Raw genomic sequence first — 57,311 nt, 5'->3', positions numbered from 1 at the left:
CACGTGCCGTCTTGGCCGTACCACCAGCGGAGTCGCCCTCGACGATGAACAGTTCGGTGTCGCCGGAATTGGCAGAACAGTCGGCGAGCTTGCCGGGAAGGCGCAGCTTGCGCGTCGCCGACTTGCGGGCGACTTCCTTGTCCTTGCGGCGTTTGGCACGCTCATCGGCGCGTTCCATCGCCCAGTTCAGCAGCTTGTCAGCTTCTTTCGGGCTGCCGGCGAGCCAATGGTCGAACCGGTCGCGCACGGCATTCTCGACCAGGCGGAAGGCGGCCGCCGTCGAGAGCTTGTCCTTCGTCTGGCCGACGAATTCAGGCCCCCGGATGAAGACCGAAAGCAGGATGCCAGCATAGGACATGACATCGTCGGCAGTGATGGTGCTCGCCTTCTTCTGACCTGTCAGCTCACCATAATTGCGAAGGCCCTTTGTAATGGCAGAGCGAAGACCCGCCTCGTGTGTGCCGCCATCGGGTGTCGGGATGGTGTTACAGTAGGAGCGCGAGAAGCCGTCCGCTTCTCCAAAGCCGGCAGCGGTCCAGGCAATGGCCCACTCGACCTTGCCATCATCTGTCTCGACGAGTCCGGAGAACGCCTCATTCGTGATCGTGGCCTTGCCCTTGAAGACTTCTTCGAGCTGGTCGGCCAGACCGTTCGGATAGGTCAGCGTCGCCTCTGCTGGGACCTTGGAGTCCTCGGGCAGGAGGGACGGGTCGCAGGACCACCGGACTTCGACGCCGCGGTAGAGATAGGCCTTGGAGCGGGCCATCTGGAACAGGCGGGCCGGGCGGAAGCGGAGCTTCTCGCCGAAAATTTCGACATCGGGCCGGAAACGGACACTTGTGCCGCGCCGGTTGGGGGCGGCGCCCTTCAGCTCGACCGGAGAGACCACATGGCCGCGTTCGAACACCTGGACATAAAGCTTGCGGTCACGGGCGACCTCCACCTCGACGCGTTCCGACAGGGCGTTGACGACAGAGATGCCGACGCCGTGCAGACCGCCTGCGGTCTCATAGGCCTTGTCGGAGAATTTGCCGCCCGCATGCAGCGTGGTCATGATGACTTCGAGCGCCGACTTGTCCGGGAATTTCGGGTGCGGGTCGATCGGAATGCCGCGACCATTGTCGGTGACGGTCAGGAAGCCGTCCTCTGCCAGATGCACTTCGATCCGGCTCGCATGGCCCGCGACCGCTTCATCCATCGAGTTGTCGAGGACTTCGGCAAAGAGGTGGTGATAGGCCCGCTCATCGGTGCCGCCGATATACATGCCCGGCCGCTTGCGCACCGGCTCAAGGCCCTCAAGGACCTCGATGTCCTTGGCCGAGTACCCGGAATTGTCGGGTGCCATGTCGTCGAACAGTTGTGCCTGGTTTGAACCTGCCATGACCACCTCGTCTATCCCGAATCATACCGATGATACGAGGCGGAATGTCAGGTCTCCTAGCCCCGGACCTCTCATTAGCTGTTGAAGGACTGCGTTTCCGGGCCAAAGAACCCGGAATGCCTACCGGCCGAGCAGCTCGCTGGCGCGCTGGAAGATGTCCTCGAACATCTCCGTGGTGAGCCGTCCTGTATTCGTATTGTAGCGCGAGCAGTGATAGCTCGACAGCAGCACACGGTTGCCCGGGACGGCATATTCACTGCCATGTCCGAAGGGGTGATCCTTGATCTTCATGTCAAAGGCCCGAAGCGTCGTGTCATGGGAAATCTTGCCGAGGCAGAGAAGCACCCTGGCGGATTTCAGCGCGTCGATGCGCGACATGAGATAGTTGCGGCAATTGTTGACCTCACTGCCGACCGGTTTGTTCTTTGGCGGCACGCAGCGCACGGCATTGGTGATCATGGCGCCTTTCAGCTGAAGACCGTCATCGGGACGTGCCTGATACTCGCCTTCCGAGAAACCGAACTTGTCGAGCGTGGCGTAAAGCAGATCCCCCGCCCAGTCGCCCGTAAAGGGCCGGCCCGTCTTGTTCGCCCCGGTCACGCCGGGCGCAAGGCCGATGACGAGAAGTTGCGCGTCCTCGTCGCCGAAAGACGGGACGGGTGCATTGAACCAGCCCGGATGCTCCAGACGGTTCTTGGACCTGTAGGTGACAAGCCGTGGGCAGAGATCGCAATTCAGCGGCGCTTCGGGTGGATATGTGGCTGGTGCTTCAGTCATCATCGTCCCTGCCATATTCGCCCTGCCGGTCTGCGCCGGCGCCGCGCGGCCGGGCGATCAGATCACCCAGTTCATCAAGATCGATGAAGACATCGGCCTCACGGCGCAGCTCATCTGCAACGCCCTGCGGCTGTGACTTCACCGAGGACACGACGGTGACGCGGCAGCCTTCAGCCTTCACAGCTTCGATCAGCCGGCGGTAATCCGCGTCGCCCGCAAAGAAGACGATATGATCGACTGTCGATGCGGCCTTCAGCATGTCGACCGTGATTTCGACATTCATGTTCCCGCGGCCACGCTTGCGGCCCTCGCGGTCGGTGAATTCGCGCGCCGGCTTATGCAGCACGTTGAAACCATTATAGCTCAGCCAGTCGACCAGCGGGCGCACCGGGCTGTAGTCGTCGCCATCAAAGATCGTCGTATAATAATTTGCCCGCAGCAGGCGGCCGCGATTGCGGAACTCGGTCAGCAACTTGCGGAAGTCGATTTCGATGTCGAGTGACCGGGCGGTGGAATAGAGGCTTGCCCCGTCGATGAACAGCATCAGCCGTTCGTCCTTGTAAAATGCCATTTTCAACCAGTAATCAGGGAGATGTAAAAATATCAGAGGAGGGTAGCTGGCCACTGCACTCCAATCAAGGGACGGGTTGTATCGGCCTGCTGCAGCGCATATAAAGGACGGCTATCAGGAGAATTTCCATATGGCTCGAGTTACAGTCGAAGACTGCATTGAACAGGTCCCGAACCGTTTTGACCTGATCCTTCTTGCCGCCCAGCGCGCGCGTATGATCCGCGAAGGCTCGCCGATCACGGTCGACCGTGACAATGACAAGGATCCGGTGATCTCCCTGCGTGAGATCGCAGACCGTTCCGTCAGCCTAGATGTGGTTCGCGAAGGCCTTATCGCCAACCTCCAGGAAGTGCGTCCTGGCGAGGAAGAAGAGCGTGAAGCAGATCGTGCAGCTCTCGAGACGGCACCGGCTGCCAGCGAAGAAGACGTGATGCGCGCCTATCAGGCCGAGCTTGAGTCGGGCCGCGACGACCGTTTCTAGTATTCCCATGGACAGTGCGACCGTACCTTCGAAAGACCGGTCGCCCGCAAATATGGAGCGGCGCGAGTCAGGTGCTCGCGTCAACATACCTGCGCGCGAAGACCTGGTTGAGGCCGTCCGGGCCTATTATCCGGAAGTGGATTCTGTAAGGCTTGGGCAAGCCTATGATTTCGCTAAGGAAAAGCACGGCGAACAGCTGCGCAAATCCGGCGACCCCTATTATTCCCACCCAGTCCAGGTCGCGATGCTCCTGGCAGCGCTTCAGCTCGATCAGTGCACCGTCATGGCCGGTCTCCTGCACGATACGGTCGAAGACTGCGACGTCTCGCTCGAGGAGATAGATCAACGGTTCGGCACTGATGTGGCTGAGCTGGTGGATGGTGTCACGAAGCTCGGCAAGCTCGACTATAAATCCGAGAAGTCCAAGCAGGCCGAGAACTTCCAGAAATTCATTCTGGCGACGGTGCATGACATTCGTGTTCTGCTGGTGAAGCTCACCGACAGACTTCACAATATGCGCACCCTTCATTTTGTGCCGAAGGAAGAGTCCCGCCGCCGTATCGCGGGCGAGACGCTGGAGATCTATGCCCCGCTTGCCCGCCGGGTGGGTCTTTACCAGGTCGCCTCGGAACTTGAAGACCTCGGCTTTCATCATGTGAACCCGGCGGCGCGCGAAAGCATTGTCCTCAAGCTCGAAGAGCTGATGTCGGAAAATGCCGACGATCTTGAGCGCATCCGCTTCGCCATCAAACAGGTGGTCGCAGAGCAGGGGATAGAGGCGCGGATCAAGGGGCGGCGCAAACAGCCTTATTCAATCTGGCGCAAACTGGAGCGAAAATCGATTTCCTTCCGGGATGTTGCCGACATTTTCGGCTTCCGCGTCATCGTCAACGATGTGCGCGAATGCTACCAGCTGCTCGGCGCCTTCCACACCGTTTGGGCCTGCCTGCCAGACCGGTTCAGGGACTTCATTTCGGTGCCCAAGCCGAACGGCTATGCCTCGATCCATACGACCGTCCGGGCGTCAGGAAACCGGCTGGTCGAACTACAGATCCGCACCGAGGAAATGGACCGTACCGCCGAGCATGGTGTGGCCGCCCACTGGACCTACAAGAACAGCGAATACGGCTTCGACCTTGAATCCTCCAAGGCAGCAGGCCTCGACCCCAGCATCAACCTGCGGGCATTTGGCGAATTGCTGGCCGATGGCGCTGAGCCTGATGAGTTTCTTGAGCATGCCAAGCTCGAAATGTACCGCGAGCACGCCTTCGTCTTCACGCCGAAGGGGCGCCTCATCATCCTGCCGAGCGGGGCGATGCCTCTCGACTTTGCCTATGCGGTTCACACGGCGGTTGGCGATACGTGTGATGGTGTAAAGATCAACGGGGTAGACCGTACGCTCCGTACGCCGCTGAAAAACGGTGACGTTGTCGAGATTTTGCGCCGCGAGGAGTCGCGTCCTGTGGTAGGCTGGGAAGCGCTGACGGTCACAGGCCGGGCACGGTCTGCCATCCGCCGGCTCATCCGCGGACGTGAGCAGATTGAATTCGTGAAGCTCGGGCGCGCGCTCATCGACCGGGATCTTCGCCGGGCGGGGATCGACCCTATCGAGATCGACATGGTTCGTGTGGCCCGCCGTGCCGAATTTGAATCTGCGGAAGACCTTGCCGAAGCGATTGGCCGGGGCCGTTACGAGACATCCGAATTCATCCGCACCGCTTTCCCGGGCCATGAACCTGCCGCGCTCAATCCGCAGGACCGCACCCTGATCGATGATGAATATGCCAGCCAGATGATTGCGGGCGAGGATTTGACCCCGGGTGTCACGCTGCACCTTGGTGAATGCTGCCACCCGATCCCTGGTGACCGCATCATTGGTCTGCGCGAACCTGAAAAAGGCCTCGTCATCCATACGATCTTCTGCCGCAAGGTCGCCGATTTCGAGGACCGTCCGGATCTCTGGGTGGACCTGCGCTGGAATGAGGTTGCCAAACAGGGCGTGGTTGCTGTCGGCCGCATTGGCGTGCAGGCGGTGAACAAGCCGGGCGTCATGGCGCTACAGTGTTCTGCGGTGGCCCAGGCGGGCGGGAACATCACCCGGGTGGAAACGGGTGAACGGGCAGCTGATTTTCTTCAGCTCATCTTCGATATCGAGGTTGAGGACTTGCGCCATCTCGAGCACATAAGGGCCGCATTGCGTTCGCTCGCCGTCGTGGAGAGCGTCGAGCGGATCGAGGAGACGACCAATTGACCAATGACGATGTACTCGACTGTTTCCGCGAAGCCGGTGCATTGCTCGAAGGTCATTTCATTCTTTCATCCGGCCGCCGCAGCCCGGTCTTTCTCCAGAAGGCGCTGGTCTTCTCGCAGCCGGAGCTTGCCGAACGTCTCTGTAAGGCGCTTGCAGAGAAAGTGACGGCAAAATTCGGGAAGATTGATGTTGTAGCAGGGCCTGCGGTCGGCGGCATTATTCCCGGATACGAACTTGCACGCCAGCTTGGCTGCCGCTCCATCTTCGCCGAACGGGTCGATGGTGAGCTTCAGTTCAGGCGCGGCTTTTCCATCGCCGAAGGTGAGACAATCCTGATTGCCGAGGACATTGTGACGACTGGTCTCTCCTTCAGGGAGACGGTGACGGCGCTGGGCAAGCTGCCGGGCAAGGTCGTCGGCGGGTCCTGTGTCATTGATCGCTCCAATGGCCGTGCTGATGTCGGGTGTGAACTGGTCTCGCTCGCGAAAGTGGATTTCCCGGACTATGACCCTGATGACCTGCCGGATGATCTCAAGGCCATCCCGCCGGTCAAGCCCGGCAGCCGTGGCCTTGCCTGAAGGAGCGCGCGCTCATGATCATCGGTATGGGCAATGACCTTTGCAATATTGAGCGGATCGAGAAGTCGATTGCCCGCTTTGGCGACCGCTTCAAGCAACGCTGTTTCACCGAAACGGAGATCGCGCTCGCCGAACGCCGCCGCCGGTCTGCCGAGACCTATGCCAAACGGTTCGCTGCCAAGGAGGCGTGTGCAAAGGCGCTTGGCACAGGTGTGCCGCGCCGGGGCGTGCACTGGAAACATATGGGCGTGGTGAATTTGCCGACCGGCAAACCGACCATGGCGCTGACGGGCGGAGCGGCCACGCGCCTGGCCGAAATGTTGCCCGCAGGTCATGAAGCCCTCATCCACCTGACCATCACCGACGACCATCCATGGGCATCGGCGGTTGTCATTATCGAGGCCATGCCCTTAGAAGCGCGCTCATGAAACCCGCCCGCCCGAAACGCACACGACTGCGCGCCTCCGCAAAGGCGCTGAAGCGCAAGCGTCCTGAGCTTTCAAGCGATGACCGCAAGGCGCTTGAGGGCAAGCTTGGCTACACCTTCCGTACTGTCGAATGGCTGCACCGGGCGCTGACGCATCCAAGCCTGATCGACAATTATGACGGCGATGCGCAGTTCTCGAACCAGCGGCTGGAATTCCTGGGCGACCGGGTGCTTGGCCTCGTCATGGCCGAGATGCTGATCGCGAAATTCCCCTCAGAGCGCGAAGGCTATCTCACGCGTATCTTCCATCAGCTGGTCAGCGGTGAAGCCTGCGCGGAAGTTGGCGAGGCGATAGGGTTACGGCCTTTCCTCTTCCTCGACGCGTCGATGGAGAACAATAAGCGCGGCAGCTATGACAAGAGCGTGGCCGACGCCATTGAGGCCATTATCGCAGCGATTTACCGCGATGGGGGCATGGAAGCAGCGCGCGCCTTTATCAGCCGTCACTGGATCATGGAGCTTGTCGAGCGGGAGATCTCGCAGCAGAACCCGAAAACAAGGCTGAGTGACTGGTGCGGCGCAAATCGTGCGCCTTATGCGACTTATGATATCATAGAGCGGTCGGGCCCTGACCATGAGCCTGTCTTTCTGGTCGAGGCGAAGGTTGAGGGCCGGGGCGCTGCACGCGACAAGGGCCGCTCCAGGCAGGAAGCTGAAATGGCTGCGGCCGACCGTCTATTAAGGGATCTGATCCGCAATGCAGGCTGAAGACATCAACCGCGCAGGCTTTGTCGCCGTTATCGGCGCGCCCAATGCCGGCAAGTCCACACTGACCAATGCCATTGTCGGCACCAAGGTGGCCATCGTGACCCACAAGGTGCAGACCACCCGCTTCCCGGTGCGGGGCGTTGCGCATGCTGGCGACGCACAGCTCGTGATCGTCGACACACCCGGCATCTTTGGCGCGAAGAAGCGGCTCGACCGCGCCATGGTAAAGTCTGCATGGACGGGGGCAGACGATGCCGACGCCGTGGTCCATTTGATCGACGCGGCCGCCTGGATCGCCGAACGCAAGGGCAAGGCCGCGCCAGCGCAGACGAAATCGGTTGAGGATGACCGAGATGTCATCCGCACGCTGAAACAGACCGGACGAAAGGTCATCCTCGCCCTCAACAAGATCGACCTTTTCCCGCATGAGGAAGTCCTGCCCTTGATCTCGCACTTCAATGAGGAGGGCGCCTATAGCGACATCTTCATGATCTCGGCAGAGAATGGCGACGGGTTAGACCGGCTGCTCGAGCACGTTGCCGCTCAGATGCCCGAAGGCCCGGCCATGTTCCCGCCGGATCAGTCGGCAGATATTCCGATGCGGCTGCTGGCGGCAGAGATTACACGCGAAAAGCTGATGCTCCGCCTGCATGAGGAGCTGCCCTACCAGCTCACCGTGGAAACCGAGACCTGGGAAGACTTCCAGAACGGCGATGTGCGGATCGAACAGGCCGTTATCGTCGGCCGCGACAATCACAAGTCCATGGTCCTCGGCAAGAATGGCCAGACGATCAAATGGGTCAGCAAGGCCGCGCGGGAAGAGCTCGGCAAGCTGCTCGATACCCGCGTCCACCTCTTCCTCTTTGTGAAGGTGGACGAGAAGTGGCAGGAAAAGCGCGAAAGCTATTCCCATCTTGGGCTGGAGTTCGATAGCTGATGCAATGGCGCGATGAGGGCCTTGTCCTCGGCGGCCGTAAATTCGGCGAAAGCGGACTGATCCTCGATGTGCTGACCCGAGAGCGCGGGCGCCGTTCCGGTCTCGTCTATGGCGGTGCCTCGCGCAAGAAGCGCGCCCAGTATGAGCCTGGCAATACGGTGGACCTGTCCTGGTCTGGACGCCTTGAGGAACAGCTCGGACGCTTCGATGTGGCCGAAAGCTCCCGCCAGCGCGCTTCGCGTCTGATTGACCTGCCGCTGGCTCTCAATGCTGTTGCCTCCATCTGCGCGCTTCTGCGCGGCGCCCTGAATGAGGGCGATCATGCCGGCTCCGCCCTTTATGATGCGACGGAGATGCTGCTCGACCGGCTGGATGAAGATGCGATCTGGCCGGCGCTCTATGTACGCTGGGAGCTTGGTTTGCTCTCCATGCTCGGTTTCGGACTGGACCTTGAAGCCTGCGCCGTCAGCGGCGCCAATGACGGGCTGACCCATGTTTCGCCGCGGACCGGCCGCGCGGTGAAGGGGTCGGAGGCGGAAGAATATGTCGACCGGCTATTCATCCTGCCGAACTTCCTGATCGATGCGCGCGCGCCGGCAGGGCAGGCCGATATCGCGCATGGTCTAGACCTTACCGGTCATTTCATCGAGCGCCGTCTCTTCAACACGATGAACCGCGACATGCCGGAAGCGCGCCGGCGTCTTGCGGCAAAGCTTGCCCGGCCCGCCAGCCCCTAGCGGCAGATGCTGGCGCCGCCCATGTCGAAGTGAAAATGGTCGGCATGCGCCGCATTGTAGTCGGGACCGAGAACGACAGAAAATAGCTGGCAGGCCCCGCCATGCACCTCCTCCAGGAACTCTCCGAGCTCACTGTCTTCGCGCCAGTGCTGGCGCACCTCGATGACGCGCCCGTCGGCCAGACGAAAGCCGCGAATGTCGATGGCATTGGCGCGGCCATGCTCGCTGAGCCGGCTGGCACCGGCAATATTGCGGCAGGAGAAGGAGCCATAGGAAAGGATACGGTCGACCTCCTCGCCGAGGATGGCTTCTGCCGCCGGGGCCACCACTTCACGTTCCCAGACATAGAGCGAGGCGGTCTGGGCGCAGGTCATCTTCAGCGGCGCGACGGAGTAGGGGTAGGCAGACCTGTCCAGCGTCAGCGGCCGTTTCAGCGGGCAGCGGTCCGTTCCGCTGCCTTCGGGCAGAGCGGTGTAAGCGACACCGGCGCGGTCCAGAAGCCGATAACACTGGTCGGTGTCGCCTTTGAGGCGGGCAAGCTTCAAGGGCGTTGCCAGGCCAATAGGATCATTCAGGCTGAGCGGACGCAAAGGGTTGTGCTGAACCGGGACATAGGCGTTGAACGCGATCACTGCCAAAAGCAGCGCCGCAACGACACCTACCTGTTTAATCACGCGCTCAACCGTGCTGATCATTTCTTATAATCGTCCGTCATTCTGATAGAGTCAGAGGCTGAGCCTGATTCCTCCACAGGCAGAGCCCGAAGGAGCCACTATGTCCGACCTTCTGGACCCCGAAGATGGCAAGATCATCAATGAGCCGCTAAGTGAAGCCCTCACCAAGCGCTACCTTGCCTATGCCTTGTCGACCATCACGTCGCGCGCCCTTCCGGATGTGCGCGACGGCCTGAAGCCCGTTCAGCGCCGTATCCTTTACGGCATGCGCGAACTTAAGCTCGATCCGGAATCCGGCTACCGTAAATGTGCGAAAATCGTCGGTGACGTGATGGGTAACTTCCACCCGCACGGCGACAGCGCCATCTATGACACGCTTGTCCGGCTCGCCCAGGATTTTTCCGTCCGGTACCCACTGGTCGACGGACAGGGCAATTTCGGCAATATCGACGGCGATAATGCGGCCGCCTACCGGTATACCGAAGCGCGGATGACAGCGGCGGCGAAGCTCCTGCTTGAGGGGCTGAATGAGGACGCGGTCGACTTCAAGGACAACTACTCCGAAACTGACCGGGAGCCGGTCGTTTTGCCTGCCGGGTATCCCAACCTCCTGGCAAATGGCGCCTCCGGTATTGCGGTCGGCATGGCGACCTCCATCCCGCCGCACAATGTCGCCGAGGTCATCGATGCTGCGCTTCTGCTGATCGAAGACCGCGATACGCCGATCACCGAACTGATGAACGTCATGCCCGGGCCGGACTTTCCGACGGGCGGGGTGATCGTTGAACCCCGTAGCGCCATCCGCGAAGCCTATGAAACAGGCCGGGGCGGCTTCCGTATCCGCGCGCGCTGGTCGGTTGAGGACCTTGGCCGGGGGACCTGGCAGATCGTGGTCACGGAAATCCCGTACCAGGTCCAGAAATCCCGCCTGATCGAAAAGCTTGCAGAGCTGATCGAGACCAAGAAGGCGCCGCTTCTCAGCGATGTTCGTGATGAGAGCGCCGAAGATATCCGTATCGTGCTTGAGCCGCGCGCGAAGACCGTCGACCCCGACGTGATGATGGAGAGCCTGTTCAAGCTCTGCGACCTGGAATCGCGCTTCTCCATGAACATGAACGTCCTGGACCGCGGCGCCCCCAAGGTGATGAGCCTGCGCGAAGTGATCATTGCCTATCTCGATCACCGCCGCGAAGTCGTGAACCGCCGGGCCCGTTTCCGCCTCGACAAGATCGAAAAGCGCCTTCATCTGCTTGAAGGCTATCTCATCGCCTACCTCAATATCGATGAGGTGATCCGCATCATCCGCGAGGAAGATGAGCCCAAGCAGGAGCTGATGCAGCGCTTTGAGCTGACCGATACGCAGGCCGAAGCGATCCTCAACCTTCGTCTGCGCGCCCTGCGCAAGCTCGAAGAGATGCAGATCAAGAAGGAGCATGAAGAGCTTCAGGAAGAGCGCGCCGACATCGAAGCTCTGCTCGGCTCGTCGCGCCGCCAGTGGACCAAGGTCGGCAAGGAGCTGAAAGAAGCCCGCAAGGCGTTCGACCCGGGCACGGAGCTTGGCAAACGCCGCGCCACCTTTGAGGATGCGCCGGAAATCGACCTTTCCGCTGCGCTCGAAGCGTCTACGCCGAAAGAACCGCTGACAGTGGTCCTCTCATCTATGGGCTGGATTCGCGGCATGAAGGGCCACGGCCTCGATCTCGAAACAACCAAGTTCAAGGAAGGCGACAGCCTCTATCTGAGCGAGGAAGTGCAGACGACCGACAAGCTCGTCCTTCTCGCAAGTGATGGGCGTGCCTTCACCATGACATGCGACAAGCTTCCAGGCGGGCGCGGGCATGGTGAACCGATCCGCCTTTCCATAGATCTTGAGGACAATATCGAGATTGTCGACATGTTCCGCCTCGATACCTCCCGCAAGCGGCTGATGGCATCCGATATCGGCTATGGCTTCATTGTGCCGGAAAGCGAGCTTGAATCGAACCGCAAGGCCGGCAAGTCAGTCGTGAATACGGGCGGGGGCAATTTGCTCGTCAGCTATCCTGTCGATGGCGACCAGATTGCCGTGATCGGGACCAACAAGAAGCTCCTGATTTTCCCGCTGGAAGAGTTGCCTGAAATGGCGCGTGGCAAAGGCGTCAAACTCCAGGCCTATCGAGGCAAAGACAAGCTCGCAGATGCCAAGACATTCACCGCAGAGGAAGGCTTTGCGGTGACAGATGCGGCTGGCCGCTCGCGGACATTCCCTGACTGGGAAGAGTGGCTCGGCAAGCGCGCACAGGCCGGCAAGGCTGCGCCAAGAGGCTTTCCGAAATCCGGCACATTCACCGGCTAGCTTGTCACGCAGAAGAGGCGGGTTTACTCATCCCGTCGGGGCGTATTTCGAGGTGGAGGGACCTCCATGACATTTATCTATATTCTTATCGGGGCGATGGCGATCGTGGTCGTCTTCCTGATCGGTATCTACAATTCGCTGGTCGCCAAGCGGCAGCGCTGCAATCAGGCTTTCGCGGACATCGACGTCCAGCTGAAGCAGCGCCAGAACCTGATCCCCAATCTCGTGGAGACGGTGAAAGGCTATGCCAGCCATGAACGCCAGACGCTCGAAGAGGTGGTCCAGGCGCGCAATTCAGCCGTGGCGGCGCAGTCGCCAGGTGAGATGGCACAGGCTGAAGGCGCCCTCACCAGCGCGCTTGGCCGTCTCTTTGCGCTTTCCGAATCCTATCCCGATCTCAAGGCGAATGAGAACTTCAAGGATCTGCAGGATGAGCTGTCGGTCATCGAGGACAAGCTCGCCGCCGCGCGCCGCTTCTACAATGCTGCCGTACAGGACTATAACACCTCGCGCGAGCAATTCCCCAATTCCATCGTCGCGGGCATGTTCAATTTCGAGGAACGTGAATTCTTCGACCTTGGCGGCGACCGCACGGCGCTTTCAAATGTGCCGGAAGTGAAGTTCTAGGCAGTCAGATACAATCGTGACCCGTTTAGAATCCCGGTCTTTCCGTTTGAAAGACCGGGATTTTTCTCAGTCCGCCTGTAGTGAGGGCAGCCATGTCGCGAGCTCGGGAATGAAGGCGACAGCAAGGATCATCAGAAGCTGAAGGCCGATGAAGGGCAGGGCGCCCTGCCAGATGTCGATTGTGCGAACCTGGTCGGGCGCGGCGCCGCGAAGATAGAAGAGGGCAAAGCCGAAGGGCGGCGTCAGGAAACTCGTCTGCAGGTTAAGCGCCATGAGAATGGCCAGCCAGACCGGGTCAAATCCCATGATGATCAGCGGCGGCGTCACCAGCGGCACGACGACGAACACGATCTCGATGAAGTCGAGAAAGAAGCCCAGCACGAACATGACGAGCATGGCGCCGATCAGTGCGCCCCAGCGTCCGCCGGGGATCGATTCCAGCAGGTCCGCCACCATCTCGTCGCCACCAAAGCCGCGAAAGACCAGAGAAAAGAGTGACGCACCAATCAGGATCAGGAAGACCATCGCTGTGATGTGAACACCGCTCTTGAGTGCCAGCGATAGAAAGCCGCGCCGGTGCAGGATTGCCATTCCGGCAAGGATGCCGGCCAGAAAGACGATGCCCGCGGCCACGATGATCGCAATGCCGGTCACGGTCAGCGCATCGGTCGAGGCTACACCAAGACGCAAATCCATTACATTGCGGACCAGCAGGATGACGACAAGCGCCGCGAAGGCGGCAAGGATCAGCCATTCCAGCTTGCGGTCGCCAGCCTCACCGAGCCGCAGCCCTGCGAGGAGGAGAGCGCCGCCCACGCCGATAGACGCCGCTGCCGTTGGCGTTGCAATGCCGCCCAGAATGGCGCCGAGCACGGCAATGATGAGAAAGAGCGGCGCGCCGAGACCAAAGGCGACTTCCCTTGTCGTGAGGGGCAGGCTGGTATCGTCGATCACCGGTGGGCACGTGCTGGGGCGGAGCACCGACATCACAGCAATCCAGGCGAGATAGAAACCGACCAGCAGAAGTCCGGGCAGCAGGGCGCCAGCAAAGAGGTCGCCGACCGAGACGACGAAGCTGCCGACATTCATTTCATTGGCGGCCTGGCTGGCTGCGTTTGAGACCGCGTCGGCAAGCAGGATAAGCACGATACTGGGCGGAATGATCTGGCCGAGCGTACCCGACGCCGCGATCGTGCCCGTCGCGAGCTTTGGATCGTATTTCTGGGCCAGCATGGTCGGCAGGGCGATCAGCGTCATGGTGATGACGGTGGCGCCGACAATGCCTGTAGAGGCCGCCAGCAGGGCGCCGACCAGCACAACAGCATAGCCAAGGCCGCCGCGCAGCCGGCCGAGCAGGCGTCCGGCGATGTGAAGCAGATCCTCTGCCACCCGGGAACGTTCCAGAATGACCCCCATGAGAACGAACAGGGGGACGGCCACCAGGGTTTCATTCTGCATGATGGACCCGCCCTGGATGCGGCTGGGCAGTGACCGCAGAAGGTGTTCGGGGAAGACGCCGAAACTCATGCCTAACAGGGCGAAGAGAAGCGCCACCCCGCCAAGGGTGAGCGCGACCGGATAGCCCGCGAGCAGGGCGCCAATGGCTGTCAGGAACATCAGCAGCGCGAGGAGGAATTCAAGCTCCATAATGACGCTCCTGCGGTGAGGCGGGATCAACCGGGGCTTCGAAACCTGTCAGTCGCAAGGCGGCGCGCAGGGCAACCGACAGACCAGCAAGGATCAGCAGGATGGCGAAAACAGGGACCAGCGTCTTGAACAGGAAGAGGAGCGGCAGGCCGTCGCTTTCGCGGGAGCCTTCAAACAGCGACCACGCCCTCGCAAGCCCCTGTTCCCCGGTGGTCAGGAGCCGGATACAGATCGGGAAGAGAAGAAGATAGGTGCCTGCCAGTTCGATCCAGTTGCGCCCATTTTCCCCAAATCGCGGCCGCAGAATGTCCACCCGGACATGAGCGTCGTCGCGAAGGGCGCTGGCCGCGCCCAGCATGAACATGGCCGCGAACGCGTAGATCACCGACTCCGACAGCCAGGTCGCGGTCAGGGCGAGCGCATAGCTCGCGATGACGACAATGAGCTGCAGAAGGAAGAGGAGGATCGCCGCAAGCATCGCCGCGCGCAAGGCCCACTCAATCGCTGCATCCAGACCGTTTGCCAGCCTCTCTCCCGCATCATGAAGCGGCTTAGGTATGACAAGGATGAAAAGCGGGAAGAGGAGAAGGGGGGACGCGATGAGCCCGATCCACTTCAGGAAACTGCCGATCGTCAGGAAGACTTGCGGATCCATGGCGAGCCTAGCCCTGGCTCTGCCGGCCAAGCGCGCGGGCCGCATAATACGGCCCGTCCGAGACCGCCGCCCATCCGGTCATCTTGTTCAAGCCTGCCTCGAAGCTTTCATAGATACGCTTTTCGATCCCGTCGCGTCCCGAATCTGCGCGCACATCGCGGGAGGCTTCGGCCATCGCCTTGACGACATCGTCCGGGAAGGAGCGCAACTGCACGCCATGTTCGCGCACCAGAAGGTCGAGATAGACCGAGTTCTGATAAGTGAACTCCCCCAGCGAGGTGTGATTGACTGACTCGCAGGCGGCCTTGATCAGGGCCTGCTCGCTTTCGCTCAGCCTGTCCCAGAGATTGAGATTGATGCCGACCGCCAGACTGGCGCCCGGTTCATGGAAGCCGGGCCCGTAATAATACGGCGCCTCGCGGTAGAAGCCGAGCGAATAGTCATTCCATGGCCCGACCCATTCGGTCGCGTCGATATTGCCCGTCTGGAGCGCCTGATAGATTTCACCGCCCGGCAGCGCCTTGGCAGAGCCGCCCAGGGCGCGCAGCACGTCGCCGCCCTGACCGGGAATGCGCATCTGAAGGCCGACAAGATCGTCGAGGCTGTTGATCTCGCGCCGGAACCAGCCGCCCATCTGGTGGCCTGTATTGGCGCCCTGCAGCGGCTTGATGCCAAAGCCGGCCGACAACTCATCCCAGAGGGCCTGTCCGCCGCCGAAATCGATCCAGCCCATGATTTCCTGCGCCGTCATGCCGAAGGGGACAGCGGTAAAGAAAGGATAGGCCGTGGACTTGGCGGTCCAGTAATACTCGGCGCCGTGATACATGTCGGCAGAGCCGTTCGCGACCGCGTCGAAGCTTTCGAAGGCCGGCACCAGCTCGCCGGCAGCAAAGACCTTCACCTCGATCATGCCGTCGGACATTGCAAAGATGCGTTCGGCGACCCGCTCTGCCGCCCGGCCGAGCCCTGGCAGGCCCTTCGGCCAGGTCGTCACCATGTTAAGCTGCCGGCGGTTCCGGCTGATTGAGGGCGCGGCGAGTTTGCTTGTGCTCTCCGGACGGCCAAAGGAGGCGGCTGCACCACCTATGCCAAGAAGCCCTGCGCCCAGCAGGTTGCGTCTACGTATCATGTCCTCCCCCGATCCTCAGGATCGCCCGGCACCCCCTCATTCGGTGCGGGTTCTATTCACCCTCTTGAAGCGGACGCCAGACCGGCCCGTCAAGGACTTCCAGCGGCTGGAAGCGGCGTTTGTAGTCCATCTTGGGGCTCTGCTTGATCCAGTAGCCGAGATAGACATGCGGCAGGCCGTAGTCCTGCGCGCTGCGGATATGGTCCAGGATCAGGTAGGTGCCGAGGCTGCGCCGGGGCTGGCGCGTGTCGAAAAAGGTGTACACCATCGAAAACCCGTCGCGCAGCACGTCGGTCAGGGAGACAGCGATCAGCGGCGAGTCTTCCTCCGGTCCTTCGCGGTACTCGAACATAAGGGTCTGCACAGGGGTCTCGTTCACCATGCCGGCAAATTCACGAAAGCCCATATCCGACATGCCGCCGCCTTCATGGCGCGAAATCAGATAGCGTTTGAGCAGCCTGTACTGCTCACGCGTCGCTTTCGGCGCGACGGGCCGGCGCATGAGATCCTCATTGCGCTTCAGGATACGTTTCTGGTTGCGGCTGGCCGTAAAACCGGAGGCATCGACGCGCACGCTGCGGCAGGCATTGCAGGACGGGCAGGCCGGACGGTAGGCGACCGACTGGCTGCGCCGGAAGCCGGCCTCGCTCAGCTGGTTATGAAGCGCGTCCGGTGAAGCCTGGTTGAGATGGGTAAACGCCTTCCGCTCCATCTGGCCGTCCAGATAGGGGCAGGGAGTTGCGCCGGTGACATAGAAACGTAGTCCGCGGCCCACGCCCGGAACGGTGAATAGCGACTCATCCAGTTTCATCGTCATCGATTAAGGCACTCAAATATCAAAACGCCAAGGGGCCATTAACGTGAATGCGATCCACATCACAACCAAAAGTGGCCCACCGAACTTTATGAAGTCTGAAAATCTGTAATGACCGGGGGCCATTACAAGCATGTTCGTCTGATAGGCGATAGGCGAGGCGAAACTGCAATTCGATGCATATATGACGGCGAGGATATAGGGCAGAGGGTCGCTCCCCGTTGTCTGGGCTGCTTCCAGCGCGACCGGCGCAAACAGGACGGCGGTGGCCGCATTGCTCAGGATATTCGTCAGGATCGCGACGCAGAGAAAGATGGTCGACAGGATGACGACGGGTCCATAGGGCGCGGCGAGGTTGACCACGCCATTGGCGATCAGCGTGGCGGCACCTGTCCGCTCCAGCGCCGTACCCATGGCGAGCGCTGCGGCGATCACAAGGAAGATGCGGATATCGAGCGCCCGGCTGGCCTGTCTCGTGTTCAGGCACTGGGTCACGATCATCGCGAAGGCGGCGAGAACCGAGGCGACAAGAATGCTGGTGATACCGCTTGCCGCCAGCACCACCATGCCCAGAGCGATCAGCCGCGCTGCGAGGCTATGCGCCGTGAAGGGGATCTCCTTCTGCGACCATTCCAGAAGGATGATGTCGCGGCTGGTACGAAGGTCCTGGAACACCGTCTGCGGCGCACACAGCAAGAGCGTGTCCCCGGCTTCCAACCGGATCTGTCCGAGCTTTGACCGTATCATGCGCGACCGTCTCTGGATCCCGAGGACGACCGCAGAGGTCAGCCGCCGGAAGCCCAGCATTTCCACCGTCCGCCCCGCCATGCGAGAGCCCGGTGCGATCACCGCCTCGATCAGGCTGAGCTGGGGCAGGGAGGTGTCGACCTCTTCTGTCCCGCTGTCCTGCCAGATCTGCTGCAAAAGGCCCGGCTTTGCCGCGAGGAGTTCGCTGATCGCCTTGCGGGTCGCGGCGACGATGACGAGGTCTCCGGGACGAAGCTGCACGTCATCAAAGGGCGGCAGCATGGCGCGCTCGCCGCGCTGGATCAGTCTTACCGTCATGTCCTTTAGGTCAGGGAACATGCCGGCGACGGGAGATTTGCCGACAAGGAAATGGTCCTGTGTCACCTCGAACTGGGCCACGAACTGTTTGCCGCTGGGCACCACTTCCTGCGCGAACGTCTCACGGTCGGGCAGCAGGAAACGCGAAAAGATCGCGATATAGACAAGCCCTACGCCCGCAAGCAACAGCCCCATCGGCGTCTGCTCGAAGAAGCCGAGGGATATGCCTTCGGTGCGGCGATAGGCGTCGGCGGCAAGAAGGTTTGTCGAGGTGCCGATCAGTGTGGTCATGCCGGCCAGGATGGACACGAAACTCAGCGGCATCATGAGGCGCGAGGGTGACGCCTTCATCCGCATGGCAATCGCGCTCATGACCGGCAGGAACATGATGACAACGGGCGTATTATTGGTGAACGCGCTTATGGCGAAGACGGCCAGGAAGGTCAGAAAAAGCGTCGAAACAGGCCGTTTGCCATAGGAGCGCACCAGCGACTTGGTCGGCCCTTCAATGGCGCCGGTTTGAAAGAGGCCCTGTCCAACAACCAGAAGCGCCATGATGGTGATCAGGGCCGGGTTGCCGAACCCCTGGAGCAGGTCAGCGGAACTGATCGGCTCGTCGCCCACGCCGGTCGCTCCCGGCAGGGCGAAGACCAGCAGCAGGGCGAGGATCACCCCGATAGAAACCAGCTCCATCGACCAGCGGTCCAGCACGTAAACGACAATCGTGCACGCAATGACGAAGAGGCTGGCCCACATCGGCCAGTTGGCGATCAGCTCTGAATCCATCCAGCCTCCCGACCGCCTTGACCAGCTCATGGCTGGTCGCGCGGCATCAATCTAGATGGACGACTATGCTCAAGCGCCGGTTTTGAGGCAAGCTGGTGGCCGCATCATCCAGCGGACGGGTATCGGCGAGGCCCGCCACGCTGCGAATGCGCGCAGGGTCGAGCCCTTCAGCAAGCAGCGCCCGGCGCGCGGCATTGGCACGATCTGCCGAGAGGTCCCAGTTGGAATAGCCCATCCGGTGGATCGGATCACTGTCGGTATGGCCCTCAATGGAAACGCCATAATCGACAAGCGAAAGGGCAGACGCGGTCATGGCAATCAGGTCTTTGCCGCGCGGGTTGAGCAGGGGGGAGCCTTTCTCGAACAGAGGCGCGCGATCAAGGTCCATGAGTTCGATGCGAACGCCGTTTTCGAGTTTTTGAAGCGAGACATAGGTGAGGTTCTGGTCGAAAAGCGGTGAGGACTTCAGCGTTGCGGCAAGCTGGTCCGCGCGCGCTGGTTCGTGCCGCTCCGGCACGAGTGACATGGCCGAAAGCGAGGGCGCTGCGCCGAATTGTTCTGCCACGCTTTCCTTTTGCTCTGGCGTCGCCCCGTGGACAAGCCATAGCACCAGGAACAGCGCACAGAGCGCTGTCAGGAAGTCCGCATAAGCGAGCTTCCATCCGCCGGTCTGGCGGATCGGCGCCAAGGGCATTCTGCCCCTGGCCCGCGACAAGGCGTTTACATCAGCCATCAGGTCCGATCTTTCTGATCTTCACTGACGGCTCTAGGCTACTCGATTTGAGATCAGGTTTGGCGAGATGTTGTAATTTCAAACAAATCTGGCCGTCTTGCCGAAGCCGCTCTAAGTGGGCACCAGAGGATAGAGTCTCGCCCGGCATATGGCTGCGGTGAGTAAGACCTGAGAGGACTTCATGACCAATTGCGCATTTCTTGGACTGGGTGTCATGGGCTTTCCGATGGCTGGCCATCTGGCGGCCAGTGGACACGATGTAACTGTCTGGAACCGGACAGGTGCAAAATCGGCAGACTGGGAAAGCAAGCACAAGGGTAAGGCGGCCGAATCCGCCGCCGACGCTGTAAAGGACGCTGATTTCGTCTGCCTCTGCCTCGGTGACGACCCGGACGTGGAGGCGGTCTTCGATCAGATCGAGGATAGTCTGAAAGCCGGTTGCATCGTCATCGATCACACAACCGCCAGTGCGCAGCTTGCCCGCAATCTCTTTGAGCGCTGTAATTCACGCGGGGCCCATTTCATAGATGCGCCCATTTCCGGCGGTCAGGCTGGTGCAGAGGCCGGCAAGCTTACCATCATGTGCGGCGGCGAGGACGATGCCATGGAGAAGGCGCGTCCTGTCATGGAGGCTTATGGCGCGCGTATCACCCATATTGGCGAGAGCGGCGCGGGACAGCTTGCCAAATCGGTCAACCAGATCTGTATCGCAGGGATCGTACAGGGCCTGTCGGAGGGGATCCATTTTGCCGAAAGCAATGGCCTCGACGTGGCCAAGGTGATGGAAGCCATTTCCGGTGGGGCCGCCCAGAGCTGGCAGATGGAAAACCGCTGGAAGACCATGGCCGCACGAGAGTTCGAGCATGGTTTTGCGGTTGACTGGATGCGCAAGGACTTGCGTATCGCCCTCAAAGCTGCGCGTGACAGTGGAGCCCGTCTGCCGGTGACCGCGCTGGTCGATCAGTTCTATGCCGACGTTCAGGCCGATGGCGGTAATCGCTGGGACACGTCCAGCCTCGTCACCCGTTTCGGCCCACCACGAAAGCGTTGATTTGAAACAGGTCGAAATTCACCTGAAGAAACGCGATAGCGACACGGTCATTCGGGCGATCAAGGCATTTGAGCCCGTCGACTGGATCCAGTTCGATATTGAGCAGGCCGACCGGAAGATGATCCGCGTCCTTGCCCATGACGGGCGCTGCCAGATCCTCATCGATGCAGCGTCCGAAGCGCTTCAGGACTGCCGCGACTGGCGCATCACCATGATCCCGGTCGAGGCAAGCCTGCCTGAGCCAAGAGAGCTTGAGCAGGATGAGGCCGCCAGCGACCTTCGCGTCCTTCGCGAGGAATTGCTCGATGACGTGACCAAGGATGCGACCCTTACGCGCGATTTCCTTATCCTGTCGGGGCTCTCGACGATCGTGGCGGCGATTGGTCTCAACGCCGATGGCGTGGCGGCGGTGATCGGCGCCATGGTGATTGCGCCACTCCTCGGGCCCATCCTCGGTTTCGCGCTCGGCGCTGGGCTGGGCAATATGGGCTTGCTGCGTCAGTCTGGCCTGACGCTTGCGGCAGGGCTTGGGACGGCCTTGCTTGTCGCCTTCCTGATCTCATTCTTCCTCCCGCTGAACACTGGCAGTGAAGAGCTTATGGCCCGTACGCAGGTCACGTTGGATAGCGTGGCTCTTGCCCTGGCTGCGGGTGCGGCAGCAGCGCTGTCCATGGCCCAGGGTAACTCCGCCGGCCTGGTCGGTGTTATGGTGGCTGCAGCCCTACTGCCGCCCGGCGCTGCCTTCGGCCTTTTCGTCGGCGCGCAGGAGTGGTCATTCGCCATGCGCTCGGGTCTTTTGCTGACCCTCAACATCATCTGCCTGCTCGTCTCGGCGCTGGCCGTTTTCCGCCTCAAGAATATCAAACCACGTGGCTGGCTGGATCAGCAGAACGCCACCCGCGCCTTCTGGATCAACCTGTCAATCTCCGCGATCCTGCTTGTCGCGATGATGGTGCTGATCGTGGTTCTCGATCTTGGAGAACAGGTCTCCATCGGTAATTGAGCGATCGTGGCGCTGGGCGGCAGGCCTGTCTGAGACTCCGGCCTAATCCAGCTCGTCAAAGATTTCGGAGAGGAGCTGATCTAGGCGCCTGCGCGTGAGGGATGAACTCAGGGAGGAGTCGTTGGCGAAGACGGCAAAGGCATAGCGCTCGCCGCTCGGCGTTTCGAAATAACCTGCCAGTGCACCGACCCCGGTCAGGCTGCCGGTCTTTGCGTGAAGGCGGCCGGTTTCGGCCAGCTCACGGAACCTGTATTTGAGCGTGCCGTTCTCGCCGGGCCTGGCCATGTTCCCAAGCCATGTCTCAAACCAGCTTTGCTGACTGGCCCACACCAGGAGGTCTGTCATCGCCGAGGGGGTAATCCGGTCATAGACGGAAAGGCCCGAGCCATCAGCAAAATTGAACTCGCTTCTCGCCGCACCCGCATCGACCATCATGTCTCCCATGAGCTCCAGCCCGGATTCCTGAGAGCGGTCGCGTGCGGTGAGTGAAATGTGATGGAGAAGGACTTCGGTGTAGAAATTATTGCTCTTGTGGAGGATTTCTTCGAGCAGATCGGCAGGGTCGGGCGCGGGCAGGGCGAAATCAGCCGGCTGATCGGCAGCCTCGTCTTCCACGGCTTCAGGCTCATGCACGATTTCGCCGCGGAACACCGGCCCATGCACTGTCACACCGCGCGACTGCAGCATGGCCTTGAAGACTTCGCCCGCATAGAGCGCCGGGTCGTCCAGGCCGAACTGAAGATGTACCGGCGGCGAAGCAAGCGGCAGGCGCCCCAGAAGGAAGGCCTCCTGCGCGCCCGGCCGGCGGATAAGATCCAGATTGAACTGGCGCGTCGACACGGTCTGGGCCTCATCCGTGTTGATCTTGAAGAAGGGTGTCCACTCCCAGGAGACCTCTGGCGGCTGGCCCTGCCGGTTGCCAGGTGTCAGGCGGGCGCGCGCGACACCGCCATCAATGCTCAGCGAGGAGATCGCCGTCGCATAGCCGAAGCGGAAATCCTCATGTGTCCAGCCGGTCGGCCAGTGTGGCGGCTGGAAAAGGGAATCGTCGACATCGATCGCTGCAATGTCGGTTACCCCGCTCTCTGCCACGGCATCTGCCAGCAATTGCAGACAGTTGCCTTCACAGCGTCCTGTCGCGGAAAGGCTGGGATCGCCGGCGCCTTTGAGAACCAGATTGGGATAGGGTGACGTGGATACAGACTCCAGATTAACACTTGTCCCGCCAGGCCAGCGCCCGGAGTCGAAATCACCCAGCAGTCGGAAAGCGGCCGATGTGGTGACAAGTTTGAGCGTCGAGGCCGGAGCAAATCGCTGGTCTTCCGAAAGGCCGAAGACCTGCTCCCCATCAAGTGAGACCACGGAGACCCCCCAGCGCCCGCCGTCAAGGTCAGGCAAGGAGACCGCATCGCTAGGTATAGTCTGTGCCTGCGCCGCCAACGAACCAAGGGCGAGGCTGGCGAGGAGGGTCGTGAGGACCTTGAGCCCGCTTTTGGGGAAGGGAAGGGGGAGGTCTCTAGTCATTCAGGATCTGCGCGGCTGCTTCTGCGAAATAGGTGATGACACCGGCTGCGCCCGCCCGCTTGAAGCAGAGCAGCGTTTCCATCATCACGCGCTCCTCGTCGATCCAGCCATTCTGTCCCGCTGCCTTGATCTGGGCATACTCACCAGAAACCTGGAAAGCGATAGTTGGCACGGCGAAGGTCTCCGAGACCCGGCGGATGATATCGAGATAGGGCAGGCCGGGCTTTACCATGACAAGATCGGCGCCCTCGGCGATATCCATCGCCACTTCGCGCAGCGCCTCGTCGCTATTGGCCGGGTTCTGCTGATAGGTCTTCTTGTCCCCTTTCAGCGCCGAGGCCGAGCCGATGGCATCGCGGTAGGGGCCATAGAAGCCGCTCGCATATTTCGCGGCATAGGAGAGGATCATGGTGTTTGAGAACCCACCCTCTTCGAGAGCGGTCCGAATCGCTCCGACGCGGCCATCCATCATGTCGGACGGGGCGACGATATCGGCGCCAGCTTCTGCCTGGACCACGGCCTGCTGGCGCAGAAGCTCGACTGTATCGTCATTGCGGACATAACCGGCTTCATCGACCACCCCGTCATGGCCATGAATGGTGAAGGGGTCCAGCGCGACGTCGCAGATCACGCCCACTTCGGGCGCGGCGTCCTTCATGGCCTTGATAACGGTCGGTATGAGGCCGTCCTTGTTCAGTGCCTCGCTGCCGGTCTCGTCCTTTCTTGATGGGTCGATATGCGGAAAGATCGCAATTGCCGGAATGCCGAGATCCCTGGCGCGCCTTGCGGCCTTGGCGGCTTCGTCAACGTTGAGCCGGTCCAGCCCTGGCATGGAGCCCACGGGAACCTTGGCGTCCTCGCCATCATGCACAATCATCGACCAGATGATGTCGCTGGGCGTCAGCGCGTGTTCACCGGAAAGCTCGCGTATCCAGCCGGAGTGGCGGAGACGTCTCAGACGTGTTGCCGGGAATGTCTGCGGAAAAGGAGAAGTCATGCAGGCCTACTTATATCTCTGTCAGGAATGTCGAACGGTTTTTTGCCATGAATATGCGTTTGGAAACATCCATGAATGGCGCCTGAGCACGCTCAATCTCATGCATCTACGTCTCAAGCGCATCGCGCGGTAGCTCCACGAACCCCGCCGAGGCATAGAAAGGCGCATTCCAGGCAAGGTCGCGAAATGTGGAAAGGACAATTTGGAGCAAATAGGGCCGAAGCGGCGATATCAGCTGCGATCACGGCCTTTGTCTCTGAGGCGCGGGCAGGGCGAACGACCATGTCCGGTTCTCTCCATCCCCGCTCATTCTCACCATCGGATTGCCGGGCCTGTTTCATGTAAAAGGCCTTACAGACAATTGGCGTGATTTATAAGCGGATCGTCTTGGCGCTGAGCAGCCGGATGCCCGCCAGCGGGCCGCGCTGCCACTGACGGCGGGCGTCGCAGCGTTTCAGCTTGGAACCGTCGGGGCTGATGATCTCCACCGTAAACGTCTCGGGCAGGATGGATGTCTTGTTCAGCAGGATCTTTGCACCGCGCTGTGACATGTCCTTTACGACAAATGACATCTTGAACCCGGTCTCGAGAATAAGTGTTCCGGTCGTATTCACTTCAAAGCGCGGGAAGTCGCGTTGTTCTTGGGGATCAGACTCTGCCATTTCGATCTTCGATTGCATGATCTTGTCTTCTACGCGTTTTCTACACTGTTTCCGGAAGAGCCGGTACTTTGTGCCAGTACGTGTCTGAATGCTAATGCAGCGTGCGCTTCTAAGGTTTCCTAAAGGTTGATAGGCCCAATTGTGGCTGAATTTACGTCCGATGTTAACCGGATTGCCGGGTTTTGTTAACGAATCGGCGATTCGCAGACCCCTTGTTTAACGAAATATCAGGATGAAGCGCGTAACTCTGTTCAAACTACAACAAAAGTTGAGTGATGATGGTGGTTACAATGAACAACACTGCACAAGCAGTGACCGGAGAAGATACGGTCGCTGAATCTTTCCTGAAGTCTCTTTCGCTTCTTGAGCAGGCGCACCGCCGCCTCCACGATGTGGTCAAGGACGATCTGGAGCGGGGTGGCGAGCGCCATCTCACCGGTGTCCAGGCGCTTCTCCTCTATGAAATTGGCGAAGGCGAGACGCCGGCCTCCATTCTGCGCGCACGTGGCGCTTTTGCTGGCACAAGTCTCTCCTACAATATCAAGAAGCTCCAGGAGGGTGGTTATCTGGTCCAGTCGCGCTCGGAAGCCGACAAGCGGACCGTGCATCTTCGTCTCACCGAGCGCGGCCACAAGGTTCGCAAGCGCGTTGAGGGCCTGTTCGCCAAACAGGCAGATGCGCTTGAGCCGACGGCGAGTGTCCGGCCGATGGATCTGACCCAGCTCAACAAGACCGTGTCGCGTCTGGAGCGCTTCTGGTCCGACCAGATCCGCTTCCGTCTCTAATTTTCGGCTTCAACCATTGGCGGAGGGCGTTATAGCTCTCCGCGAATGGTTCGAAGACTGCTATGCCTGACCTTCCTGTTGATTTCGCAACAGGCCGAGGCCAGCCCCTGGGGGCGGCCCGATGATGGCGTTTATACGCGCGCTGCGCTCCACACTGGCGAGGTCGAAGGACTCTCAGCCTCCCGCGTCGATCTCTATGGCGAATATGGGGTGAGCGAGCGCTGGACGGCGACGGCGAAATATGAGCGCGTCACCTTTGACGGGTTTTCCGAGTTCGCCGCAAGCGGCTGGCGGACCACCCTCAGGCGCACTTTTCCCTTGTCCGGAAATATGGTCGCTTCGCTTGAAGGCGGCGCCCTGGAGGGCGAGGCCATTGGCGGCGCCTCCGGTTGCCAGTCCTTTGGAGGAGAGGCGCGCGGCGGTATCGGTCAGTCCTTCACATTCGGTTCAAGCTCGAACAGGGGCGACAAGAGACGCCGTTACGGGTTCTGGTTCGCTGAAGTGGCGACAAGGGCGCATTCGGACGGTTGCCAGCGCTATCGGCTTGAAACCGGTATTGGCCGGGAAGTCAGTACGGATATCTGGCTGATCGCGCAGGCCTGGTTCGATCAGGGGTCGGAAAACGCCCGCTCACAGAAATATCAGGCGGAGTATCTCTGGCGGCGTGGCGCGCTCGACCTGTCTGTCGGGTCGCTGGTAGAGCTTGGCGGTGAATTTGAAGAGACTGCTGTCTTCTTCTCGATTGCACGCAGGTTCTAGTCCTCAGCGTCGGTCGGGGCGTCCTGCGGAGCCGCTTCGCCCCCATATCCGCTTTCGACCATCAGATAGGCGATAACGGCGTGGCGGGCATCCGGGCGATGCACCCCGGCAAAGCTCATCCGGTTGCCCGGCAAGTAGTCGCGTGGATTGGTCAGCCACTCTTCAAGCCGTTCCGGTGTCCATTCGAAGTCTGCGGACTGGAGTGCGCCGGAGTACTGAAAGTCGCTGACGGTGCCGACCTCACGCCCGAACAGACCGTAAAGGTTGGGCCCAACCAGATGGCGCGCGCCTTCGGCGATGGTGTGGCAGGACTGGCAATTCTTGAAAGTCCGGCGCCCAAGGCTGTAATCAGCTTGGGAGTAAGGGGCCGGCAGATTCGCGAACTCTGACTGATGCGCGCTAGGCGTTTGCGAGGGTGCTGCCTCGGCTGGAGGCGCCGCAGCAGGTTCGGCGGCCCTCTGCGCGGGCGCAGGCGCGGCCGTGGTGCTCGTCGTATCGTCGCACGAGACGGCAAGGGCCATCGGAAAAATACTGCATATAAACAAGCATTTGAAGCTAAAGTCTGACATTTAAAAATGTCCATTCGATTGCATCGTGCATATGCACGAACAGGGTTTTCCCAGCCAGATAAAGGCTGGGGGAGCAGCCCGTAAAAGCTGGGAATTCAACATATTCATAAAGCGCGGACTTAACCGGCTTTGCTTAGTGTGAGGCGTAACAGGCCTGCTGCCAGCGCTGAATGAGACAGATTGAGGCAGCCTCAATGGAGTGCCTTTTCGTCCCGCCATGTCCCTTCGTATCACCCTCTCTCTGCTCTGCCTGATCGCATTCAGCCTGCTCGCAGGTGTGTTTGAAGCCACTGCAGACCCATCCTATGGGCAAAGGAATGACCTCTCGTCTCGGCTCATTGAAAGCGGAGCAGGGCGCCTCCCGTCCAGCGCCAGCTTGTCCCTCCAGCTGCCAGATGGCGGGCGGCGTGCGGGGCGGGTGGAACGCCCGCAATCTTTCGTCTCCAGGCGCGCGCAAATCGATGCGGCGATGGCTGATCTGTTCGCCGGAGAACTACGCCTGCAGGCCGGGGGGATTCAGCATGACGAAGCCATTCATGATGCGGGCATCGCCAATAGGCCGCCCGCAAGGACGCGGTTGGACTGGCGCAGCCAGAGGGCGTGGGCAGGCTTTCTTCTGGAGGCCTCGTTGACGATGCCGAGGGGCGGGGATGGGGGCACCGGGGCGCGCCTGCGTGGAGATCTGGAACAGGCGGCGCGCCCCGATAAGGGCGGCGCATCACCTGCGCCGCCTCTGGTGCAGCCGGTCCTGCGAACGCGTCAAAGCGTACCTGCAGAGCCTGAGGCCGCTCTTCATCGCGCGACGTTCGACATCTCCGATATGGCCGGCAGGCACGCGCCGGGAACCGCAAAGCGATCTCCCCGCGACAGCGGTGCGCCCTCAGAGGTGTTTGAAGATGTGGCGGCCCAGCTTCGCGGGACTGTCTTCATCGATAATGACACAGACGGTCTGCCAGGCGCCGGCGACACGCGCCTGGAGGGCGAGGGTGTGACCCTTACAGCTCTGGACACCGGTGAGGTGACCACCCACCGGTCAGCCTCTTTCGGCCAGTATGTCTTTGAGGGTGTGGCCCCCGGCCAGTATACCCTGTCTGTCGATATCGGCTGGGAGAGGATTGAGACCAGCCTCCACGTGCCGCCCGGCGGGCGGTTTCAGCGCGTGGACGTTGCCCTGTCTCAGGAGCTGTTTCGGCCGCCAGACAGGAGCGCCTCGCATAAGCGCCAGTTTGCGATGCTCGAATGAAAAGAGCCCGGCCTTTGCGGGCCGGGCTCTCTGAACCAGTTGTACAGGCTGTGGCCTATTCTTCGTCTTCGCTCAGAAGCTCCTCGCGGGAGACTTTCTCTTCCTCGATCTCAACCGTGTCGAGGAGGTGGTCGACAACCTTGTCCTCATAGATCGGGGCACGCAGCTGGGCCATGGCGTTCTCATTCTTCTGGAAGAATTCGAGCACCTGACGCTCCTGACCCGGATAGCGCTGGGCTTCGCGGATGAGCGCCTGCTGGACTTCCTGCTCGGAAATCTTGATCTCCTGAAGGCGGCCGATTTCGGCGAGGACGAGGCCGAGGCGCACGCGGCGCTCTGCGATCTTGCGATACTCTTCCTTCAGCTCGTCCTCAGACTTGTCCTTGTCCTCGTCGCTGACGCGGCCGGCATCCATTTCGGACTGAAGCTGCTGCCAGATCTGGTCGAATTCCATGTTGACCATTTTTGGCGGCAGCTCGAAGTCGTGACGCTCATCGAGTGCGTCGAGAAGATGACGCTTGGCCTTTGCGCGCGAGGCGTTGTCAAGCTCTTGCTGAAGCTGGGTCTTCAGCATGTCTTTCAGTTCTTCGAGCGAGTCGATGCCAAGGCCCTTGGCGAACTCTTCATCGATGTCCGGCTTCTTCGGCGCGCGGACCTCATTGACCTTCACTTCGAAGACAGCGGCCTTACCGGCGAGATGCTCAGCCTGGTATTCTTCAGGGAAGGTAACCTCGACGTCCTTTTCCTCACCGGTCTTGAGGCCGATGAGCTGGTCTTCGAAGCCCGGAATGAAGCTGCCGGAGCCGAGGACCAGCGTGTGGCCTTCTGCGGCGCCGCCTTCGAAAGGCTCGCCATCAATCTTGCCCAGGAAGTCGATGACCACGGCGTCGCCTTCGCGCGCCTTTGCGGTCTTTCCGCGGGCCTCATACTTCATGTTATTCTCGGCGACCTGATCGAGCGTCTCTTCGAGTTGCGCGTCATCGACTTCGGCGACTGGCTTCTTGATCTTGATGCCCGACATGTCGGCCGGTTCGAAGTCCGGCATGACATCGACATGCATGTGGTAAGCGAGGTCTTCTTCGCCCTCGAGCACTTTCTCCATGTCGCTTTCCATGTGCATGTCCGGCTGGGAAGCGGGGCGCACATCGGCGTCGGTGATGGCCTTTTCGGAGGACTCTTTCATGGCCGCTTCGACCACTTCGCCCATGATCGACTTGCCGAACATCTTGCGCACGTGGGAGGCGGGCACCTTGCCGGGGCGGAAGCCCTTGAGGCGCATCTGCGGGCGAATCTCCTCGATCCGCTCATCGAGACGCGTTTTCAGCTCACTTGCAGGCACCTTGACCTTGTAAGTGCGGCTCAGGCCATCAGTCGTTTCGGTGCATTCCATCTTGTCATTCCTTGTGCCGTTGAGCCCCGTGGCTTTAGGCTTTGGCGTTGGTTTTTCCTAGAAGCGGCGCTGTATGTCACAGCGGGTCTGGACTGTCCATGCGTGCCGCTGAAGCAATTTCATATGGCGCGATAGCCCCGCCGTAGCGGGGCTTTGGGGGCTGGTGCGGATGGAGGGACTTGAACCCCCACGCCTCGCGGCGCCAGAACCTAAATCTGGTGCGTCTACCAATTTCGCCACATCCGCACATGGGCCAACGCCAGAGCTGGTCTCCTACTTGTGCGGCAGGGGCCTATCAAGCGCGTCTTGCATAAAATTCAGCCAGCAGTCCGGGCAGGGCGTCTGGCAGATCTTCGGAGATGAGGCCGGGTCCTAGGCGGCGGGCAATCTCGCCATGGGTCCAGGCGCCCGCGCAGGCCGCCTTGAACGCATCAAGGCCCTGCGCGATGAGGCCGGCGATCATGCCGGCGAGGACGTCGCCGCTGCCAGCTGTCGCAAGAAACGGGGAGGCGTGGCGGTTGAGCACAAGCTGACCATCTGGCGCGGCGATCAGCGTTTCATTGCCTTTCAGGAGCACAACCGCCCCGGACCGGGCTGCCGCGATGGCGGTCGCTTCCGGGCGGCTGTACTTGTCGAGAAGCCCGGGAAACACGCGCGCGAACTCCCCCTCATGCGGGGTCAGGACTGTGGGATGGATGATCGCGTCGAACAACGTCTTCGGGTCGTCCTTGAAGACGGTGAGCGCATCTGCGTCGAGGACCGCGGCGCCTGCCTTGTCCAGTACGGTCAGAGTATTGTCGCGGGTGGCGTCGCTGACGCCGGCTGCAGGGCCGATAAGAACGCATTTGCAGCTTTCCGCGAGCTCACCCAGGGCTTCGGGGGAGCCGAAGGGCTTCACCATGACGGCAGTCTCATGGGCCGCATTCACAAGCGTGGCAGATGGCGGGCAGAACAGGGTGGCGAGGCCGGCCCCGATGCGAAGGCCAGCACGGGCCGCGAGGCGCGCCGCGCCGGTCGAGGCGGGCGGGCCCGTGACGACGCCGAGGGCGCCGCGCTTGTGCTTGTGGCTGTCATCTGCAGGCCATGGCCAGTCGGCAAGCCAGAGGTCTGGATGGTTCGTGTCCGGGGTCGGGGAGGTCATTTGGTCCCTTGTATCATGCGACCGGAAAGACCGGGCGTTTCCTGCAGTTTCGACGGTGCACGGGCGGTGCATGGACGGTGTCTGGGCGGTGTTCCAGGCGTGTGGCGCCGCGATTGGCCTTACAAGACCCGTGTCGCCGCCTCGCTGCCGCGTTCGACAATGCGCAGAACGTCGTTTTCGCGCTGGAGTTTCGTCACCGAGCAGTGCCCAGGTCTGAATGAGGTTACCGCGTCGCTGCCGGAAAGATGGCCGACAATGGTGTTGATCGCGATGAAGTGGGTGAAGACCACTGTGTGGTTCTCAATCGAGGCGAGCTTGCCGACCAAGGCCTCGCGCCAGTCGGCGACGACCGGCGGCGCCGCGTCCCAGGTGCCGGCCATGAAGCCGCGTAGCCAGTCGACCCGGTCATCGAGACCGTCCGGGGTCGGGATTTCGGTGACAGCCGGTTCGGTCGACACCTGCAGGCCGGACTGGCCGGCAAAGGGGCGGGAGGTTTCCTGGCAGCGGCGCATCGGGCTGGCGAGGATCTGGTTGACCGGCTGGCTGGCGAGCTGTTCGGCAACCGCCTCGGCCTGTTTGAGACCGAGCGCGGAGAGACCGGGATCCGGAGATGTGCCCCAGCCGGCCTCAGCCTCGCCGTGTCTGACTAGATAGATCATTAAGTGTCCTGAACGTGTTCAATGAAAGCGCAAGGCCCGTTAAGGCTCAGCCTTCAGCATCCAATGAAATCACCTTCAGGACAACCGCCCGGGTTCTCGGCCGTGGCCTAGAGGCCCCCCGAATAGGGATCGAGGCCATGGGCGCGCATGACTTCATGAGCGCGGTAATAGGCGACAGGCGGCTTGATGTTCAGCTCCTCGCGGACTTCATCGAGCGGACGGGGGAGCAGGGCTTCGATGTCCTGTTCGATCAGCCTTCTGGCCAGCTTGCCATTGCGCCGGCCTTCCTTGATGACGGCCGGGATATCGGCCTCCTTCGGGGCGCGTTTGGCGATCTGGCGCCCACCCATGAAGCAGATGAAGCTGATGCCGAGACCGCCATGCTGGCTGTGTGTGAAGCCGAGCAGGGTGGCTTCGTCGAGCGCGTCGCGGCCATAGCCGGTCAGGATATGATACATGTCATGCGTGTCGCGCAGGCGGTTACCGTACCAGAGCAGATCGTCATCATGGGCACGCAGCACGCCCGGGCGTTTTTCGCTTTCGGCGACCAGGCCGGCGGCCGAGAGGCCCTCGCGTTCCATGAATTCCACATAGGTGCGCCCGACGCTGCCTTCCGGCAGGTCATGGAGCGGCGCATGGTTGTCGAGGATCGGAGGAAGGTAGGTGCGCTTGGCAAACTCGGCCTGGCCCGCCGGTGTTGCTATGAACTTCTCGAAGTCGCGATAGGCGGACTTGCCGTTCAAGGCTTCGATAATCTGGAAGACCTGTTCGGTGTCTTCCTTGTTCGCGATCAGCTTTTTCATGTGGCGCCATGCCTTCAGAGGCTGAAGCCTTGGCGTCTCGCGGGCAGGATCAACGTAAAAGGTGGTCGTGGTCATGGGTCGTCACAGATGAGTTAGGGAGAATTACTTAATATAATACCAGAGGCCCTCAAAAACAATGACGCAGGCGTCAAGTTTTTTCGGTGCGCGCTGATTAAATTATCAGCAGGCGCGACCAAAAATTAGGCGCCGCGAATTCGCTTCGCGGATTTGCAGACCCCGAACAATCGACCCCGCCGTGGAGGCTGATAGGGCTGGGACAGATGCCTACAGAGAAGGGATAAAGGAAGGCGATGAAAAAAATTGAGGCGATCATCAAGCCGTTCAAACTCGATGACGTAAAAGAAGCGCTGCACGGGGTCGGCATGCAGGGGATGACCGTGACCGAAGCCAAGGGTTTCGGGCGCCAGCGCGGCCACACGGAACTCTATCGCGGGGCCGAATATGTCGTCGATTTCCTGCCAAAGCTGAAGCTTGAGCTCGTCGTCTCCGATTCCAGCGTCGCCAATGCCATCGATGCGATTTCGAAAGCTGCCCAGACCGGCAAGATCGGCGACGGCAAGATTTTCGTTTCTGACGTGACAGAAGCCGTCCGCATTCGTACGGGTGAGACCGGCGACGGTGCACTCTGAAATCCGCCCGTCTCAACAGGCATGCAAAAGTAATTCTAACAGGAGGGCTATATGGCCGAGAATCTTCTAAAAATGATGAAGGAGAAAGACGTCGAGTTCGTCGATCTCCGCTTTACCGACCCGCGTGGCAAGATGCAGCACGTGACCTTCGACAAGGGCATGGTCGATGACGACTTCTTTGAGGAAGGCCAGATGTTCGACGGCTCGTCCGTCGCCGGCTGGAAGACGATCAACGAGTCCGACATGCTTCTGAAGCCGGACCAGAGCGCGGCGATCATCGACCCCTTCTTCCAGCAGACCACGCTGTCTGTCTTCTGCGATATCCTCGACCCGACGACGATGCAGCCCTATGGCCGCGACCCGCGCACGACGGCGAAGAAGGCCGAAGCCTATCTGCAACAGGCCGGCGTCGGCACCACCGCCTTCTTCGGCCCGGAAGCAGAATTCTTCGTGTTCGACGATGTGCGCTGGTCGACCGACCCGCACAATACCGGATATTCCTTCGATTCGACCGAGCTGCCGTTCAATACCGGCAAGGAATACCCGACTGGTAATATGGGCCACCGGCCGCACTCCAAGGGCGGTTACTTCCCGGTCCCGCCGATCGACTCAGAGCAGGACATGCGCTCTGAAATGCTTGCCATCATGGGTGAGATCGGCCTTGAGCCTGAAAAGCACCACCATGAGGTGGCGCCGGCCCAGCATGAGCTTGGCATGAAGTTCTCGACGCTGACCAAGATGGCTGACCGTCTGCAGCTGTACAAGTATGTGATCCACAATGTGGCCGCCCAGTACGGTAAGACGGCGACCTTCATGCCGAAGCCTTACTTCAAGGACAATGGTTCGGGCATGCACGTCCACCAGTCGATCTGGGACGGCGACAAGCCGACCTTCGCTGGCGACGAGTATGCGGGCCTGTCTGAAAACTGCCTGTTCTATATCGGCGGTATCATCAAGCACGCCAAGGCGCTGAACGCGCTGACCAACCCGTCCACCAACTCCTACAAGCGTCTGGTGCCGGGTTATGAAGCGCCCGTCATGCTGGCCTATTCGGCCCGCAACCGGTCTGCCTCGATCCGTATTCCGTTCGGCTCCAATCCGAAAGCCAAGCGTATCGAGACCCGCTTCCCGGATCCGACGGCGAACCCGTATCTCGCCTTCGCCGCGCTTCTCATGGCCGGTCTGGACGGGATCGAGAACAAGATCCATCCGGGCGACGCCATGGACAAGGACCTTTACGACCTGCCGCCAGAAGAGGCGAAGTCCATTCCGCAGGTCTGCGGCTCGCTGCGTGAAGCGCTGGAGAACCTCGATGGTGACCGCGACTTCCTCAAGAAGGGCAACGTCTTCGATGACGACCAGCTTGACGCCTATATCGACCTCAAGATGGAAGAGGTGGAGCGTCTCCAGCTTCATCCGCACCCGGTCGAATTCGACATGTACTACAAGGTCTAGAAGGACCTAGTAGCGCAAGCGATCATGCCGGGGCAGCGATGTCCCGGCATTTTCTTTTCGGGGTGTAGTGCTGTTCACAGTCAGGCGCAGCCCTTGCGTGCAGAGTGGAGTAGACAAATATGGACGTCTCTGCGACCAAGGTGTCCGGAAATTCTCGATAGACGACAGTCAGGCTGGAACGCTTCATATGAACACCGATCCTTTCAATACCGCTCTCAATCTTGTCCCGATGGTGGTCGAACAGACCAGCCGCGGCGAACGCGCCTTCGATATCTTCTCGAGGCTGCTGAAAGAGCGGATCATCTTCGTGACCGGTGGGATCGATGACGGCATGGCCGCGCTCATCACCTCGCAGCTTCTTTTCCTGGAGTCCGAGAGCCCGAAAAAAGACATCGCCATGTATATCAACAGCCCCGGCGGATATGTCTCCTCGGGTCTCGCGATCTATGACACGATGCAATATATCCGCTGCCCGATCTCGACCGTGTGTATCGGCCAGGCCGCCAGCATGGGTTCGCTGCTGCTCGCAGCCGGCGAGAAGGGCATGCGGATCGCGCTGCCGAATGCACGCGTCATGGTCCACCAGCCGTCCGGCGGTTATCGCGGTGTGGCCACGGATATAGAGCGTCACGCCGAGGAGATCCTCGAGCTGAAGCGCCGTCTCAACAATATCTATGTGAAGCATACCGGCCAGGACTATGAGACGATCGAGCGCAAGCTTGACCGCGACACGTTCATGACCGCCGAGGAAGCGCGTGATTTCGGCCTGATCGATCAGGTCTATGAGCGCCGCAAGGACGAAGACAAGAAGTAGCCTGATCGAATGCGCATGCAGGCTTGCACCTGCAGGCTCACTTTATAAGATCAGTTTCTAGAGGGATTTCTCGCCCGGTTTAAATCGGGCGTTAAAGGCTCCCAAGCTAAGAGGTAGCCATGACCAAGCAAAACGGCTCCGGCGATTCAAAGAATACGCTCTACTGTTCTTTCTGCGGAAAGAGCCAGCATGAAGTGAAGAAGCTCATTGCTGGGCCGACGGTTTTCATCTGCGATGAATGCGTCGAGCTCTGCATGGATATTATCCGCGAAGAGAGCAAGGCAGCGGGCTTCAAGTCCAAGGAAGGCGTGCCGAGCCCGCGTGAAATCTGCGACGTGCTTGACGATTATGTGATTGGCCAGCAATACGCCAAGCGTATCCTGTCCGTCGCCGTCCACAACCATTACAAGCGTCTCTCGCACGCCTCCTCGTCCGATGGCGTGGAGCTGTCGAAGTCGAACATTCTTCTGGTCGGCCCGACAGGCTGCGGCAAGACGCTTCTGGCGCAGACGCTGGCGCGTATTCTGGACGTGCCGTTTACCATGGCCGATGCGACAACGCTGACCGAGGCCGGCTATGTCGGTGAGGATGTCGAGAACATCGTGCTGAAACTGCTTCAGTCGGCCGACTATAATGTCGAACGCGCCCAGCGCGGCATTGTCTATATCGATGAGATCGACAAGATTTCCCGCAAGTCCGACAATCCGTCCATAACGCGCGACGTGTCGGGCGAGGGTGTGCAGCAGGCGCTTCTGAAGATTATGGAAGGCACGGTTGCGGCTGTGCCGCCACAGGGCGGGCGCAAGCATCCGCAGCAGGAATTCCTGCAGGTCGATACGACGAATATCCTGTTCATCGTGGGCGGCGCCTTTGCCGGCCTCGACAAGATCATCACCTCACGCGGCGAAGGCACGCGTATGGGCTTTGGCGCCGATGTGAAGGACCCCGATGCCCGCGGCGTTGGCGAAGTCCTCCGTGAAGTCGAGCCGGAAGACCTGCAGCGCTATGGCCTGATCCCGGAATTCATCGGCCGTCTGCCCGTCATCGCGACGCTGGAAGACCTCGATGAAGAGGCGCTGATCGAAATCCTGACCCAGCCGAAGAATGCGCTGCTCAAGCAGTATCAGCGTCTCTTCGACATGGAGGATGTCGAGCTGACCTTTACCGATGAGGCCCTGATAGCGGTCGCGCGCAAGGCGATTGCGCGCAAGACCGGTGCCCGTGGCCTGCGCTCCATCATGGAAGGCATCCTGCTGGACACGATGTTCGACCTGCCGACCCTTCGCGGTGTCGAGGAGGTCGTGGTGAATGGCGAGGTGGTCGATGGCCATGCCGCGCCGCTCTACGTCCACGCCAAGCAGGCCAAGCCAAGCGAAGCGTCCTGATCGGGTCTACCCACAGGAATGTATCGGAACGGCCTGTTCAACGTAGCTTGAACGGGCCGTTTTTGTCTCCACATCTTTCTCAGAAGGCCGGAATCGTCAGACAGTAAAGCGGCGCCCGGCCGGATCGCTGCTGAGCAGGATCCAGACTTAAAGAGGAGGCTTGAATGCCCAAAAAAACCCTCCCAGTGCTTCCACTCCGGGATATCGTGGTCTTTCCAGACATGGTGGCCCCGCTTTTCGTCGGCCGTGACAAGTCCGTCGCGGCGCTCGAAATGGTGGACGAAGGCGAAAATGAGATCATGCTCGTCGCCCAGAAAGACCCCTCCACGGACGAGCCGACGGGCGATGATGTCCATGCGCTCGGCACCGTGGCAACCATTCTCCAGCTCCTGAAACTGCCCGATGGCACGGTGAAGGTCCTGGTCGAAGGCTCCGCGCGTGCGCGCGTCGTGTCCTTCAATGACCGTGACACCTATTTCGACGCCGATGTCGAACTCGTCGAGGCCGAGGAAGGCGATACAGGCGAGGTGCAGGCTCTGGCCCGCGCGGTGATCGACCAGTTCGAGAACTATGCCAAGCTGAACCGCAAGATTCCGCCGGAATCGGTCGCCACCGTCTCGCAGATCACCGAGGCCGGCAAGCTGGCCGATGCTGTCGCCTCACAGCTTCAGGTGAAGCTCGCCGACAAGCAGGAATTGCTCGAACTGACCAATGCGCGTGAGCGCCTTGAGAAGGTCTTCGCTCTCATGGAGGGCGAGATGGGCATGATGCAGATGGAGCGGAAGATCAAGAACCGCGTCAAGCGTCAGATGGAGAAGACCCAGCGCGAATATTATCTGAATGAGCAGATGAAGGCCATTCAGCGCGAGCTGGGCGATTCTCCGGAAGGCGAACGCGACGAGATCTCCGAGCTTGAAGAAAAGCTGCGTGACACGCCACTGTCCGAAGAGGCCCGCACCAAGGCCGATCAGGAAATGAAGAAGCTGCGCCAGATGAGCCCGATGTCGGCAGAGTCGACCGTCGTGCGCAACTATCTGGACTGGCTGGTCGCGCTGCCATGGGGCAAGCGGACCGACATTTCCACCGACCTCACCAAAGCGGAAAACCAGCTCGATGAGGACCATTATGGCCTCGAAAAGGTCAAGGAGCGGATCATTGAGTATCTGGCCGTGCAGAAGCGGACCAAGAAGCTCAAGGGCCCGATCCTGTGCCTCGTTGGTCCGCCCGGTGTCGGCAAGACCTCGCTTGGCCGGTCCATCGCCGAAGCCACGGGCCGTGAATTCGTGCGCGTGTCGCTGGGCGGCGTGCGTGACGAGAGTGAGATCCGTGGTCACCGCCGGACCTATATCGGCTCCATGCCGGGCCGGATCATCCAGTCGATGAAAAAGGCCAAGACGGGCAATCCGCTCTTCCTGCTCGACGAGATCGACAAGATGGGTATGGACCATCGCGGCGATCCGGCTTCCGCGCTTCTGGAAGTGCTGGACCCGGCGCAGAACTCGACGTTCAACGACCACTATCTTGAAGTCGACTATGATCTTTCGGATGTGATGTTCGTGACGACGGCGAACTCGCTCAACATGCCGCAGCCGCTTCTCGACCGTATGGAAGTGATCCGCATCGCGGGTTACACCGAGGACGAGAAGCTGGAGATCGCCAAGCGCCACCTTTTCCAGAAGATCCGCAAGGATCACGGCCTCGCAGAAAGCGAGTGGACGGTGGATGACGGCGCGATCCGCGACCTGGTGCGTTACTATACGCGTGAGGCCGGTGTGCGGAACCTGGAGCGCGAGCTGGCCAAGCTGGCCCGCAAGGCCGTGCGCGAGATTTCCCAGAGCGACAAGACCTCCATCGAGGTCACGTCTGAGAACCTCGCGGACTATTCCGGCGTGCGCAAGTTCCGCTATGGGCTTGCCGACGATGAGGACCAGACCGGCGCCGTGACAGGCCTTGCCTGGACCGAGACCGGCGGCGACCTTCTCACCATCGAGGCGGTCAAGATGCCGGGCCGTGGCATGATGAAAGTGACCGGTAACCTCCGTGATGTGATGAAGGAATCCATCCAGGCGGCCAGCTCTCTGGTGCGTTCGCGCGCCGTGATGCTGGGCATCAAGCCGAGCCAGTTCAACACGACGGACATTCACGTCCACGTGCCGGACGGCGCGACGCCAAAGGACGGCCCGTCTGCAGGTATTGCGATGACGACAGCCATCGTCTCGCTGCTGACAGGCAATCCGGTGCGCCGCGATGTGGCGATGACCGGTGAGGTCTCGCTGCGCGGCCGTGTGCTGCCGATCGGCGGCCTGAAGGAAAAGCTGCTCGCAGCCCTTCGCGGCGGCATCAAGACCGTTCTCATCCCGGAAGAGAATGAGAAGGACCTGGCCGAGATTCCGGACAATGTTAAGGAAGGCCTGACCATTGTGCCCGTGAAGGACATCAATGAGGTCTTCGCCCGGGCGCTGACGCGGCCGCTCTCGGAGATCGAATGGTCCGACGAGGATGAGGCGGCGCTTCAGGCAAGCCTGGCCGGCAAGCCGTCTTCCGATCCGGAAGGTGAGCCGACCGTCCGCCACTAGGCGGATGTCCACATAAAGATTGAGACAGCCCCTGCAGATAACACGCAGGGGCTGTCTTGCATTTGGCGGCAAGCTCAAGCAAATGTCTGCGTGAGGGGCGGTTAGCTCAGTTGGTAGAGCATCTCGTTTACACCGAGAGGGTCAGCGGTTCGAGCCCGTTACCGCCCACCATCCTCCATTGTCAGTTTTCGCGCCGCCAGGCGCGCCAGGCGGCGATCATGCAGGCGATGGCGAGGCCAAGCGCGGCGACTCCCAGGATATGCATGGTGGCTCTCCCAGTCTTTCTGAACCTGAAGAGACTATAGACGAGCTGGCCTAGGCGGGGCCAGTCTCGCTGGTCCTGCGGATGCGGGCAGCTTCGACGTCGTTTACCATGGCCTCGAACTCAGGCGGCAGGGGCGGGGAGGCCCGTTCGACGCCGAGATGGGCGACGACATCCTCCATGGTGACGCGTTCACGCTTGCGGCTGGCAAATCGGGAGATGATCCGGATCCTGGCGGTGAGCTTGCCCTTGTGCAGGAAGTCATGCTCCAGGCACATATAGGTGTCCGTCCAGCCGATGAGTCGGGTTTCGATCTCGAACCGGTCACGCCAGCTCAACATTCTGGAAAGTGTAACGGATTCAGAGCAGACAACCGGAATCCACCCACGCGCCTTCAGCTTGGTCCAGGTGCCAGTGCGCACGATATAGTTGATGACGGCAAGATCGCTGAAGGAGAAGTAGCGGCTGTTCGTCATATGGGCGAACATGTCCTGATCGGTCAGGCGCACCTTCGCCTTGATCCGGGTCGTGTCAAACAGGCTGACACGTTCGCGTGAGAGGTTCGCGCGCAGGAAAACAAAGAGAAGGCGGATAAAGAGGTTCATTCTGTGTCCCGGTGGAACAGGGTCACAAGGCAGCCTGCATCTTGCGCGCCAGTCCGGCATTGAAGTTGACGATGTTCGAGACCGCTTCGTGCGAGAAGGCAGAGCCGGTGTACCAGGTCGCGTGCTTGCCCTGCATCTCCTCCAGCCGGGTGAGAAGACCGTCACGGACGGCATCCTGATGGTAGCGGGCGAAATACTTCCAGGTCCGCTGCAGCACGATATTGGTAATCTCTCCGCCCTCGCGGGAGATTTCCTCGCGCAGGAGTTCCTCAAGTTCGCTGTCGCTATACTCGCCGGATAGCTGGCCGGTGAGATAAAGGTGGCCGCCAAGCTCTGACTCATAGCCGTCATAGCGCGCCGACATCATCTGGCCAGTCTGCGCGCCGGGGGTGAGAGCCCGGCTCCAGGCCGCGACATTGACGTCTGTGAACTTTTCCGATGTCGCGACAAGCGTGGTCGTATAACCATTCCAGCTGAGCGCGCCTGCAGCGAAAGTTTCCTCGGGCAGGGGCTCATCGAGGAGTTTGGTAAAGTCGTCGATCGCCATGGCGCAGACGAGCTGGTCGGCCTCGAAGCTCTCGCCCGCCGCGCTGGTCAGGCGTATTTTGCCGCTCCCGCGCTCTATGCGGGCAATCGGCGTTGCGGTGCGCACATCCAGCGGGGCGGCTACCCGCTCCCAGAAGGCGGTCCAGCCTTCGACGGGCATTTTCAGCTGTTTGAGCAGACCGGTCAGGATAAGATCGAAGTCATTCCAGCGCATGGCCTGAACGATGGGGGTCTCATCGACAAAGCCATAGCCGAGATTGGTCATCGACCGGTACATGAAGCGTTCGATCTTGTGGAGACCCCGCGCGCGCAGCCAGTCGGCTGTTGTCTGGGCAGCTTCCTGCCGGGCGGCTTCTGGTACGGGGTCCTTTTTCAGCTTTGACATGAGACGCTGGCGGCCGCCGAGGAAGCGCAATATCTGAATCGGCAGGGCCGGGCCTTCACCGCGTTTCACATAGTCCAGAAAATCCTCGCCATCGAAACTCTGTTCGCGAAGCGGTTTGAGGTGGATGCCGGTTTCCTTCATCCAGTCCAGCACAATCCTGTGCGCGCGTGTCGTATAGCAGGTGCCCATCTCCACGACCGCATCGCCCTGTATGAAGGAAAAGGACTTTCCTCCCGGCCGGACGCCCGCCTCGAAAACGGTGATATAGGCATCCGTTGCATCGCTGAGCAGCCGGGCGAGACTTAATCCTGCAGGTCCTCCGCCGACGATTGCAATGCGTTGTTGTTCCATTGAGCGTCCTGCTGCTTGCTGGCACGGGTAAAGATGCGCCTTCTGCGACTGTTCTTGTTCGAATGACGAATATTGGGGCGATTCTCGATCAGCCGATTATACGAAACCAACCATGATTATTCGACATTCCGGATTCGTGGATGGTTAAGACACTGCTGATATAGATCAAGAGTGATGGAAAGCTCGCCGCAGGCCACCAGCTGGGCCAAATCCCTGTTTGCGACGCTACCCGCGCCACGTTCGGCTGCGGAGGAACGGGTATATGGCGAGATGCAGCGGCTCATGATCCGCTTGCTGGTTCCCATGGCCGTCATCAATTTCGTCAACGGTCTGATCTATTCGGCGGCCTTCCTGCAATATGTCGGACCCGTACGCGTGGCCGCCTGGTTCACGCCGGTGGTGCTGTTTTCAGCCATGCAGCTGCTGAGCGCGCGAAGCATTAGCAAGAGGGGTGGCCTGAAACGCGTCTCGGTAAAGCTGCTACGGAAGTCGGAAGTCTCATCGCTTTTCCTTGGCGTCGTATGGGGTGCGTCCGCGATTGCCTTCCATACCGAGGACCAGCTCGCCAATCTATTCATCTGTATCGTCATAGCGGGCATGACAGCGGGGACGATGTCGATCCTCGGCCCGGTCGCCAGGGTTGGCAGCCGCTTTCTGCTTGGCAGCGTCAGCGTCATGCTGGCGGCGAATATCGCGCTCAACACGCCTTTCGCCTTTGAAGTCACACTTCTGGCCCTCTCCTTCACAGCGGCGCTGATCATGGGCGGACTTCGCAATTACCGCCATGTCTTTGAAATGGTTGAGCAGAGCATCCAGAGCGAAGGCGCGCGCGAACGTCTGGCTGATGCCATCGAGTCATCCAATGACGCCTTTGCCTTCTATGATGCGAATAATGAGCTCCTCATGGCCAATGCGCGCCATCGCGACTGGTTCGAATGCGGAGAGCCAGATTTCAAGCCGGGGGAAGACTCCGTGCCGGTTCTGCTGGACAGCGGGCGCTGGTTGATGCGCTCGACACGCCAGACAGGGAAGGGCGGGGCTGTTGTTGTGCATACCGACATCACGGCGCTCAAGACACGTGAGCGCGAACTGATCGAGGCCCAGCGCGAGGCCGTCGAAGCCGATGAGGCCAAGAGCCGCTTCCTGTCGACGATGAGCCACGAGCTGCGCACGCCGATGAACATCATTCTCGGTTTCTCCAAACTGATGACCGGTAAGTCCAAGATTGCCCTCTCGCCGGATGATGTGCGTGAATATGCGGACAATATCCACGCAAGCGGTACGCATCTTCTCAAACTGATCAACGACATCATCGATTATTCGAAAGTCGGGCTGGAGCGGCTGCCGGTTCACCCGGTGGATCTGGACACAAAGGGCCTGCTCAGCGAGGCGATCACCCTGGCCGCAGGCTTTGAAGACAAGGTGGCCGCCGGGGATTTCGATGTCGGGATATCGCCGAAAGTCAGCAAGTTGCATGCGGATGAAACCGCGATGAAACGGATCCTGATCAATCTGGTCAGCAATGCAGTGCGCCACAACCCAGAAGGCAAGAAGATCGTGATCCGCGCCGGGGTGGACACCGACGGCGCGCCTTTCATCGCCATCCGCGATTTCGGCCGCGGCATTCCTGAAGAGAAGCTGGAGAAGGTGTTCGACGCTTTCTATCAGGCCGATGGCGATTTCGACCGCGAGCATGGCGGAACCGGCCTCGGTCTGACGCTCTGCCGGCATCTGGCGCGTCTCATGGCTGGCGACGTGGTCCTCAAATCGCGTGTCGGTGTCGGCACGACCGCCATACTGACTCTGCCGCCGAGCTCCATCGGCCGCCCAACCGACCGGCCACGGGCTAGCGAGGACGAGGATGACTGGGTGGGCCCAGCCTCAGAGGCATCGGAGGGATCAGACCGCGACGTCGCCTGAAAGCCCCGCTAGGGGCTACCAGTAACGGTCCAGCGTTTCAGCGACCTCATAGCATGGACGGGCCATTGCCGGTGTTGTGCGTAGCCCGATCATGGCGGACCCTTCCAGAGCTGTGTCCTTTTCGCTAGTGTCGACCCAGCGCGTGCCTGCGACGAAGCCATAATCGAGGCTGGAAATGAACTGGCCGAACTCAAGCTCCCTTTCATCCTTGAACAGGGGAAGCCAGACGAGGAAGGCTGCCTTGGGCCAGCGTTTCATGGCGCGTGGCAGCCATTCGGCAAGCTGCTCCATGTCGCGCTCGGTCTCATAGCTTGGGTCAAGAAAGACCATGAGGCGCTCGCCTCGCCGGGGCTGAAGCTTCAGCGCGCCATTATACCCGTCTTCCTTCAGCGCCCGCGCCCTGTCATCGCCGTCTATCGCGGATTTCAGCTTTTCGAACTCGGCCGGGTGGCGTTCGAAGAAGATCATCCTGTCCTTTTCGCCAAGGCAGTGCTGGGCGATCTTCGGTGAGCCGGGATAGGCCTGCGGGCCGCGCTCGGCCACGAAGTCCAGCCAGGCCTGAAGGGCAGGGGAGTCCGCAGGGCGTTTTTTCAGAAGGCGCAGGACGCCGTCATCGGCCTCGCCCGTTTTGCGGGCCAGCTTGTCATTTAGGTCGTAGGTGCCGGCGGCAGAATGCGTCTCCATATAGAGCCAGTCATGCTGGGCCTGAGCGGCGATCTGGAGAACGGAAAACAGGGCTGCGTGCTTGAGCACGTCAGCCCTGTTGCCGGCATGAAAGCCATGCTGATAGGAAAGCAAGACTTACTCGCCGTCTGTCTTTTCGGCGAGCGAGGCTTCGCGGGCAGCCTCGAACTCATTGCCTTCATACCAGGTCGGCCACTCATCGGAGTTGATGATTTCAAGGCCCACCTCGTAAAGGGCGGTCACATCCTCAACCATGCCAGAGAGATCCCAGTCCTCGGAATACTCGTCCATCGGCTTGTGATAGCGCTGCGCGGTATAGGTGTCGGCTGCGGCACGGCCGGCCGCTTCGCCGCCATCGCGCTTGTCGAGGCCGCCATCGGCATAGAGCATCGGCACGCCCTTCTTGGCGAAGGAGATGTGGTCGGAGCGGTAGAATGAGCCAGCCTCCGGACGCGGATCGGGTTCAACGACGCGGTCCTGCTCTTCCAGCTTGGCTTTCAGTATGTCTTCAAGCTCAGACGCGCCATAGCCGACCACGACCATTTCCTTTGTGCGGCCCACAGGCAGCATGCCGTCCATATTGATACCGGCGACGACCTGGTTCAGCGGGACGGTCGGATTGTCGGCATAATAGGCCGAGCCGAGCAGGCCGGACTCCTCAAGCGTCACCGACAGGAAAAGGCCCGAGCGCGGATGCTCCTCGGCGGCCATGCGTTCGGCGATCTCCAGAAGGGCAGCCGAGCCCGTCGCATTGTCGACCGCGCCGTTGAAGATGTCATCCTGATAGAAGTCCTGGCCCGGTTCCCCGGCGCGTTCTTCGCTCTTCTTGCCGAGATGGTCCCAGTGCGCGGTGTAGAGCATGTATTCGTCGGGCCGCTCAGTGCCCGGCAGGACGCCGACCACATTGCGCGAATCCATCGTGTCGATGCTCTGGACGATGTTGCCGGACACGGTGAGGTCGCCCATGTCGACGGCCTCGAAGCCCGGCTCCTTGGCGGCCGATTTCAGCTCTTCATAGTCGAGGCCGGCTTCTTCGAAGAGCTTGCGGGCCACGTCGACCGTGATCCAGGACTCGAAGGTGGTGCGGTCGGCGCCGCCATTGTCGCGGACCAGGTCGGCCTGCGCGCCGGACCAGGAATTGCGGACCACTTCCCAGGGATAGGAGGCCGGTTCGGTCTCATGGATGATGATCGCGCCGGTTGCGCCCTGACGGGCCGCTTCCTCGAACTTGTAGGTCCAGCGGCCATAATAGGTCATGGCGCGGCCTTTGAAGAGGTCTTCGCTCTCGCGGGCAAAGCCGGGATCGTTGACCAGCATGACGACGGTCTTGCCCTCGACATCGAGGCCCTCATAGTCGTTCCAGTCATATTCCGGCGCAACGACGCCATAGCCGACAAAGACGAGGTCGGAATCGGTGAAGTCGAGGTCGGTCTGATCCTGATGCTTGGTCCAGAGAACCGCGTCCTCCTTCAGCGTCATCGGCATTGCTTCGCCGGAGCCTGTGCCGTTGAAGGTGATGGAAGAGGCGTTCTCATCGATGCTCTGCTCGACCATGGCGACGGTCTGGAACCAGCCGCCATCCTCGCCGCCCGGCTCAAGGCCGATGCGTTCCATTTCACGGGCGATCCAGAGCGCCGAGTTCTCGCCCGCTTCGCTGCCCGGACCGCGGCCCTCATAGGCGTCGTCGGCGAGGGTGGAGATGCGCACGGCAAGGTCTTCGGCGGTGATCTCCGTCGATGTCTCTTCCGGCAGGGGCAGGATGAGTTCGGCGCTCTGATCGCCAGACATGTCGCCGCCGGCATCCTCTTCCATGGCGGCGCCGTCTTCGGTGGCTTCCGCATCCGGGGCGGCGGCCTCATCTGCAGGTGTCGCCGGCTCAGAACAGGCGGCGAGGGCGAGCAGCGAAATGGCTGGCCAGAAAGAGCGTTTCATCATGATCTCCTGAATCGATTGCTGGCCCGGTTGTGACACAGGCGCTCAATCGCCACAAGAAAACCGCTGGAAGGGTCGCGTGAGCGGTCAGCGCCTCAGGGGAGGGGAATATAGTCGGTCTCGCCCTCAGGCAGGCTGAAACGGGTTCCCGCCCAGCCGTTTTCAATGGAATCAGTCCAGCCTGCGCGCGCTTCATCGATGAGGGCCTGATCGCTGGCAACGAGGTTCCAGTCGATGAGGCGCGGGCCATCCATCTTCTGTCCGCCGGCCAGCATGAGATGGCTGTCTTTCGAGGCGTTTACGGAGGCGGGTTCGCCGGGCTTCAGGATCACCATATTGCCATCGCCATACGTCTTGCCCGCGATCTCAGCTGAGCCGCCAGCGATGTAGATTGCGCGTTCATCGGCAGCATCGCCGGGAATGTCGAATGTTGCTCCGTCCGGCGCGGTAACGCCGACATACCAGATGCCCCATGGAAACTCGACCGGAGAGCGGTGGCCCCACGCCTCCCCGGCCAGCACCTGCGCCCGCGCACCGCCAAGATCGAATTCCGGCAGCGTGACCCTGGCGTGGTGGGTGAAGGAAGGCTCACAGGTTTCATGCGTCTTGGGCAGGGCGACCCAGGTCTGGATGCCGTGCATGCGCATGCCGGCCTCGCGCTCTTCGGGGGGCGTGCGTTCGGAATGGACGATCCCCTTGCCGGCTACCATCCAGTTCACAGCGCCGGGCCGGATCGTGATGTCGGAGCCGACCGTGTCCCTGTGGGCGATTGCGCCGTCAAAGAGATAGGTCACCGTGGCGAGGCCGATATGGGGGTGTGGGCGCACGTCGAAACCCTTGCCGGGCGGATAGTCCACGGGGCCGAAATGGTCGAAGAAGATGAACGGGCCGACCATCCTGCGCTTGTGGAAGGGGAGCACACGGCGGACCTTGAACCCGCCGCCAAGGTCGCGCGGGCGGGCATCGATAACGAGGTCTACGGGATCAGACATGCAGGGGCGTCCTTGTCTTGGCTGCGGCGCCCCTCATCTTGGCCCAAGTGAGCGCCGATCTGAATAGATATCTTGAGCAATTGCGCGCCTGCACGCTCTGTGCGGGCGATATGCCGCGTTCGCCCAATCCGATCGTGCGCGCGGCAAGGGGCGCGAAAATCCTGATCGCCAGCCAGGCGCCCGGAAATCTCGCTGATCTGTCCTCCAGGCCGTTTGCCGACCCGTCCGGCGTGCGGCTGCGCAGCTGGATGGGGGTGAGCGAGGGGGAATTCTATGACGAGTCGCGCGTCGTCATCGCGCCGATGGGCTTCTGTTTTCCGGGCTATGACAAGAAGGGCGGCGACCTGCCGCCGATGAAGGTGTGCGCGCCGACCTGGCGGCCCGGCCTTCTGGAGCGGCTGCCAGATATAGAGCTTGTGCTGGCCATCGGCGGATACGCCCAGAGATGGCATCTTGGGCCGGCTGCCTCACGCACGCTTACCGAAACTGTTCGTAACTGGCGCACGCATATGGAGGCCGGTATCCTGCCAACCCCGCATCCAAGCTGGCGCAATAATGCATGGCTGAAGAAGAACCCCTGGTTCGAGACCGAGGTCCTGCCCGTGTTGCGACAGAAAGTGAGAGACCTGCTTTGAGATGGCTTGCCCTGCTGCCCCTGCTTATCCTGACCGCCTGCGCCACGCCGCACATGCAGGAGGCTCTGATGCCTGACGGCACGCCTCAACCACGTTTCGAGCCGGAGCTTTCGACGTTTACCAGCTTTGATGGTGCTGAACTTGGCCTGACAGTCTGGCAGGCGGATGCGGGCGTTGAAGGGGCTGGCGCCGAGCATGTCATTCTCGGTGTGCACGGCATGAATGACTACGCCAACGCCTTTCATATGGTCGCCCCCTGGTTCGCAGAGCGGGGCGTGACGACCTATGCCTATGATCAGCGCGGCTTTGGCCGGTCTGTCGAGCGCGGCATCTGGCCGGAGCCGGACTTGATGAGGGAGGATATTCGGGTTGCCATTGATCTTGTCCGGGCGCGCCATCCAGATGCGACCCTGACGCTGATCGGGATATCCATGGGCGGCTCTGCGGCGATGACGCTGTTCGGATCGGACAATCCGCCGGAAGGCGTGGACCGGCTGATCCTGTCGGGGCCAGGGCTTCGCGGCTGGGGCGCCATGAACTGGCTCTATCGCGGTGCCCTCTGGCTCTCGGCGCATACGCGTCCCGGCTGGGTCGTGCGCCCGCCGCGCGGGGTCAAGATCGAGCCGTCGGACAATGTTGAGATGCTGCGCCGGATGATGGAGGACCCCCTGCGGATGACGGACAACCGCATCGACCAGGTCTATGGCGTCGTGGCGCTTATGGAGGCGGCGCATGAGGCCGCGCCGAAGCTGCCGGAAAGCCTCCCGACACTGATGACCTATGGTGCGAGGGATATTGTCGTTCCGCCGGGCGGTGTGAGGCGGACGCTGAAGATCCTCGCGCCCCATGTTCGCACCGCCTATTACCCCAAGGGGTATCATATGCTGCTGAGAGACCTTCAGGCCGAAACGGTCTACGCTGATATGTGGGCTTTCATGCAAGATCCTTCTGCGCCCCTGCCATCCGGCGTTTCAAGCATACCTGCCAAGTGAAGGTAGCAGTTGACCGCTCCATATAGGCCGCTAAGGCCGGGGCGAGAGATTGAGGAGATCATTCATGTTCGACCATCCATCCTTTGACGGCCATGAAGGCGTTCACATGTTCGAGGACGCGGCGAGCGGCCTGAAGGCCATTATCGCGGTTCACTCGACCGCGCTTGGCCCTGCGGCAGGTGGATGCCGGATGTGGAATTACGACACCGGTGAGGAAGCCCTGCGCGATGCGCTGCGCCTCTCCAAGGGGATGAGCTTCAAGAACGCCATGGCGGGCCTTCCGCTGGGCGGCGGCAAGGCGGTCATCTGGGGCAATTCCAAAACCGGCAAGTCAAAGGAGCTGTTCGAGGCGTTCGGGCGGGCGATCAATTCGCTGAACGGTTCGTACTATACCGCAGAAGACGTCGGGATCAGCCCGCAGGACATGCAGATTGTAGCGACGCAGACAGAATATGTCGCCGGTCTGGACCAGGGCGATGCGGCGAGCGGCGATCCGTCCCCGATCACGGCGCTGGGTGTCTATCGCGGCATCAAGGCGAGCGCCAAGCGCGCATTCGGCAGTGACAGTCTCGAAGGCCGCACGATTGCCGTTCAGGGCGTCGGTCATGTCGGCGGCTATCTTTGCGATCACCTCGCCGAGGAGGGGGCCCACCTCATCATTACCGATATCGATCAGGATCTTCTCAAGGCCGTGAGCGAGCGGACCGGCGCGAAGATCGTCGCGAGCGACGAAATCTATGACCAGGATGTCGATATCTTTTCGCCGAACGCCCTCGGCGCCGTGATCAATCCCGAAACGCTTCCGCGCCTCAAGGCCAAGGTCGTGGCGGGCGGTGCCAACAATCAGCTTGCCATCGCCGAGATGGATGCCGCCCTTCGCGATCGCGGGATTCTCTATGCGCCCGACTATGTCATCAATGGCGGCGGCATCATCAATGTGGCCGCAGAGATTTCGGGCGCCTATTCCCGCAACTGGGTCATGGGCAAGCTCAATATCCTGATCGAGACACTGGGCGAAGTGCTGGACGAAGCCAAAGACCGCAACGCCCCGACCAATGAGGTCGCCGAGAAGATTGCGCGTGCGCGGATCGCAGAGGCGCAGTCTTCCTGAGTTTGAGAGAATGAGGCGAAGCGCCGGCGCCTAGCGCCGGCGTGACCACCAGCCGCGACGTTTCGGCTTCTCTTCGGTCTTTTCTTCTTTCGCAGGTTCATCCTCATCGCTGGAGATCAGCACAGGCTCGCTTGCGACCGGTTTTTCCGGGTCGAAGACAGCTGCTGTGGACGGAGAGGTTTCAGCCTCGGTGGCCTCATCCGTCGTTTCATCCTGAGAGGACGTCTCATCTGCCGCGCCGGTTTCTGTATCAGCTTGCGGCGCAGGCTGTTCCGTCTCAACGGCCTTTACCGGGGGTTCAGGCTGCGGCTCTGCCTTGGCAGGGGCGTCCGCGCGCGCTTCTGCTGGCGTCTCGTTTTCAGCGGTCTTGTCTGAAGCGCCGCTCGACTCGCTGGAGCTGGCAGTCTGATCGTTTTGTTGTGTTTCCGATTCAGGCTTTTTCGACTGACGGCGGCCGCCGCGGCTGCGGCGGGAGCGCGAGCGGCGGGACTTTGGCTTTTCATCCTCGCTGGAGGATTCGTTGTCGTCCGAGCCTTTGTCTGAATTGCCGTCGTCAGCGGAGTCCTGCTTGATCGCTTCCATAGCGACATTCTTGGCAAGCTGTGGCTGCGAGGCGGTGGAGCGATTGGCTTCGTCCGGATCGGGCAGGGCAGGGGGCTCATCGTCGAGCAGGGCGGCTGGGCTGTGGGCGAGGCCATCGAGCAGCGCGCCGCCATCGGCAGGCACGACCGGGTTGGACTCACGGCGCCGGCGGCGGCCACCGCGGCGGCCACGCCTGCGGCGTTTGCGGGAACTGCCGGACTGATCGTCATTGTCGGCGTTCGCCTCGTCAGATGTGTCCTGGCTGTCGCTGCTCTCGGTTTCGTCGTCCGTCTCGTCTTCAGTGGAGTCGTCAAACTCGTCTGGCAGCTGGTCGTCATCCTCATCGCCGATGATATGGCGGTTGCGGTCAGACTTGCGCGAGCGGCGCGACTTGCTGTTGGGGTCCTTTTCGGCGTCGATCTTGAAGTCGCCGGGAAGGAAATCGTCCGAAGAGCGTATCGAGATCGCAAAGCCCGCGACTTCCTCGATATCGGTGACAGCTTCACGCTTGTTGTTGAGCAGGTAGAGCGCGACTTCCGTCGGCGCATGGACGGTGATGGAAGACAGTCCACCGCCCGCCGCGCGCGCTTCCAGGGCGCGAAGCAGCTGCAGGGCGGCCGAAGGCACCGAACGGCGCCGGCCGGTGCCATTACACGCGTCGCAAGGGTCGGAGGTTGCCTGCAGAACACCGGCGCGGCGGCGCTGGCGTGAGATTTCCATCAGGCCGAATTGCGAAATCTTGCCGCTCTGCACACGGGCGCGGTCGATCTTGAGGCAGTCTTTCAGCTTCTTCTCGACGGCGCGATTGTTCTTGTTCTCCTCCATGTCGATGAAATCGATCACGATGAGGCCGGCAAGGTCGCGCAGGCGCATCTGGCGGCAGGCTTCCTCGGCGGCTTCCAGATTGGTGCGCAGGGCGGTCTGCTCGATATTCCGCTCTTTCGTCGCCTTGCCCGAGTTCACGTCGATGGCGACGAGCGCTTCAGTCTGGTTGATGACGAGATAGCCGCCCGATTTCATCTGGACGACGGGTGAGAATATGGAATCGAGCTGGTCCTCGACGCTTTCGGACACGAAGAGCGGTGCGGTGGACTTCCACTGTTTCACCTTCCGGGCCTGCGTCGGCATGATCATTTTCGAGAGGTCTTTTGCCTCCCGGTAGGCCGACTGGCCCTGGATGATCACTTCCTCGATATCCTTGTCGAACATGTCCCGCATGGCGCGGTGAACGAGGCCGCCTTCCTCATGGATGATGCAGGGCGCAATCGATTCCATGGTCCGGTTGCGGATATTGTCCCAGAGCTTCTGGAGGTATTCATAATCGCGCCGGATATCGGTCTTGGTGCGCTTGGCGCCGGCCGTGCGCACGATCAGCCCCATGCCGTGCGGCACGTCGAGGCTGGACATGATTTCCTTCAGGCGCTTGCGGTCAGCGCCATTGGTGATCTTGCGGGAAATGCCGCCGCCGCGGGGCGTGTTCGGCATGAGAACGCTGTAACGGCCCGCGAGCGACAGGAAGGTGGTGAGCGCCGCACCCTTGTTGCCGCGCTCTTCCTTGACGACCTGAACCAGCATCACCTGCCGGCGGCGGATGACTTCCTGGATCTTGTAGCGTTTGGAACTCGCCTGCGGGCGCGGCTTGGCGGCTGCAGCCTCCGCGGCGGCCTCATCGGCGTCCGATTCGGTCTCCTCGTCGCGCTCGTCATCATCCTCATCGGACTCATTGGACGCGTCGTTATCGTCGTCGTCATCTTCCTCGGCGGCTGCGCGGGCGGCGTCCTGAAGCAGGGCCTCGCGGTCTTCCTGGGGAAGCTGGTAATAGTCCGGGTGGATTTCGTTGAAGGCGAGAAAGCCGTGGCGATTGCCGCCATATTCGACGAAACAGGCCTGAAGGGAGGGCTCAACCCGCGTGACTTTCGCGAGATAGATATTGCCTCTTAGCTGTTCCTTGCCTGTTGTCTCGAAATCGAAGTCATCTACGCGTCCATCCGACACGAGCGCCACCCGGGTTTCCTCCGGGTGGACCGCATCGATCAGCATTAATTTGCTCATATGTTATCGCCTTGTGATCTGGCGGCGCGGCCCGGGACAAATTGGCCCCGAGGCTGCGGCGAACGCCAGTTAGTTTGTGACGGGATATCTTGCGTCCGCACGTCTGCGCGCCAGCGGGCGCTAGTCTCGACAATGCTTTATGGGACAAAAGATACATTACAGGTTGTTCCGTGTCCGATCATGCCTTGCGCGGCTTAAGGCGCCTGTCCGCAGGCCTTCTGGAAATGGCTCGAGCCTCTTTATGGAGGTCCGTTTCAGCATGCCCAAAGCCGGGGCCAATGAAAAGCGCAAAAATCAGAGAAACAAGAAATAAGCAGCCGTCCAGGCTACGGTAAACACTGGATTAACGAAGGCGGCTCACAATAGCGGGTAATCGATTCACCGAATATCAGATGGACCCATGACAGGTAAATTCCGGTATTTCCTTCTTCTTCTGTGTGCTGTGGTCTGGCTGGGCAATTCGGCCCTTGCCGGAGAAATCAGCGAAGTCAGTGTCGTCGGCGAGGGCGAGTATACGCGCATCACGCTCGCCTCCGACACAGAGATTCGCCACGGTATCTTTTCGCTGGCGCATAATGGCCAGCGAGCGATTGCCATTGATTTTCCAGACGCGCGCGTTGGTACGAGTGCGGTCACGCCCGCACCCACCGGGGCGGTCACATCCTATGAAATTCTGGGCGGCGGTATCGCTTTCCGGTTGAGCCATGCCGTTGAAGTGTCTCGGGCTCTCAGTATCGGCCCGACCACGGCCGATCCGCGCCACCGTCTTGTGGTCGACCTTGTCCGTGTCTCGCCGGTCCGGTTTGACCGGGAGGCGGCTGTCGATGTCGACCGGCGTGCCGCTTTCCTCTCAGGGGAGGGCGCTGGTCCGGCCGAAGCGGTCGAGATGGCTGCCGCCGAACCGGCCTCGCGCAAGCGCGTCATTGTGATCGATCCCGGCCATGGCGGACATGATCCGGGCGCCTCGGCGCATGATCTGACGCGCGAGAAGACTATTGTGCTTGCGACCTCGCAGGCCTTGAAGACAAAGCTCGATGCGACGGGGCGCTATACCGTTCATCTGACGCGCAGCGACGATACCTATATCGACCATGAGGACCGTGTCTCGATGGCCCGTAACTGGGGCGCCGACCTGTTCATTTCCGTCCACGCAGACGCTGCGGGGAACAGCTCGGTCTCGGGGGCGACGGTCTATACGCTGTCAGCCCGCGGTGAGCGGCGCGTCGATGGCACGGCCAGCGCGAATGGCTGGCAGTTGCCGGTGGAAGACGGCACGTCTCAGGAAATCGTGGGCATTCTGACGGACCTCACCAAGCGCGAAACCAAAACGAATTCATCGATCTTTGCGGAAATGCTCATCCCTGAACTCGCCGGAGCAGGGCCGATTGTTCGCAACAGCCACAGGCGCGAGAACTTCTTCGTGCTGCTGGCCCCGGACGTGCCAGCGGTGCTGGTCGAGATCGGCTTTCTGACGAATCGGGCCGATGTGGCGCGTCTCTCCTCGCAGCAGGGCAGGGACCGTACCGCGGCCGCAATTGCGAATGCCATCGACACCTATTTCGCCCAGGCGGCAGGCCACACTGCAGTCAATTAGCTGTTTTCGTCTTCCGTAGGCTGCAGGCGCGCCTTACTCTGGACATGGAATTCTGCGAAGCGCTGCCTTCGTAACGATAACGCCTGAACGGACATGTCCATGAGTGAACAGACCGCGAAAAGACGATTCCTGACCTGGAAGACGGCCCGGCGCGTGGCAATCGGCCTCGTCATACTGGGGGCGATCTGTTTCACCGCCGTGATGCTGTGGGTTGCCGCGCTCTCCCGGGACTTGCCGTCGCATGAGCGCCTTGCCGACTATGAGCCGCCGATCACCTCGCGGGTGCATGCCGGGGACGGCACGCTCATCGCCGAATTTGCCGACGAACACCGTGTCTTCGTGCCCATCGAGTCCATTCCGGACCACGTTGTCCAAGCCTTCGTCGCCGCCGAGGACAAGAAGTTCTTCGATCATTCCGGCCTCGATTATCTCGGTATCCTGCGCGGCGCCATCAATTCGGCGCAGATCAAGCTGTCGGGCAGCGGCCGCAACCTGCAGGGCGGGTCGACCATCACACAGCAGGTGGCAAAGAACATGCTGCTTACGCGTGATCAGCGGATCGAACGCAAGGTGAAAGAAGCCATCATCGCGCGGCGCATGGAGAATACGTTCACCAAGGACGAGATTCTCGAGATCTACCTGAATGAGATCTATCTCGGTGTCCGCGCCTATGGCGTCGGCTCGGCCGCGCTCATCTATTTCAATAAGTCGCTCCCGGAATTGAACCTCTCTGAGGCGGCTATCCTCGCTTCCCTGGCCCAGGCCCCCTCGACCGTGAACCCGTACCGGCGTCCGCAGCGCCTGCTGGCACGCCGGGACTATGTGCTGAACCGGATGCTCGAAGACGGCTACATCACAAAAGAGGACGCCGAGGAGGCAAAAGCCCAGCCGCTGAAGGTGGTCGACCGGCTTCGCGGGCCGGAATATGCGGCCGCGACCTATTTCGTCCAGGAGCTTCGCCGTGAGCTCATCGACGAATATGGTGAGGAGGCGCTGGAGCGCGGCGGCCTTTCCATCCGCACCACGATGGACACCAAGATGCAGCTTGCGGCCCAGAATGCGCTGCAGAGCGGGCTGGAAACCTATGACCGCCGCCACGGTTATCGCGGCCCCTTCACGACGGTTGATCCGTCCGGCGATGTCGCCGCCCAGCTTTCCGACGTTGAACGCCCCGCTGGCTATGGCGACTGGGAAGCGGGCATGGTGGATGAGCTTACAGGCGACGGCGCGACCATCACGCTGCATGACGGGCGCACCACCACGATCCCGAAAGAGGATGTCGACTGGGCCGGCAAGTGGGACCGCCCCGAGGGCGGCGAAGGTCTGGCGCGCGGTGATGTGATCCTCGTTGATGTCGAGCGCACCGAAGAGTTGCGCCCCGGTGCACCGGAAGAGGTTGAAGAAGACGAGATCCGCGATGAGGAAGACTGGATTTCTGTCCCGTCAGAGACCGCGCGCCTTAAACAGGTGCCGGATGTCGAGGGCGCCATTGTCGCGCTGGATCCGCATACCGGACGGGTGCTCGCAATGGTGGGTGGATATTCCTTCTTCAAGAGCCCGTTCAACCGCGTGACGCAAGGCATGCGTCAGCCGGGCTCGTCCTTCAAACCTTTTGTCTATGCCGCGGCGCTGGAGAATGGCTACACGCCGTCTACCAAGATCCTCGACTCTCCCTTCGTCTATTATGACGAGGAAACCGGGCAGACCTGGAAGCCGCAGAACTATTCGGCCGGTCGCAGCTATGGCGAAGTGACGATGCGGACGGCGCTGGAACGCTCCTTCAACCAGGTGACCGCGCGGGTCGCTGTCGATATCGGTATGGAAGACGTGTCCGCGCTTGCCGAGCGCTTCGGGCTTTATGATGACCTGCCTGCCTATCCAGCCATGGCGCTCGGTTCAGGCGACACGACACCCTGGAAAATGGCGCGGGGCTATGCCGCTTTCGTGAATGGCGGCAAGGAAGTGACACCGACCCTGCTGGACCGTGTGCAGGACCGCTATGGCGACACGCTTTACCGCCATGATGAGCGCGAATGCGAGGGCTGCGAGGCCGAGAGCTGGGATGGCGGCGAACCGCCAGAGCTTGCCGACAATCGCGAGCAGCTGATCGACCCTGTGATTGCCTATCAGGTCGTCCACATGCTGGAAGGCGTCGTCGAGCGTGGCACCGCACGCCGGGCCGCCCGTCTGGGCAAGCCGCTTGCCGGCAAGACCGGGACGACGAATGATTATTTCGACGCGCTCTTCTATGGCTTCTCGCCGGACCTTGTGGTCGGTGTCTGGGTCGGTTTCGACCAGCCCCGTACGCTCGGCTATGGCGAGGCAGGTGGCTCGGTGGCGCTGCCGGTCTTCATCAGCTTCATGGAAGAGGCCCTGAAAGACGCGCCCGCCATGCCGTTCCGTATCCCGCCAGGTGTGCGGCTCGTGTCGGTAGATCACGATACAGGCGGGCTGCCGACCTCCGGCTCAGGTGAGGTGATCGTCGAGGCCTTCCGTCCGGGCACGGAACCCGGCGCGGTATTTGACGAGGATGGTGGCTTCTCAATCTCGGGCAATCAGGGCGCGAGCAATCCGGGCGATGTGGCCGATCCCTTCTCTGAAGGTCTGGGCCGGCGCCCCGGTGCCAAGGCCGGCGAAGAGGATGATGTCGCGGACGAGAATCTGAGCGGCATTTATTGACCCCGGCGCCGGTAATGTGCATCCCGTGCAAGCTGAAACCCATGTAGAGACAAGAGTTTATGTCTACTGAAATCACGACCCTTATTGATGACATCGAGCAGTCGGCAGAACTGCTGAGGAGGCGTCTTTGACTGGGACGTCGCACAAAAACGACTCGATGAACTGAACGCGCTGTCAGAGCGCCAGGATTTCTGGAACGATCCGGAACAGGCCCGCAAGCTGATGGCCGAACGCCAGCAGCTCGAGACCGGTATCGAAACCGTGCTTGAGCTTGAGCGTGAGGCCAGCGACGGGCGCGAACTCCTCGAACTCGCCGATGGCGACGAGGACATGATCGAGGATCTATCCGCCAGCATGAAACGCCTGCGCGAGCGCGCCGCCAAGGCTGAGCTTCAAGCCCTTCTGTCCGGCGAGGCCGACAGCAATGACTGCTATATGCAGATCAATGCCGGGGCAGGGGGCACCGAAAGCCAGGACTGGGCCGCCATGCTGCGGCGCATGTATGTACGCTGGGCCGAAGGAAGCGGTTACAAGGTCGAGGAAGTCGACGCGCATGATGGCGAAGAAGCCGGGATCAAGTCGGCGACACTGCTCATCTCCGGTCACAACGCCTATGGCTGGCTGAAATCGGAGTCGGGCGTGCACCGCCTTGTGCGGATTTCGCCCTATGACTCCTCGGCGCGCCGGCACACCTCATTTGCTTCGGTGACGGTTTCGCCTGTGATTGACGAGTCCATCGAGGTCGAGATCGACCCCTCCGATGTGCGCACCGACACGTACAGATCATCGGGGGCCGGCGGCCAGCACGTCAACAAGACGGACTCGGCCGTGCGTCTGACCCATGAGCCGACCGGGATTGTCGTTGCCTGTCAGGCAGGCCGTTCGCAGCACCAGAACCGGGCCAAGGCGTGGGAGATGCTTCGCTCCAAGCTCTATGAGCTGGAATTGCAGAAACGCCGCGAAGCTGCGCAGGACAGTCACGACTCCAAGTCGGATATCGGCTGGGGTCACCAGATCCGGTCATATGTGCTCCAGCCCTATCAGCTTGTGAAAGACCTCCGCACAAATCATGAGACCTCTGACACATCAGGCGTTTTGGACGGCGATATCGATGCGTTCCTGAGTGCCTCGCTGGCGCACGATGTGGGGG

General features: G+C 61.0%; 50 protein-coding genes and 2 tRNA genes (2 of these 52 only partly in view). 27 read left to right on the top strand and 25 right to left on the bottom strand.

What is annotated here, in order from left to right; all coding sequences use genetic code 11:
* From parE to ABNU55_RS08225, 3 genes are all read right to left on the bottom strand, one after another.
* Positions 1–1,381, bottom strand: partial view of a DNA topoisomerase IV subunit B gene (gene parE / locus ABNU55_RS08235; RefSeq protein ID WP_290748945.1) — the 5' portion only. 617 nt of this gene lie to the left of the window's left edge; the window shows 1,381 of its 1,998 coding nt (coding positions 1–1,381); its start codon is at positions 1,379–1,381; the stop codon falls past the left edge of the window.
* A gap of 120 nt (positions 1,382–1,501) precedes the next feature.
* Positions 1,502–2,158: a uracil-DNA glycosylase gene (locus ABNU55_RS08230; protein ID WP_348764301.1), complete on the bottom strand. Its 657-nt coding sequence runs from the start codon at positions 2,156–2,158 to the stop codon at positions 1,502–1,504.
* Entirely contained in the window at positions 2,151–2,729 is a 579-nt protein-coding gene (locus ABNU55_RS08225) for an NYN domain-containing protein (protein WP_290748950.1), read from the bottom strand. The genes ABNU55_RS08230 and ABNU55_RS08225 overlap by 8 nt, the downstream gene beginning before the upstream one ends.
* 130 nt (positions 2,730–2,859) lie before the next feature.
* Between ABNU55_RS08225 and rpoZ the strand changes: the two genes are divergently transcribed.
* The 7 genes from rpoZ to recO are packed head-to-tail and all read left to right on the top strand — an operon-like array spanning position 2,860 to position 8,908.
* Complete coding sequence (gene rpoZ, locus ABNU55_RS08220; RefSeq protein ID WP_290748952.1) at positions 2,860–3,210, top strand: DNA-directed RNA polymerase subunit omega; 351 nt, start codon at positions 2,860–2,862, stop codon at positions 3,208–3,210.
* Positions 3,211–3,217: 7 nt separating this feature from the next.
* On the top strand, positions 3,218–5,461 hold the full coding sequence (locus ABNU55_RS08215) for a bifunctional (p)ppGpp synthetase/guanosine-3',5'-bis(diphosphate) 3'-pyrophosphohydrolase (protein ID WP_290748955.1): 2,244 nt from the start codon (positions 3,218–3,220) through the stop codon (positions 5,459–5,461).
* The gene (pyrE, locus tag ABNU55_RS08210; protein WP_290748958.1) at positions 5,458–6,039 is read left to right on the top strand and encodes an orotate phosphoribosyltransferase; all 582 of its coding nucleotides are present in this window, start codon (positions 5,458–5,460) and stop codon (positions 6,037–6,039) included. Before ABNU55_RS08215 ends, pyrE begins: the two co-directional genes overlap by 4 nt.
* Positions 6,040–6,053: 14 nt before the next feature.
* Positions 6,054–6,467, top strand: a complete 414-nt coding sequence (gene acpS, locus ABNU55_RS08205) for a holo-ACP synthase (protein WP_290748960.1) — start codon at positions 6,054–6,056, stop codon at positions 6,465–6,467.
* Entirely contained in the window at positions 6,464–7,234 is a 771-nt protein-coding gene (gene rnc / locus ABNU55_RS08200) for a ribonuclease III (protein ID WP_290748968.1), read from the top strand. Before acpS ends, rnc begins: the two co-directional genes overlap by 4 nt.
* Positions 7,224–8,171, top strand: coding sequence for a GTPase Era (era, locus tag ABNU55_RS08195; RefSeq protein ID WP_290748971.1), 948 nt, complete (start codon positions 7,224–7,226; stop codon positions 8,169–8,171). Before rnc ends, era begins: the two co-directional genes overlap by 11 nt.
* The gene (gene recO / locus ABNU55_RS08190) at positions 8,171–8,908 is read left to right on the top strand and encodes a DNA repair protein RecO (RefSeq protein ID WP_290748974.1); all 738 of its coding nucleotides are present in this window, start codon (positions 8,171–8,173) and stop codon (positions 8,906–8,908) included. The genes era and recO overlap by 1 nt, the downstream gene beginning before the upstream one ends.
* Here the strand turns inward: recO and ABNU55_RS08185 are convergent.
* Positions 8,905–9,603, bottom strand: coding sequence for an extensin family protein (locus tag ABNU55_RS08185; RefSeq protein WP_290748977.1), 699 nt, complete (start codon positions 9,601–9,603; stop codon positions 8,905–8,907). The two genes, recO and ABNU55_RS08185, sit on opposite strands and share 4 nt — an antisense overlap.
* Before the next feature lie 79 nt (positions 9,604–9,682).
* Here ABNU55_RS08185 and parC point away from each other — a divergent pair, with 79 nt between their 5' ends.
* On the top strand, positions 9,683–11,917 hold the full coding sequence (gene parC / locus ABNU55_RS08180) for a DNA topoisomerase IV subunit A (RefSeq protein ID WP_290748979.1): 2,235 nt from the start codon (positions 9,683–9,685) through the stop codon (positions 11,915–11,917).
* 66 nt (positions 11,918–11,983) lie between these two features.
* Positions 11,984–12,544, top strand: a complete 561-nt coding sequence (locus ABNU55_RS08175) for a LemA family protein (RefSeq protein ID WP_290748981.1) — start codon at positions 11,984–11,986, stop codon at positions 12,542–12,544.
* Between the two features lie 66 nt (positions 12,545–12,610).
* On the opposite strand, the gene ABNU55_RS08170 is transcribed toward ABNU55_RS08175, so the two are convergent.
* The 6 genes from ABNU55_RS08170 to ABNU55_RS08145 are packed head-to-tail and all read right to left on the bottom strand — an operon-like array spanning position 12,611 to position 19,373.
* Positions 12,611–14,191, bottom strand: coding sequence for a TRAP transporter large permease subunit (locus tag ABNU55_RS08170; protein ID WP_290748984.1), 1,581 nt, complete (start codon positions 14,189–14,191; stop codon positions 12,611–12,613).
* A complete protein-coding gene (locus ABNU55_RS08165) occupies positions 14,181–14,846 on the bottom strand; it encodes a TRAP transporter small permease subunit (protein WP_290748986.1) in 666 nt (221 codons plus the stop codon). The genes ABNU55_RS08170 and ABNU55_RS08165 overlap by 11 nt, the downstream gene beginning before the upstream one ends.
* A gap of 7 nt (positions 14,847–14,853) precedes the next feature.
* Positions 14,854–15,975, bottom strand: a complete 1,122-nt coding sequence (locus tag ABNU55_RS08160; protein ID WP_290748989.1) for a TRAP transporter substrate-binding protein — start codon at positions 15,973–15,975, stop codon at positions 14,854–14,856.
* A gap of 52 nt (positions 15,976–16,027) precedes the next feature.
* Entirely contained in the window at positions 16,028–16,792 is a 765-nt protein-coding gene (locus tag ABNU55_RS08155; protein WP_290748991.1) for an arginyltransferase, read from the bottom strand.
* Positions 16,793–16,804: 12 nt separating this feature from the next.
* Positions 16,805–18,640 (bottom strand): SLC13 family permease, encoded by a 1,836-nt coding sequence (locus ABNU55_RS08150; protein WP_290748994.1) that lies wholly within the window; start codon positions 18,638–18,640, stop codon positions 16,805–16,807.
* A 46-nt stretch (positions 18,641–18,686) separates the two neighbouring features.
* Entirely contained in the window at positions 18,687–19,373 is a 687-nt protein-coding gene (locus ABNU55_RS08145) for a flagellar motor protein MotB (protein WP_290748997.1), read from the bottom strand.
* A 181-nt stretch (positions 19,374–19,554) separates the two neighbouring features.
* Between ABNU55_RS08145 and ABNU55_RS08140 the strand changes: the two genes are divergently transcribed.
* Positions 19,555–20,424: an NAD(P)-dependent oxidoreductase gene (locus ABNU55_RS08140; protein ID WP_290749000.1), complete on the top strand. Its 870-nt coding sequence runs from the start codon at positions 19,555–19,557 to the stop codon at positions 20,422–20,424.
* Between the two features lies 1 nt (position 20,425).
* Positions 20,426–21,427, top strand: coding sequence for a TIGR00341 family protein (locus tag ABNU55_RS08135; protein ID WP_290749003.1), 1,002 nt, complete (start codon positions 20,426–20,428; stop codon positions 21,425–21,427).
* Positions 21,428–21,469: 42 nt separating this feature from the next.
* Here the strand turns inward: ABNU55_RS08135 and dacB are convergent, their stop codons facing one another.
* From dacB to ABNU55_RS08120, 3 genes are all read right to left on the bottom strand, one after another.
* The gene (dacB, locus tag ABNU55_RS08130; RefSeq protein WP_290749006.1) at positions 21,470–22,951 is read right to left on the bottom strand and encodes a D-alanyl-D-alanine carboxypeptidase/D-alanyl-D-alanine-endopeptidase; all 1,482 of its coding nucleotides are present in this window, start codon (positions 22,949–22,951) and stop codon (positions 21,470–21,472) included.
* Positions 22,944–23,948 (bottom strand): porphobilinogen synthase, encoded by a 1,005-nt coding sequence (gene hemB / locus ABNU55_RS08125; RefSeq protein WP_290749008.1) that lies wholly within the window; start codon positions 23,946–23,948, stop codon positions 22,944–22,946. Before hemB ends, dacB begins: the two co-directional genes overlap by 8 nt.
* A gap of 371 nt (positions 23,949–24,319) precedes the next feature.
* Positions 24,320–24,628: a PilZ domain-containing protein gene (locus ABNU55_RS08120; RefSeq protein WP_290749011.1), complete on the bottom strand. Its 309-nt coding sequence runs from the start codon at positions 24,626–24,628 to the stop codon at positions 24,320–24,322.
* Positions 24,629–24,900: 272 nt separating this feature from the next.
* On the opposite strand from ABNU55_RS08120, the gene ABNU55_RS08115 reads away from it, so the two are divergent.
* Both ABNU55_RS08115 and ABNU55_RS08110 read left to right on the top strand, forming a co-directional pair.
* Positions 24,901–25,395, top strand: a complete 495-nt coding sequence (locus ABNU55_RS08115; protein ID WP_290749013.1) for a MarR family transcriptional regulator — start codon at positions 24,901–24,903, stop codon at positions 25,393–25,395.
* Positions 25,396–25,473: 78 nt separating this feature from the next.
* A complete protein-coding gene (locus tag ABNU55_RS08110) occupies positions 25,474–26,154 on the top strand; it encodes a hypothetical protein (protein WP_290749015.1) in 681 nt (226 codons plus the stop codon).
* On the opposite strand, the gene ABNU55_RS08105 is transcribed toward ABNU55_RS08110, so the two are convergent.
* Complete coding sequence (locus ABNU55_RS08105) at positions 26,151–26,675, bottom strand: cytochrome c family protein (RefSeq protein WP_290749017.1); 525 nt, start codon at positions 26,673–26,675, stop codon at positions 26,151–26,153. The two genes, ABNU55_RS08110 and ABNU55_RS08105, sit on opposite strands and share 4 nt — an antisense overlap.
* Positions 26,676–26,940: 265 nt before the next feature.
* On the opposite strand from ABNU55_RS08105, the gene ABNU55_RS08100 reads away from it, so the two are divergent.
* Positions 26,941–27,966 carry a carboxypeptidase-like regulatory domain-containing protein gene (locus ABNU55_RS08100; RefSeq protein WP_290749021.1) on the top strand — a complete coding sequence of 342 codons (1,026 nt, stop codon included), beginning with the start codon at positions 26,941–26,943 and terminating at the stop codon, positions 27,964–27,966.
* Positions 27,967–28,021: 55 nt separating this feature from the next.
* On the opposite strand, the gene tig is transcribed toward ABNU55_RS08100, so the two are convergent.
* The 5 genes from tig to ABNU55_RS08075 form a co-directional block, all read right to left on the bottom strand.
* Positions 28,022–29,356: a trigger factor gene (gene tig, locus ABNU55_RS08095; RefSeq protein WP_290749024.1), complete on the bottom strand. Its 1,335-nt coding sequence runs from the start codon at positions 29,354–29,356 to the stop codon at positions 28,022–28,024.
* A gap of 161 nt (positions 29,357–29,517) precedes the next feature.
* Positions 29,518–29,602 (bottom strand) — tRNA-Leu (locus ABNU55_RS08090).
* A 49-nt stretch (positions 29,603–29,651) separates the two neighbouring features.
* On the bottom strand, positions 29,652–30,497 hold the full coding sequence (locus ABNU55_RS08085) for an NAD(P)H-hydrate dehydratase (protein WP_290756414.1): 846 nt from the start codon (positions 30,495–30,497) through the stop codon (positions 29,652–29,654).
* A gap of 119 nt (positions 30,498–30,616) precedes the next feature.
* Complete coding sequence (locus ABNU55_RS08080) at positions 30,617–31,156, bottom strand: histidine phosphatase family protein (protein ID WP_290754889.1); 540 nt, start codon at positions 31,154–31,156, stop codon at positions 30,617–30,619.
* 107 nt (positions 31,157–31,263) lie between these two features.
* On the bottom strand, positions 31,264–31,959 hold the full coding sequence (locus tag ABNU55_RS08075) for a Coq4 family protein (protein ID WP_290754890.1): 696 nt from the start codon (positions 31,957–31,959) through the stop codon (positions 31,264–31,266).
* Positions 31,960–32,270: 311 nt separating this feature from the next.
* Here ABNU55_RS08075 and ABNU55_RS08070 point away from each other — a divergent pair, with 311 nt between their 5' ends.
* From ABNU55_RS08070 to ABNU55_RS08045, 6 genes are all read left to right on the top strand, one after another.
* On the top strand, positions 32,271–32,609 hold the full coding sequence (locus ABNU55_RS08070; protein ID WP_290754891.1) for a P-II family nitrogen regulator: 339 nt from the start codon (positions 32,271–32,273) through the stop codon (positions 32,607–32,609).
* Positions 32,610–32,660: 51 nt separating this feature from the next.
* Positions 32,661–34,064 carry a type I glutamate--ammonia ligase gene (gene glnA, locus ABNU55_RS08065; protein ID WP_290754892.1) on the top strand — a complete coding sequence of 468 codons (1,404 nt, stop codon included), beginning with the start codon at positions 32,661–32,663 and terminating at the stop codon, positions 34,062–34,064.
* A gap of 187 nt (positions 34,065–34,251) precedes the next feature.
* A complete protein-coding gene (locus ABNU55_RS08060; protein ID WP_290754893.1) occupies positions 34,252–34,878 on the top strand; it encodes an ATP-dependent Clp protease proteolytic subunit in 627 nt (208 codons plus the stop codon).
* Positions 34,879–34,997: 119 nt separating this feature from the next.
* On the top strand, positions 34,998–36,263 hold the full coding sequence (gene clpX / locus ABNU55_RS08055; RefSeq protein ID WP_290754894.1) for an ATP-dependent Clp protease ATP-binding subunit ClpX: 1,266 nt from the start codon (positions 34,998–35,000) through the stop codon (positions 36,261–36,263).
* Positions 36,264–36,427: 164 nt separating this feature from the next.
* Positions 36,428–38,839 carry an endopeptidase La gene (gene lon / locus ABNU55_RS08050; RefSeq protein WP_290754895.1) on the top strand — a complete coding sequence of 804 codons (2,412 nt, stop codon included), beginning with the start codon at positions 36,428–36,430 and terminating at the stop codon, positions 38,837–38,839.
* A gap of 95 nt (positions 38,840–38,934) precedes the next feature.
* A tRNA-Val gene (locus ABNU55_RS08045) sits at positions 38,935–39,010 on the top strand.
* 144 nt (positions 39,011–39,154) lie between these two features.
* On the opposite strand, the gene ABNU55_RS08040 is transcribed toward ABNU55_RS08045, so the two are convergent.
* Together ABNU55_RS08040 and ABNU55_RS08035 are read right to left on the bottom strand one after the other, a co-directional pair.
* On the bottom strand, positions 39,155–39,706 hold the full coding sequence (locus tag ABNU55_RS08040) for a thioesterase family protein (protein WP_290754709.1): 552 nt from the start codon (positions 39,704–39,706) through the stop codon (positions 39,155–39,157).
* A gap of 22 nt (positions 39,707–39,728) precedes the next feature.
* Positions 39,729–40,988: an FAD-dependent oxidoreductase gene (locus ABNU55_RS08035; protein WP_290754710.1), complete on the bottom strand. Its 1,260-nt coding sequence runs from the start codon at positions 40,986–40,988 to the stop codon at positions 39,729–39,731.
* 282 nt (positions 40,989–41,270) lie between these two features.
* On the opposite strand from ABNU55_RS08035, the gene ABNU55_RS08030 reads away from it, so the two are divergent.
* Positions 41,271–42,908 (top strand): ATP-binding protein, encoded by a 1,638-nt coding sequence (locus tag ABNU55_RS08030; protein WP_348764298.1) that lies wholly within the window; start codon positions 41,271–41,273, stop codon positions 42,906–42,908.
* Between the two features lie 15 nt (positions 42,909–42,923).
* Here ABNU55_RS08030 and rlmJ read toward each other — a convergent pair whose 3' ends face one another.
* The 3 genes from rlmJ to ABNU55_RS08015 form a co-directional block, all read right to left on the bottom strand.
* Positions 42,924–43,706, bottom strand: coding sequence for a 23S rRNA (adenine(2030)-N(6))-methyltransferase RlmJ (rlmJ, locus tag ABNU55_RS08025; RefSeq protein WP_290754714.1), 783 nt, complete (start codon positions 43,704–43,706; stop codon positions 42,924–42,926).
* Between the two features lie 3 nt (positions 43,707–43,709).
* Positions 43,710–45,527, bottom strand: a complete 1,818-nt coding sequence (locus ABNU55_RS08020) for a M28 family metallopeptidase (protein ID WP_290756424.1) — start codon at positions 45,525–45,527, stop codon at positions 43,710–43,712.
* 92 nt (positions 45,528–45,619) lie between these two features.
* Positions 45,620–46,516 (bottom strand): pirin family protein, encoded by an 897-nt coding sequence (locus tag ABNU55_RS08015; protein WP_348764297.1) that lies wholly within the window; start codon positions 46,514–46,516, stop codon positions 45,620–45,622.
* Between the two features lie 110 nt (positions 46,517–46,626).
* Between ABNU55_RS08015 and ABNU55_RS08010 the strand changes: the two genes are divergently transcribed.
* The 3 genes from ABNU55_RS08010 to ABNU55_RS08000 all read left to right on the top strand — a co-directional run bounded on the left by ABNU55_RS08010 (position 46,627) and on the right by ABNU55_RS08000 (position 49,254).
* Positions 46,627–47,151 carry a uracil-DNA glycosylase family protein gene (locus ABNU55_RS08010; RefSeq protein WP_290754720.1) on the top strand — a complete coding sequence of 175 codons (525 nt, stop codon included), beginning with the start codon at positions 46,627–46,629 and terminating at the stop codon, positions 47,149–47,151.
* Positions 47,148–48,143, top strand: coding sequence for an alpha/beta fold hydrolase (locus ABNU55_RS08005; RefSeq protein WP_290754722.1), 996 nt, complete (start codon positions 47,148–47,150; stop codon positions 48,141–48,143). The genes ABNU55_RS08010 and ABNU55_RS08005 overlap by 4 nt, the downstream gene beginning before the upstream one ends.
* 64 nt (positions 48,144–48,207) lie before the next feature.
* Entirely contained in the window at positions 48,208–49,254 is a 1,047-nt protein-coding gene (locus ABNU55_RS08000) for a Glu/Leu/Phe/Val dehydrogenase (RefSeq protein WP_290754723.1), read from the top strand.
* A 30-nt stretch (positions 49,255–49,284) separates the two neighbouring features.
* Here the strand turns inward: ABNU55_RS08000 and ABNU55_RS07995 are convergent, their stop codons facing one another.
* Positions 49,285–51,888 carry an Rne/Rng family ribonuclease gene (locus ABNU55_RS07995; protein ID WP_348764296.1) on the bottom strand — a complete coding sequence of 868 codons (2,604 nt, stop codon included), beginning with the start codon at positions 51,886–51,888 and terminating at the stop codon, positions 49,285–49,287.
* A gap of 400 nt (positions 51,889–52,288) precedes the next feature.
* Between ABNU55_RS07995 and ABNU55_RS07990 the strand changes: the two genes are divergently transcribed.
* The 3 genes from ABNU55_RS07990 to prfB form a co-directional block, all read left to right on the top strand.
* Positions 52,289–53,482 carry an N-acetylmuramoyl-L-alanine amidase gene (locus ABNU55_RS07990; protein WP_290753149.1) on the top strand — a complete coding sequence of 398 codons (1,194 nt, stop codon included), beginning with the start codon at positions 52,289–52,291 and terminating at the stop codon, positions 53,480–53,482.
* 99 nt (positions 53,483–53,581) lie between these two features.
* Positions 53,582–56,161, top strand: coding sequence for a penicillin-binding protein 1A (locus ABNU55_RS07985; RefSeq protein WP_290753147.1), 2,580 nt, complete (start codon positions 53,582–53,584; stop codon positions 56,159–56,161).
* Between the two features lie 59 nt (positions 56,162–56,220).
* Positions 56,221–57,311 (top strand): peptide chain release factor 2 gene (gene prfB / locus ABNU55_RS07980; protein WP_290753144.1). Its coding sequence is split into 2 segments (ribosomal slippage): positions 56,221–56,289 and positions 56,291–57,311, totalling 1,113 coding nucleotides; it runs 23 nt beyond the window's last position; the frame shifts between segments, so codons are not numbered across the junction.

This window comes from uncultured Henriciella sp. (genome assembly GCF_964005855.1).
Classification (GTDB): domain Bacteria; phylum Pseudomonadota; class Alphaproteobacteria; order Caulobacterales; family Hyphomonadaceae; genus Henriciella.
The sequence above is the reverse complement of the archived record's forward strand: the minus strand, read 5'-3'. Positions and strand labels throughout refer to the sequence as shown.

Coding starts and splice junctions, on each gene's coding strand:
- ABNU55_RS08150 (WP_290748994.1), bottom strand. CDS start 18,640: ATGGATTCAGAGCTGATCGCCAACTGGCCGATGTGGGCCAGCCTCTTC.
- glnA (WP_290754892.1), top strand. CDS start 32,661: ATGGCCGAGAATCTTCTAAAAATGATGAAGGAGAAAGACGTCGAGTTC.
- ABNU55_RS08145 (WP_290748997.1), bottom strand. CDS start 19,373: ATGGCTGATGTAAACGCCTTGTCGCGGGCCAGGGGCAGAATGCCCTTG.
- ABNU55_RS08015 (WP_348764297.1), bottom strand. CDS start 46,516: ATGTCTGATCCCGTAGACCTCGTTATCGATGCCCGCCCGCGCGACCTT.
- ABNU55_RS08030 (WP_348764298.1), top strand. CDS start 41,271: ATGATCCGCTTGCTGGTTCCCATGGCCGTCATCAATTTCGTCAACGGT.
- ABNU55_RS07990 (WP_290753149.1), top strand. CDS start 52,289: ATGACAGGTAAATTCCGGTATTTCCTTCTTCTTCTGTGTGCTGTGGTC.
- ABNU55_RS08085 (WP_290756414.1), bottom strand. CDS start 30,497: ATGACCTCCCCGACCCCGGACACGAACCATCCAGACCTCTGGCTTGCC.
- ABNU55_RS08160 (WP_290748989.1), bottom strand. CDS start 15,975: ATGATACGTAGACGCAACCTGCTGGGCGCAGGGCTTCTTGGCATAGGT.
- ABNU55_RS08105 (WP_290749017.1), bottom strand. CDS start 26,675: ATGGCCCTTGCCGTCTCGTGCGACGATACGACGAGCACCACGGCCGCG.
- ABNU55_RS08000 (WP_290754723.1), top strand. CDS start 48,208: ATGTTCGACCATCCATCCTTTGACGGCCATGAAGGCGTTCACATGTTC.
- ABNU55_RS08155 (WP_290748991.1), bottom strand. CDS start 16,792: ATGACGATGAAACTGGATGAGTCGCTATTCACCGTTCCGGGCGTGGGC.
- ABNU55_RS08020 (WP_290756424.1), bottom strand. CDS start 45,527: ATGATGAAACGCTCTTTCTGGCCAGCCATTTCGCTGCTCGCCCTCGCC.
- ABNU55_RS08165 (WP_290748986.1), bottom strand. CDS start 14,846: ATGGATCCGCAAGTCTTCCTGACGATCGGCAGTTTCCTGAAGTGGATC.
- ABNU55_RS08010 (WP_290754720.1), top strand. CDS start 46,627: ATGCCGCGTTCGCCCAATCCGATCGTGCGCGCGGCAAGGGGCGCGAAA.
- ABNU55_RS08060 (WP_290754893.1), top strand. CDS start 34,252: ATGAACACCGATCCTTTCAATACCGCTCTCAATCTTGTCCCGATGGTG.
- ABNU55_RS08100 (WP_290749021.1), top strand. CDS start 26,941: ATGTCCCTTCGTATCACCCTCTCTCTGCTCTGCCTGATCGCATTCAGC.
- rnc (WP_290748968.1), top strand. CDS start 6,464: ATGAAACCCGCCCGCCCGAAACGCACACGACTGCGCGCCTCCGCAAAG.
- acpS (WP_290748960.1), top strand. CDS start 6,054: ATGATCATCGGTATGGGCAATGACCTTTGCAATATTGAGCGGATCGAG.
- tig (WP_290749024.1), bottom strand. CDS start 29,356: ATGGAATGCACCGAAACGACTGATGGCCTGAGCCGCACTTACAAGGTC.
- ABNU55_RS08230 (WP_348764301.1), bottom strand. CDS start 2,158: ATGACTGAAGCACCAGCCACATATCCACCCGAAGCGCCGCTGAATTGC.
- ABNU55_RS08120 (WP_290749011.1), bottom strand. CDS start 24,628: ATGCAATCGAAGATCGAAATGGCAGAGTCTGATCCCCAAGAACAACGC.
- ABNU55_RS08175 (WP_290748981.1), top strand. CDS start 11,984: ATGACATTTATCTATATTCTTATCGGGGCGATGGCGATCGTGGTCGTC.
- hemB (WP_290749008.1), bottom strand. CDS start 23,948: ATGACTTCTCCTTTTCCGCAGACATTCCCGGCAACACGTCTGAGACGT.
- parC (WP_290748979.1), top strand. CDS start 9,683: ATGTCCGACCTTCTGGACCCCGAAGATGGCAAGATCATCAATGAGCCG.
- ABNU55_RS08070 (WP_290754891.1), top strand. CDS start 32,271: ATGAAAAAAATTGAGGCGATCATCAAGCCGTTCAAACTCGATGACGTA.
- ABNU55_RS08115 (WP_290749013.1), top strand. CDS start 24,901: ATGAACAACACTGCACAAGCAGTGACCGGAGAAGATACGGTCGCTGAA.
- recO (WP_290748974.1), top strand. CDS start 8,171: ATGCAATGGCGCGATGAGGGCCTTGTCCTCGGCGGCCGTAAATTCGGC.
- clpX (WP_290754894.1), top strand. CDS start 34,998: ATGACCAAGCAAAACGGCTCCGGCGATTCAAAGAATACGCTCTACTGT.
- ABNU55_RS08185 (WP_290748977.1), bottom strand. CDS start 9,603: ATGATCAGCACGGTTGAGCGCGTGATTAAACAGGTAGGTGTCGTTGCG.
- ABNU55_RS07985 (WP_290753147.1), top strand. CDS start 53,582: ATGAGTGAACAGACCGCGAAAAGACGATTCCTGACCTGGAAGACGGCC.
- ABNU55_RS08225 (WP_290748950.1), bottom strand. CDS start 2,729: ATGGCATTTTACAAGGACGAACGGCTGATGCTGTTCATCGACGGGGCA.
- ABNU55_RS07995 (WP_348764296.1), bottom strand. CDS start 51,888: ATGAGCAAATTAATGCTGATCGATGCGGTCCACCCGGAGGAAACCCGG.
- era (WP_290748971.1), top strand. CDS start 7,224: ATGCAGGCTGAAGACATCAACCGCGCAGGCTTTGTCGCCGTTATCGGC.
- ABNU55_RS08075 (WP_290754890.1), bottom strand. CDS start 31,959: ATGAAAAAGCTGATCGCGAACAAGGAAGACACCGAACAGGTCTTCCAG.
- ABNU55_RS08170 (WP_290748984.1), bottom strand. CDS start 14,191: ATGGAGCTTGAATTCCTCCTCGCGCTGCTGATGTTCCTGACAGCCATT.
- ABNU55_RS08140 (WP_290749000.1), top strand. CDS start 19,555: ATGACCAATTGCGCATTTCTTGGACTGGGTGTCATGGGCTTTCCGATG.
- lon (WP_290754895.1), top strand. CDS start 36,428: ATGCCCAAAAAAACCCTCCCAGTGCTTCCACTCCGGGATATCGTGGTC.
- ABNU55_RS08080 (WP_290754889.1), bottom strand. CDS start 31,156: ATGATCTATCTAGTCAGACACGGCGAGGCTGAGGCCGGCTGGGGCACA.
- ABNU55_RS08215 (WP_290748955.1), top strand. CDS start 3,218: ATGGACAGTGCGACCGTACCTTCGAAAGACCGGTCGCCCGCAAATATG.
- ABNU55_RS08040 (WP_290754709.1), bottom strand. CDS start 39,706: ATGAACCTCTTTATCCGCCTTCTCTTTGTTTTCCTGCGCGCGAACCTC.
- rpoZ (WP_290748952.1), top strand. CDS start 2,860: ATGGCTCGAGTTACAGTCGAAGACTGCATTGAACAGGTCCCGAACCGT.
- dacB (WP_290749006.1), bottom strand. CDS start 22,951: ATGACTAGAGACCTCCCCCTTCCCTTCCCCAAAAGCGGGCTCAAGGTC.
- ABNU55_RS08035 (WP_290754710.1), bottom strand. CDS start 40,988: ATGGAACAACAACGCATTGCAATCGTCGGCGGAGGACCTGCAGGATTA.